General features: G+C 64.5%; 50 protein-coding genes (2 of these 50 only partly in view). 36 read left to right on the top strand and 14 right to left on the bottom strand.

Features of this window, described 5'->3' with window-relative positions:
* Nucleotides 1-337 carry the final stretch of an NADPH-dependent F420 reductase gene (locus ACQ4WR_RS00280; RefSeq protein WP_436484499.1) on the top strand. 467 nt of this gene lie to the left of the window's left edge, so the window shows 337 of its 804 coding nt (coding positions 468-804); the start codon falls outside the window, past its left edge; the stop codon is at nt 335-337.
* Here the strand turns inward: ACQ4WR_RS00280 and ACQ4WR_RS00285 are convergent.
* Nucleotides 334-1,365 carry a helix-turn-helix transcriptional regulator gene (locus ACQ4WR_RS00285; RefSeq protein ID WP_436484501.1) on the bottom strand — a complete coding sequence of 344 codons (1,032 nt, stop codon included), beginning with the start codon at nt 1,363-1,365 and terminating at the stop codon, nt 334-336. The genes ACQ4WR_RS00280 and ACQ4WR_RS00285 overlap by 4 nt on opposite strands.
* Before the next feature lie 208 nt (nt 1,366-1,573).
* Here ACQ4WR_RS00285 and ACQ4WR_RS00290 point away from each other — a divergent pair, with 208 nt between their 5' ends.
* Nucleotides 1,574-3,583 (top strand): glycoside hydrolase family 3 protein, encoded by a 2,010-nt coding sequence (locus ACQ4WR_RS00290; RefSeq protein WP_436484503.1) that lies wholly within the window; start codon nt 1,574-1,576, stop codon nt 3,581-3,583.
* A gap of 477 nt (nt 3,584-4,060) precedes the next feature.
* On the top strand, nt 4,061-4,705 hold the full coding sequence (locus tag ACQ4WR_RS00295) for an EcsC family protein (RefSeq protein WP_436484504.1): 645 nt from the start codon (nt 4,061-4,063) through the stop codon (nt 4,703-4,705).
* A gap of 141 nt (nt 4,706-4,846) precedes the next feature.
* Here the strand turns inward: ACQ4WR_RS00295 and ACQ4WR_RS00300 are convergent, their stop codons facing one another.
* Nucleotides 4,847-5,965 (bottom strand): Gfo/Idh/MocA family protein, encoded by a 1,119-nt coding sequence (locus tag ACQ4WR_RS00300; RefSeq protein WP_436484506.1) that lies wholly within the window; start codon nt 5,963-5,965, stop codon nt 4,847-4,849.
* Nucleotides 5,966-5,995: 30 nt separating this feature from the next.
* Complete coding sequence (locus tag ACQ4WR_RS00305) at nt 5,996-7,189, bottom strand: phytanoyl-CoA dioxygenase family protein (RefSeq protein WP_436484508.1); 1,194 nt, start codon at nt 7,187-7,189, stop codon at nt 5,996-5,998.
* 129 nt (nt 7,190-7,318) lie between these two features.
* Here ACQ4WR_RS00305 and ACQ4WR_RS00310 point away from each other — a divergent pair, with 129 nt between their 5' ends.
* From ACQ4WR_RS00310 to ACQ4WR_RS00340, 7 genes are all read left to right on the top strand, one after another.
* Nucleotides 7,319-8,353, top strand: a complete 1,035-nt coding sequence (locus ACQ4WR_RS00310) for a LacI family DNA-binding transcriptional regulator (RefSeq protein ID WP_436484510.1) — start codon at nt 7,319-7,321, stop codon at nt 8,351-8,353.
* A 75-nt stretch (nt 8,354-8,428) separates the two neighbouring features.
* Nucleotides 8,429-10,246 (top strand): DUF885 domain-containing protein, encoded by a 1,818-nt coding sequence (locus ACQ4WR_RS00315; protein ID WP_436484512.1) that lies wholly within the window; start codon nt 8,429-8,431, stop codon nt 10,244-10,246.
* 203 nt (nt 10,247-10,449) lie between these two features.
* A complete protein-coding gene (hpaR, locus tag ACQ4WR_RS00320) occupies nt 10,450-10,905 on the top strand; it encodes a homoprotocatechuate degradation operon regulator HpaR (protein WP_436484514.1) in 456 nt (151 codons plus the stop codon).
* A 367-nt stretch (nt 10,906-11,272) separates the two neighbouring features.
* Nucleotides 11,273-12,466 carry a porin gene (locus tag ACQ4WR_RS00325; protein ID WP_436484516.1) on the top strand — a complete coding sequence of 398 codons (1,194 nt, stop codon included), beginning with the start codon at nt 11,273-11,275 and terminating at the stop codon, nt 12,464-12,466.
* Between the two features lie 28 nt (nt 12,467-12,494).
* Nucleotides 12,495-13,019, top strand: a complete 525-nt coding sequence (locus ACQ4WR_RS00330) for a sugar dehydrogenase complex small subunit (protein WP_436484518.1) — start codon at nt 12,495-12,497, stop codon at nt 13,017-13,019.
* Between the two features lie 9 nt (nt 13,020-13,028).
* Entirely contained in the window at nt 13,029-14,639 is a 1,611-nt protein-coding gene (locus tag ACQ4WR_RS00335; RefSeq protein ID WP_102296242.1) for a GMC family oxidoreductase, read from the top strand.
* On the top strand, nt 14,636-16,024 hold the full coding sequence (locus ACQ4WR_RS00340) for a c-type cytochrome (protein ID WP_436484520.1): 1,389 nt from the start codon (nt 14,636-14,638) through the stop codon (nt 16,022-16,024). Before ACQ4WR_RS00335 ends, ACQ4WR_RS00340 begins: the two co-directional genes overlap by 4 nt.
* 65 nt (nt 16,025-16,089) lie before the next feature.
* On the opposite strand, the gene ACQ4WR_RS00345 is transcribed toward ACQ4WR_RS00340, so the two are convergent.
* Complete coding sequence (locus ACQ4WR_RS00345; protein WP_436484522.1) at nt 16,090-16,857, bottom strand: SDR family oxidoreductase; 768 nt, start codon at nt 16,855-16,857, stop codon at nt 16,090-16,092.
* Between the two features lie 123 nt (nt 16,858-16,980).
* On the opposite strand from ACQ4WR_RS00345, the gene ACQ4WR_RS00350 reads away from it, so the two are divergent.
* From ACQ4WR_RS00350 to ACQ4WR_RS00360, 3 genes are read left to right on the top strand one after another with little or no spacing between them, the layout of a single operon-like run.
* A complete protein-coding gene (locus ACQ4WR_RS00350; RefSeq protein ID WP_436484524.1) occupies nt 16,981-17,904 on the top strand; it encodes a LysR family transcriptional regulator in 924 nt (307 codons plus the stop codon).
* Nucleotides 17,905-17,919: 15 nt separating this feature from the next.
* The gene (locus ACQ4WR_RS00355; RefSeq protein ID WP_436484526.1) at nt 17,920-18,669 is read left to right on the top strand and encodes a DUF4303 domain-containing protein; all 750 of its coding nucleotides are present in this window, start codon (nt 17,920-17,922) and stop codon (nt 18,667-18,669) included.
* Nucleotides 18,666-18,998 (top strand): hypothetical protein, encoded by a 333-nt coding sequence (locus ACQ4WR_RS00360; RefSeq protein ID WP_436484527.1) that lies wholly within the window; start codon nt 18,666-18,668, stop codon nt 18,996-18,998. Before ACQ4WR_RS00355 ends, ACQ4WR_RS00360 begins: the two co-directional genes overlap by 4 nt.
* A gap of 13 nt (nt 18,999-19,011) precedes the next feature.
* Here the strand turns inward: ACQ4WR_RS00360 and ACQ4WR_RS00365 are convergent, their stop codons facing one another.
* The 7 genes from ACQ4WR_RS00365 to ACQ4WR_RS00395 form a co-directional block, all read right to left on the bottom strand.
* Nucleotides 19,012-20,133, bottom strand: a complete 1,122-nt coding sequence (locus ACQ4WR_RS00365) for a metallophosphoesterase (protein WP_102296252.1) — start codon at nt 20,131-20,133, stop codon at nt 19,012-19,014.
* A 149-nt stretch (nt 20,134-20,282) separates the two neighbouring features.
* Nucleotides 20,283-21,797: an ATP-binding response regulator gene (locus tag ACQ4WR_RS00370; RefSeq protein WP_436484529.1), complete on the bottom strand. Its 1,515-nt coding sequence runs from the start codon at nt 21,795-21,797 to the stop codon at nt 20,283-20,285.
* A complete protein-coding gene (locus ACQ4WR_RS00375; protein ID WP_102296254.1) occupies nt 21,784-23,607 on the bottom strand; it encodes an ATP-binding protein in 1,824 nt (607 codons plus the stop codon). Before ACQ4WR_RS00375 ends, ACQ4WR_RS00370 begins: the two co-directional genes overlap by 14 nt.
* A 13-nt stretch (nt 23,608-23,620) precedes the next feature.
* Complete coding sequence (locus tag ACQ4WR_RS00380) at nt 23,621-24,712, bottom strand: ATP-binding SpoIIE family protein phosphatase (RefSeq protein ID WP_436484531.1); 1,092 nt, start codon at nt 24,710-24,712, stop codon at nt 23,621-23,623.
* Nucleotides 24,697-25,134 carry an anti-sigma regulatory factor gene (locus tag ACQ4WR_RS00385; protein WP_436484533.1) on the bottom strand — a complete coding sequence of 146 codons (438 nt, stop codon included), beginning with the start codon at nt 25,132-25,134 and terminating at the stop codon, nt 24,697-24,699. Before ACQ4WR_RS00385 ends, ACQ4WR_RS00380 begins: the two co-directional genes overlap by 16 nt.
* A 10-nt stretch (nt 25,135-25,144) precedes the next feature.
* Entirely contained in the window at nt 25,145-25,507 is a 363-nt protein-coding gene (locus ACQ4WR_RS00390) for an STAS domain-containing protein (RefSeq protein WP_102296258.1), read from the bottom strand.
* Nucleotides 25,508-25,514: 7 nt separating this feature from the next.
* Entirely contained in the window at nt 25,515-26,393 is an 879-nt protein-coding gene (locus ACQ4WR_RS00395; RefSeq protein ID WP_102296284.1) for an STAS domain-containing protein, read from the bottom strand.
* Nucleotides 26,394-26,621: 228 nt separating this feature from the next.
* On the opposite strand from ACQ4WR_RS00395, the gene ACQ4WR_RS00400 reads away from it, so the two are divergent.
* The 4 genes from ACQ4WR_RS00400 (at nt 26,622) to ACQ4WR_RS00415 (ending at nt 30,472) form a co-directional block, all read left to right on the top strand.
* Entirely contained in the window at nt 26,622-27,032 is a 411-nt protein-coding gene (locus tag ACQ4WR_RS00400) for a hemerythrin domain-containing protein (RefSeq protein WP_102296260.1), read from the top strand.
* 135 nt (nt 27,033-27,167) lie between these two features.
* A complete protein-coding gene (hmpA, locus tag ACQ4WR_RS00405; RefSeq protein ID WP_102296261.1) occupies nt 27,168-28,349 on the top strand; it encodes an NO-inducible flavohemoprotein in 1,182 nt (393 codons plus the stop codon).
* A 129-nt stretch (nt 28,350-28,478) separates the two neighbouring features.
* Entirely contained in the window at nt 28,479-28,787 is a 309-nt protein-coding gene (locus ACQ4WR_RS00410; RefSeq protein ID WP_102296263.1) for a DUF485 domain-containing protein, read from the top strand.
* A 14-nt stretch (nt 28,788-28,801) separates the two neighbouring features.
* Entirely contained in the window at nt 28,802-30,472 is a 1,671-nt protein-coding gene (locus ACQ4WR_RS00415; RefSeq protein ID WP_436485364.1) for a cation acetate symporter, read from the top strand.
* A 70-nt stretch (nt 30,473-30,542) separates the two neighbouring features.
* Here the strand turns inward: ACQ4WR_RS00415 and ACQ4WR_RS00420 are convergent, their stop codons facing one another.
* On the bottom strand, nt 30,543-30,998 hold the full coding sequence (locus ACQ4WR_RS00420; protein WP_102296265.1) for an RrF2 family transcriptional regulator: 456 nt from the start codon (nt 30,996-30,998) through the stop codon (nt 30,543-30,545).
* Between the two features lie 362 nt (nt 30,999-31,360).
* Between ACQ4WR_RS00420 and ppc the strand changes: the two genes are divergently transcribed.
* From ppc to ACQ4WR_RS00505, 17 genes are all read left to right on the top strand, one after another.
* A complete protein-coding gene (ppc, locus tag ACQ4WR_RS00425; RefSeq protein WP_219726853.1) occupies nt 31,361-34,114 on the top strand; it encodes a phosphoenolpyruvate carboxylase in 2,754 nt (917 codons plus the stop codon).
* A 61-nt stretch (nt 34,115-34,175) separates the two neighbouring features.
* Nucleotides 34,176-35,186: a type I glyceraldehyde-3-phosphate dehydrogenase gene (gene gap / locus ACQ4WR_RS00430; RefSeq protein WP_436484537.1), complete on the top strand. Its 1,011-nt coding sequence runs from the start codon at nt 34,176-34,178 to the stop codon at nt 35,184-35,186.
* A gap of 96 nt (nt 35,187-35,282) precedes the next feature.
* Nucleotides 35,283-36,743, top strand: coding sequence for a pyruvate kinase (gene pyk, locus ACQ4WR_RS00435; protein WP_083292642.1), 1,461 nt, complete (start codon nt 35,283-35,285; stop codon nt 36,741-36,743).
* 228 nt (nt 36,744-36,971) lie between these two features.
* A complete protein-coding gene (locus ACQ4WR_RS00440; RefSeq protein WP_436484539.1) occupies nt 36,972-37,439 on the top strand; it encodes a (2Fe-2S)-binding protein in 468 nt (155 codons plus the stop codon).
* Entirely contained in the window at nt 37,439-37,567 is a 129-nt protein-coding gene (locus ACQ4WR_RS00445) for a hypothetical protein (protein WP_436484540.1), read from the top strand. Before ACQ4WR_RS00440 ends, ACQ4WR_RS00445 begins: the two co-directional genes overlap by 1 nt.
* Nucleotides 37,564-38,598, top strand: coding sequence for an FAD binding domain-containing protein (locus ACQ4WR_RS00450; RefSeq protein WP_436484542.1), 1,035 nt, complete (start codon nt 37,564-37,566; stop codon nt 38,596-38,598). Before ACQ4WR_RS00445 ends, ACQ4WR_RS00450 begins: the two co-directional genes overlap by 4 nt.
* Nucleotides 38,595-40,889, top strand: coding sequence for a xanthine dehydrogenase family protein molybdopterin-binding subunit (locus ACQ4WR_RS00455; RefSeq protein ID WP_436484544.1), 2,295 nt, complete (start codon nt 38,595-38,597; stop codon nt 40,887-40,889). Before ACQ4WR_RS00450 ends, ACQ4WR_RS00455 begins: the two co-directional genes overlap by 4 nt.
* 68 nt (nt 40,890-40,957) lie before the next feature.
* Nucleotides 40,958-41,449: a DUF3617 domain-containing protein gene (locus ACQ4WR_RS00460; protein WP_436484546.1), complete on the top strand. Its 492-nt coding sequence runs from the start codon at nt 40,958-40,960 to the stop codon at nt 41,447-41,449.
* Nucleotides 41,450-41,614: 165 nt separating this feature from the next.
* A complete protein-coding gene (locus ACQ4WR_RS00465; protein WP_436485365.1) occupies nt 41,615-42,115 on the top strand; it encodes a sigma-70 family RNA polymerase sigma factor in 501 nt (166 codons plus the stop codon).
* Nucleotides 42,116-42,123: 8 nt separating this feature from the next.
* Nucleotides 42,124-43,098 carry a FecR domain-containing protein gene (locus ACQ4WR_RS00470; RefSeq protein WP_436484548.1) on the top strand — a complete coding sequence of 325 codons (975 nt, stop codon included), beginning with the start codon at nt 42,124-42,126 and terminating at the stop codon, nt 43,096-43,098.
* Between the two features lie 493 nt (nt 43,099-43,591).
* A complete protein-coding gene (locus tag ACQ4WR_RS00475) occupies nt 43,592-46,087 on the top strand; it encodes a TonB-dependent siderophore receptor (protein WP_436484550.1) in 2,496 nt (831 codons plus the stop codon).
* 86 nt (nt 46,088-46,173) lie between these two features.
* A complete protein-coding gene (locus ACQ4WR_RS00480; RefSeq protein ID WP_102294073.1) occupies nt 46,174-46,542 on the top strand; it encodes a hypothetical protein in 369 nt (122 codons plus the stop codon).
* Complete coding sequence (locus ACQ4WR_RS00485; protein ID WP_436484552.1) at nt 46,509-47,198, top strand: hypothetical protein; 690 nt, start codon at nt 46,509-46,511, stop codon at nt 47,196-47,198. Before ACQ4WR_RS00480 ends, ACQ4WR_RS00485 begins: the two co-directional genes overlap by 34 nt.
* A gap of 56 nt (nt 47,199-47,254) precedes the next feature.
* Nucleotides 47,255-47,740 carry a nuclear transport factor 2 family protein gene (locus ACQ4WR_RS00490; protein ID WP_436484554.1) on the top strand — a complete coding sequence of 162 codons (486 nt, stop codon included), beginning with the start codon at nt 47,255-47,257 and terminating at the stop codon, nt 47,738-47,740.
* Nucleotides 47,741-47,743: 3 nt separating this feature from the next.
* Entirely contained in the window at nt 47,744-48,208 is a 465-nt protein-coding gene (locus tag ACQ4WR_RS00495; RefSeq protein WP_436484556.1) for a GNAT family N-acetyltransferase, read from the top strand.
* 386 nt (nt 48,209-48,594) lie between these two features.
* Entirely contained in the window at nt 48,595-52,296 is a 3,702-nt protein-coding gene (locus ACQ4WR_RS00500; RefSeq protein ID WP_436484558.1) for a PAS domain S-box protein, read from the top strand.
* 13 nt (nt 52,297-52,309) lie between these two features.
* Entirely contained in the window at nt 52,310-53,305 is a 996-nt protein-coding gene (locus ACQ4WR_RS00505; protein ID WP_436484560.1) for a response regulator, read from the top strand.
* A gap of 346 nt (nt 53,306-53,651) precedes the next feature.
* Here ACQ4WR_RS00505 and ACQ4WR_RS00510 read toward each other — a convergent pair whose 3' ends face one another.
* Nucleotides 53,652-55,532, bottom strand: coding sequence for an esterase/lipase family protein (locus tag ACQ4WR_RS00510; RefSeq protein ID WP_436484562.1), 1,881 nt, complete (start codon nt 55,530-55,532; stop codon nt 53,652-53,654).
* Nucleotides 55,533-55,545: 13 nt separating this feature from the next.
* Entirely contained in the window at nt 55,546-56,322 is a 777-nt protein-coding gene (locus ACQ4WR_RS00515; protein WP_436484564.1) for a DUF481 domain-containing protein, read from the bottom strand.
* Between the two features lie 364 nt (nt 56,323-56,686).
* Between ACQ4WR_RS00515 and ACQ4WR_RS00520 the strand changes: the two genes are divergently transcribed.
* Both ACQ4WR_RS00520 and ACQ4WR_RS00525 read left to right on the top strand, forming a co-directional pair.
* Nucleotides 56,687-57,373: a winged helix-turn-helix domain-containing protein gene (locus tag ACQ4WR_RS00520; protein ID WP_071077124.1), complete on the top strand. Its 687-nt coding sequence runs from the start codon at nt 56,687-56,689 to the stop codon at nt 57,371-57,373.
* Nucleotides 57,366-57,671: the 5' end (the start) of a sensor histidine kinase gene (locus ACQ4WR_RS00525; protein ID WP_436484566.1), read on the top strand. 1,047 nt of this gene lie beyond the right edge of the window; only the first 306 of its 1,353 coding nucleotides appear in the window; it begins with the start codon at nt 57,366-57,368; the stop codon falls past the right edge of the window. Before ACQ4WR_RS00520 ends, ACQ4WR_RS00525 begins: the two co-directional genes overlap by 8 nt.

A 57,671-nucleotide genomic window follows, 5' to 3' on the forward strand; every position in this document is an offset into this window, starting at 1 on the left:
CGCGCTGGGCCAGCCTGCAGGCACGCCGGGCCGCCTCTCGATTGCCGTCGCCGGAGATGACGCGATGGCCGTGCAGACGGCGAGGACTTTGGTGGAGCAGGCCGGATTTGACGCGGTCGACGGTGGCACCCTGGCGCAGTCCTGGCGTCAGCAACCTTGCACGCCAGCCTACTGCTGCGACCTTGATGCGCCCGCCATGGCCAGGGCGCTTGCCGCGGCGGTCCCGGGCAAGGCGGCGGCGATCCGCGAGCAGATGCCGGCGCAGTTCGCCAAGCTGGGCGCGCATGCCAGCCATGACGACATCGTCGCCATGAACCGGCGACTGAACGTCGTCTAGGCCCCGGTCGCATCCTGCCGGTAGCGTGCCGGCGGCAGTTCGAACTGGTTCTTGAAGAAGCGGGTGAACGCGCTTTGCGAGGAAAAGCCCAGGCGGTCGCCAATTTCCGCCACGCTCATGCTGGTTTCGCGCAGCAGGCGGCGCGATTCGCGGCTCTTGGCGCGCAGTTCCAGCGCGCGGAACGAAGTCTGCTCCTGCTGCAGCTGGCGCTGCAAGGTCCAGCGGTTCATCGCCAGGCCGTCGCACAGGGCCGGCAGCAGCGAGGCGCCGTCCGCGTCCGCCTGCTGGCCCAGCAAATCGATGATGGCCTGCTCGACGCGGGCTGAAAACAGCTGCGCCCCCTGCAGCTTTTGCAATTGCCCTTGCGCGTGGCGCAGCGCGTGCGGCGCCAGCATGGCGTTGAACTGGGCGAAGGGCAGGTCCAGTCCCGGCGCGTCAAACACCAGGGTGTTGCGCGCCTGGCCAAATTCGGCGGCGGCGCCGAAGCATTCCGCAATGGCCGGCGCAAAGCGCGGCGCCTTGCCGCGGAAACTGGCGCGAAAAGCCGTCGGCGTGCCCGCGTCATAGGCGCGCGTCACCAATGACAGCATGCGGAAATTGGCCAGCGCCTGCATGGCGCCGCCCAGCGGGCAGAACTCGGACAGGTATTCGATCTCGACGCGCGTGCCGCTTTCACTCATCAGCATGAAATCAAATTCGCCGATCAGGCCGCGCAAGTGCAGCAGCTCGTGCAGGGCGCTGCGCAGCGTCGGACGGTTGAAGCAGACGTGGGCGATGCCGGAAAAATGCGCGAACCAGTGCGTCACGTCGAGGTCGAGGATGCCGCGGTGCGGCGGCAGATGCTGGGCGTAGACGGTCATGCGGCGGTGCCGCTCGGCGTTGATGCGCCCGCCGGGTTCCGTGAGTTGCGCCGGCGTGATGCCCGTGTGGCGGAAAAAGTCGGCGGGATCGTGCCCATCGGCCTGCATGGCGCGCGCGTAGTTTTGCGCGATCCGGTTCGAAACCGTGCGCGTATCGGGTTTGTGCAAGGTGTGTCTCCTGCTTGTTGTAGTAATTTTTCACAAATATTAGCACTTTGTAGGAAAGTGTTGGTTGTCGTGCCGTCTAACCAAAAATTGTTTTCGCGGGTATAAAACGCGTGCTGCGCAGTCAAGAAACTCACGCATTCTCACGCTATATTGATTTCGGGCTGGCCCTGATGCCACCCGGATACCTACAAAAACAGTCTTGGAGATCATGATGAATTGCACAATGAAACCGATGGCCCGCGTGGTCGCGGGCTGCGTCGCCACGCTTGCCCTGGCCGCCTGCGGCAACGACACCGTCAGCGAGGATTACACGCAGCCCGTGTTCGGCGCCACCACTTACAGCCAGCTCAAGGTCGACGGCTATACTTTCAAGGACATGAACCGCAACGGCAAGATCGACCCGTACGAGGATTGGCGTTTGTCCGCCGAAGCGCGCGCCGACGATCTGCTGTCGCGCATGAGCCTGGACGAAAAAGCCGGCCTGATGATGCATGGCACGGCGCCCACCGTGGCCGATCCCACCGGCATCGGCCAGGGCGGCGCGTATGATCTGGCGGCCCTGCAGGACCTGATCGTCAAGCAGTACGTCAACACTTTCATTACCCGCATGGCGGGCGACGCGGCCAATATGGCGGCGCAGTACAACAAGGTGCAGGCTCTGAGTGAGACGTCGCGCCATGGCATCCCCGTGTCCATCAGCACGGATCCGCGCCACCATTTCCAGTACACGGTGGGCGCCAGCGCCGGTACCCAGGGCTTTTCGCAGTGGCCGGAAACCCTGGGCCTGGCGGCCATCGGCGACGATGCGCTGGTGCGACGCTTCGGCGACATCGCGCGCCAGGAATACCTGGCCGTCGGCATCACGCAGGCGCTGTCGCCGCAGGCGGATCTCGCCACCGAGCCGCGCTGGTCGCGCATCAACGGCACCTTCGGCGAGGACGCGGACCTGACCAAGCGCATGGTGCAGCACTATATCGAGGGCTTCCAGGATGGCAACACGGGCCTGCATGACGGCAGCGTGGTGGCCGTCGTCAAGCACTGGGTCGGCTACGGCGCGACGAAAGAAGGTTACGATGGCCACAATTACTATGGCCGCTACATGACTTACCCGGGCAACAACTTCGCCTACCACGTCAAACCGTTCGAAGGCGCGTTCACGGCCAAGGCGGCCTCCGTCATGCCGACCTATGCGCTGCCGGACGGGAACATCACCATCGACGGCATCACCCTGGAACAAGTGGCGGCCGGCTTCAGCAAGACCATGCTGACGGATCTGCTGCGCGGCAAATACGGTTTTGAGGGCGTGATCCTGTCCGACTGGGGCATCACCTCCGACTGCGATGCCAACTGCCGCAACGGCACCGCACCTGGTGTCGCGCCGTCCTTCATGGGCTTTGGTACGCCGTGGGGCATGGAAGACGCCACCAAGGCCGAGCGTTATGTCAAGGCCGTCACGGCGGGGATGGACCAGTTTGGCGGCGTGACGGAAGCACCCTACCTGACGCAAGCCGTGCAGCGCGGCCAGCTGACGGAAGCGCGCATCAACGCCTCGGCGCGGCGCATCCTGGTGCAGAAATTCAAGCAGGGGCTGTTCGAGCATCCGTTTGTCGATACGGCCAAGGCGGCGGCCACCGTGGGCAAGGCGGAATTCGTCGAGGCGGGCCTGGATGCGCAGCGTCGTTCGCTGGTCCTGCTGGAGAACAAGGACAAGGTCTTGCCGCTGGCGGCCAGCGTCAAGAAAGTCTACCTGTACGGTATCGATCCTGCCGTGGCCAAGCAATACGGCTACACCGTGGTGGCGACGCCGCAGGAAGCCGACGTGGCCCTGCTGCGCGTGGCGGCGCCTTTCGAGATCCTGCACCCGAACTACATCTTCGGCAGCATGCAGCATGAAGGTCGCCTGAACTATGTCGACGGCGACGCCGACTACGAGGCAATCAAGAACGCGGCGAAATTCGCGCCGAAGACGGTGGTTACCGTCTACCTGGACCGCCCGGCCATCCTCGGCAACGTGCAGGACAAGGCCAGCGCCATCGTCGCCAACTTTGGCGTCAGCGACGGCGCGCTGTTCGATGTCCTGACGGGCAAGGCCAAGCCGCAAGGCAAGCTGCCGTTCGAACTGCCGTCGTCAATGGCCGAAGTGCAGGTGCAGAAATCGGACGTGCCGTATGACACGGCGCATCCGCTGTACAAGTTCGGTTACGGCTTGGGGTACTGAGGTTCCCCTATCGAGCACGCCAAATGCCTGCTGAATGGAAGACAGCAGGCGGTTTCTTGAATGAAGTGTAGTTGTCAAGACCAGCTACGCGTCGTACTTTTCCGTCCGATGTTTATTGTGCCGCCGTGACACCTTACTAGTCGGATATCATTTTCGTCTGCTCGCCATGGTTTTTTCAGCGCTGTAATGCATTACCAAAAATGGGTGACAACAATTGTCGCCCATTTTTTCTGCGCCGCTGCTTTATCCAATATTGAAAAAATCTTACTTTCTGCTGAACTTTTGTGGACTATCAGCGGAAACAGTCAAGATCGGGCTAGTGGAGTGATTTTTAAACCTATTTTATGAAAGTAAGAATGGGCCTGCATTGAAAGTGTGAGAGTTGGATTTTCTTTCCTGTTTGAGAAAACGAGTGTGTTGCTTTTTGGAAATTACTGTGTTAAATTCGCAAAACAATACTCAAAGAAAGAAAATCTCGTGGCTAATGATTTGACGCATGGAAAAGTAATGCAGGCGCTGGACTGGGCTTATGACAAGGCGGTTAATGGAGTTCCTGGCCTTGATTCCGCAGGTGAAATGGCGGACGAGTACCTTGCAGGAAACGGCACACTTGAGGAAAAAATCAATTCATTGATCCGGTGGCAAAATACCAAGGCGGGAACATCTGGATTCATTACTGGCTTGGGCGGTATTATCACCATGCCGGTCACCATTCCCGCAAATATCGCATCCGTGATGTACGTGCAAATTAGAATGATTGCAGCGATTGCCAAAATGTGCGGGCAGGACTTGCGCAGTGACAGGGTAAGGACACTGGTTTATGCGTGTCTTGCGGGCGAAGCCGCGAAAGATATTTTAAAGGATGCCGGTATTTTAGTTGGAACCAAGCTGGCTATGAGTGCAATCAAGAATATTTCCACCAAAACTATAACGACAATAAATCAGCGGGTTGGTTTCCGTTTGCTCACCAAATTCGGCGAAAAAGGGGTGGTCAATCTGGTAAAAATCGTTCCATTTGTTGGTGGAGTGGTTGGCGGAACTGTTGATGCAGTAACGACAAATTTGATTGGAAATTTTGCAAGAAATACATTTATTGATTGCGCTGAATTACAAGCGTCTTGAATGTAATGCAGCCCATATTGTTGTACGGTGCAGTATCGCTTTGTTAAACCCTGAGAAACGGTAGCCTCGGTTTTCTCCGTAAAGATGCATGCCGAGGACAAAGCCGCGATCTCATGAGTGATTCGATAGGTAGATGAATCGTCAACGCAGGGAAATCCAGCTGCGCTCCTGCACGGAGCGCAGCGCCGCATCGATCAGCCGGTCGACTTCGTAGCCGTCGCGGAAGGTGGGCCAGACCGGTTCGCCGCTGGCGATCGCGTGCAGAAAATCGCGTGCCTCGATGACGATCTGCTCGTTGTAGCCAGTGCCGTGCCCCGCGCCCTGGGAAAATGCCAGGTAGTCGGGGTGGGCAGGGCCCATCAGCAGGCGCTGGAAGCCCTGGCGCTGCGCGGGGCGGCCGGCGTCGTACAGCCATAATGCATTCTGCTCTTCCTGGTCGAAGGCAATCGCGCCTTTCGTTCCCGTGATGCGGTAGGTATAGCCCATCTTGCGCCCGGCCGCCACGCGGCTGAAGGTCAGGGCGCCCAGCGCGCCGCTGGCAAAGCGCAGCATCAGATTCCCCTGGTCGTCATTTTCCACCGCTTCCATGCCGTGCCGGCCCTGGCGCTGCGCATGCACGGTGTTCATGTCCGCCACCAGCGCATCGACGGGGCCGCCCAGGCGCAGGGCCAGATTGAGCAGGTGCGAGCCGACGTCGGCCAGCGCGCCGGCGCGCGTTGCCGTGGCTTCCCGCGTGCGCCACGAAGCGGGCGCGCGCGGGTCGTGCAGATAGTCTTCCACGTGTTCGGCGGCGACGTGGATGATCTCGCCGATTTCGCCCGAGGCGATGATTTGCCTGGCCAGCTGGCTGGCCGGCGTGCGGATGTAGTTGTAGCCGACCATATTGGCCACGCCCGCCGCTTCCGCCGCCTGCGCCAGCAGCAAGGATTCGGCGGCCGTCATGCCCAGCGGCTTTTCGCAGAAGACGGGCTTGCCCAGGGCCAGGGCGGCCAGCACGATGTCCTTGTGCGTGGCCGGAGGCGTGGCGACGATGACGGCGTCAATGGCGCGATCATTGACCAGCGCGCGCCAGTCGCCGGTGGAGCGCTGCCAGCCCAGTTCCTGCGCGCTGCGCGCCGCGCCTTCGGCGCTGCTGGTGCTGATGCAGGCGCACACGGGATTGAGGGCCGTGGGGAAAATGCTGCGCACGGCCTTGTAGGCGATGGTGTGGGCCTTGCCCATGTAGCCGGCGCCGATCAGGCCGATGTTGATGTCTTGCATGTGGAGTCTCCGGGAGTGTGCGGGATGGAATCAGGCTTGCTGGCGCCAGGCGTGGCTGTCCAGCGCATCGGCCAGGCGCGCGGCAGGCCATTGCTGCCCCAGCGCCTGCAGCATGCGCTGCTGCTGCGTGGGCGGCGCCATGCCGTCAATGGGCTGGTCGCGGTCCAGGTTGCTGGGGAAGGCATAACCTTCGGCGCAGGCGGCCACCGCGTGCGCCATGCCTTCGGCTGACAGCGATCCCTGTGCGAGCAAGGCTTGGAGCGCGGGATACAGGGCGGCGCTCATGGCGCGGCGGTCCAGCGCTTCCATGGCGCGGCCGAACGGCGACGACACTTGCAGCAGGTTGGCCATGCGGCGGATATCGGAAGAGCGGTTATGCCCGGCCGCATGGAACAGGGCGGGGTTGAAGAACACGGCGTCGCCCTTGGACAGCGGCAGCTGCACGCAATGCTGCGCGAAATAGTCGCGGAAGGGGCGCTGCTGCCAGGCCAGGAAGCCGGCCCGGTAGCGCTGTGAACCTGGCAGGTAGAGCGTCGGGCCTGATTCCAGCGGCATGTCGCAGTGGGCGACGGCGCCCTGCAGGGTGAGCATGGCGGACATCTGGTGCACGGGCGCCGGGTAGGCGGCACAGGCGGCGGCGCTCTGGAAGCCCAGGTGGTAGTCGCGGTGCGGCGCCTGGGCCGCTCCGCCCGGATTGACGACATTGACTTGCGCCGTCATCTGGTAGGCCGGTCCCAGCCACGCCTGCGCTATCCAGGCGAAGACGGGATTGCTGTAATAGCGCGCGAAAACTTCCGGGGCACGCAGGCAGAGCTTTTGCTGGGCGTTCCAGATGCGGTCATTCGCGCCCGGCTTGGCGAAATGGTCGCCGCCCGCCTGGCCGCTGGCATGCTGCTCGGCGATCAGGGCGCGAAACACGCCGCTTGCCTGTTCCAGCGACGCGAGATCATCGACGGCGCCTTGCAATACGATGACGCCGGGGCCGTCCATCAGGGCCTTGCCCCATTCGGCCTGCAGCAAGCGCAGCGCGGCGGGGCTGGCGGCCAGCGCGCGCACGGCGCCGCAGTCGTACACGAGGATATTTTCCTGCACCGCGGCGGCGTGCGGATAATCGGCCAGCACGGTGCGCTGGCTGACTGTGGCGATGAAGTCTGGCAGGTCGCAGCTTTCCGGTGTCAGCCAATAAGGGGCAGGCGGCGCTGTGCCGGCGTCGGTGGTGTGCATGCGGTGTCTCCTGATGTGGATGTTTTTCATGAATGATGTTGTAGAATCAGTATAGGCATGAAAAGCCGCATTTTTCATCAGAAAAACCATCAGAAAACCATCAATTCCATGCCCGTAAGGGGACACCCAATGACCCATCCCTTTCCCGTCAAGGTCGTGGCGCTGCAGGCCGGCGTCAGCGTGGCCACCGTCGACCGCGTCATCAAACAGCGCGGCGGCGTGCATGCGAACACGGTGCGCCGCGTCACGCAGGCGCTCGACGAACTGGCGCGGCAAAGCACCCAGGTGGGCCTGTCCGGCAAAAAATTCATGTTCGACGTGCTGATGGTGGCGCCGCGCCGCTTTACGGACGCCGTGCGCGCCGCGCTGGAAGCGCAACTGCCATCGTTGCAGCCGGCCGTGCTGCGTTCGCGCTTTCACCTGAATGAAACGCTGGAAGTGCAGGGCATCGTGGAGCAACTGGAACGCATCCGCAAGAACGGCAGCCACGGCGTGCTGCTGAAAGCGCCCGACTTGCCGCCGGTGGCCGAGGCGGTGAACAGGCTGGCGGCGGCCGGCATTCCCGTGGTGACCCTGGTGACGGATTTGCCCGCTTGCGCGCGGCGCGCCTACGTGGGCATGGACAACCGCGCGGCCGGGGAGACGGCCGCCTACCTGCTTGGCCAGTGGCTGGGCGCTACGCGAAAAAAACAGCAGGTGCTGGTGACCCTGAGCAGCAACCGCTTTCACGGTGAAGAAGAGCGCGAGATCGGCTTTCGCCGCGCGCTGCGCGAACGGCACCGGCATGTGAGCATCGTCGAAGTGAGCGAAGGCCATGGCATCGACGGCGCCACGGGCGCGCTGGTGCGCCAGGCCCTGGCCGCCCATCCGGGCATCGCCGCCGTGTATTCCATCGGCGGCGGCAATGCCGCCATCGTGCAGGCGTTCGCCGGCGCGGGGCGCCACTGCCAGGTCTTCATCGGCCATGACCTCGATGCGGACAACCTTGCGCTGCTCACCTCGGGCGCCATACACGCCGTGCTGCACCATGACCTGGGCCAGGACATGCGCCGCGCATGCCAGGAATTGCTGCGCGCGCAGGGCGCGCTGCCGCCACTGGCGCAGCCCGCGCCGCTGTCGGCCATCCAGGTCGTCACGCCCTGGAATCTGCCGCCGCTGAACTGAGTGAATTGACAGTCGGGCAAGGCTGGCCGATACTCGTCGCTTCGCTCATCGCTCACCTCAGGAAGGAATCCCCCGATGTCCGTCATCCCGAAATTGCATCAGACCGTGCTTGCCGCCTTGCTCTCCACCGCGTTTGCCATGCCCGCCATGGCTGTTGCTCCCGCCGTCCCGTCCACCGCCAGCGCAGCGTCCGCCTGGGTCGAGGCGAGCAACCGCAACGCGGCCATCGTGCTGGCGGCGCAGGCGCAGTTTTCGCCTGAAGACGCTTCCGACACGGGCCTGGCGCAATACGATGGCCTGGCCGCCGACCTGGGGCCGAAGATCACCGAGCGCCATGTGGCGGCCATGCAGAAGGCGCGCGCGCAATTGCAGCAAAAGCTGGCACTGGAACGCGACGAACGCATACGCCAGGACCTGGAAATCCTGATCGGCGCCGTCGATCAGGAAATCATGGGCACGCAGCTGGAAGCCAAATACACGCTGCCGTGGGTCGATGTGCCGCAAATGGTCTTTGGCAGCATGCAAAGCCTGCTGCAGGAGCAGCGCCCGGCCGCGCGCCGCGCCAAGGCGCTGGAACGCCTGCAGCGCTACGTGGGCCAGTATCCCGGCAGCACGCCGATCACGCAGCAGGCCAAGGCGCGCTTCACGGAAAAGATCGGCAAGCCTGGCCTGGCGGGACCCGTGCGGCTGCAGGTGGAGCAGTCTCTGGAAAACGTGCCGACGTATATCGCCGGCATCCGCAAGCTGTTTGCCGACATGAAGATCACGGGTGCGGAAAGCGCGCTGGCGGCCATGGAACAGCAATTGAACGAGTACGCGGCGTGGGAAAAGCAGGTGGTGCTGCCGCTGTCGCGCACGGATTTCCGCATGGCCCCCGAGCTGTACGCGTTCCGCCTGAAGCAGGTGGGCATTGACATCGAGCCGCGCGCGCTGGTGGAACGGGCGGAAGTGGCCTACCTGGAAACGCGCGCCGCCATGCAGGCGCTGGCGCCCGTGGTGGCGGCCAAGCTGGCGCTGAAGGGCGTCGACGGCACGGACTACCGCCAGGTGCTGCGCGCGCTGAAAAGCGATTCCATTCCCAACGAGCAGCTCGAGGCGCACTACAAGGGCGTCAACACGCAGCTCGAAGAGCGCATCCGCGCGCAGCGCGTGGTCGACGTGCCGCAGCGCGCCATGACCATGCGCCTGGCGTCGGCGGCCGAATCGGCGGCCCAGCCGGCGCCGCATATGCGTCCGCCTCCGCTGATCGGCAACACGGGCGAGCACGGCCAGTTCGTCCTCCCCGTCAGCAATCCGACCAGCAGCGGCAAGGGCGAGGCATATGACGATTTCAATTTCGCCGGCGCCGCCTGGACCCTGAGCGCGCACGAGGGCCGTCCCGGCCACGAGCTGCAGTTCAGCGCCATGGTGGAGCGGGGCGTGTCGCAGGCGCGCAGCCTGTATGCGTTCAACAGCGTCAACGTGGAAGGCTGGGCCCTGTACGCGGAAGCGGAAATGATTCCGTACGAGCCGGCCGAAGGCCAGTTCATCGCGCTGCAGTTCCGCATGCTGCGCGCGGCGCGCGCCATGCTCGATCCGATGCTGAACCTGGGGCAGGTCACGCGCGAAGAGGCGGGACGCATCCTGACGGATGAAGTGATGCTGTCGAAGCCGATGGCGCGCCAGGAACTGGACCGCTACACCTTCAACATGCCGGGCCAGGCGGGCAGCTATTTTTATGGCTACACGCGCATCCTGCAGCTGCGCGCGGAAACGGAGCTGGCGCTGGGCGACAAATTCGACCGCCTGGCGTTCAACAACTTCCTGCTGGGCCAGGGCTTGCTGCCGCCGGAACTGCTGGCCAAGGCCGTGCGCGAGCATTTCATCCCCGAGCAGAAAAAAGCCAGGGGCTGATTGACGCCACGCCACGCCGCAGCCATGGCCGCGCCGTTGACGCGACAGCGTGAACGTGGCGGCCAGGCGGTGCGGGATCGCCCTTGATTGGCGGGCCGGCGCGTTGCGCGGCGCCGTTTGCATGTCGCGCCACGGCTGCCTGCCATTTCACCCCGGCGAGCCGTATAATTACGCTAATTTTCTGGCCACTCCGGGAGTTCCGCTTGCAGTTACCGATCCGTTATCCGAACATGCCGCAACTGCTGCTGAAGGCCCGCGAGAGCCTGCTGCAGCATTTTCGGCCCATCCTCAATCACTTCGGCGTGACGGAGCAGCAGTGGCGCATCATGCGCGCGCTCAATGAAAGCCCCACCCTGGAACCGCGCGAACTGTGCGACATCTGCCAGATCTCCAGCCCCAGCATGAGCGGCATCCTGGCGCGCATGGAAGAAATCGGCCTGATCGGACGCAGCAAGTTCGAGGGCGACCAGCGCCGCCGCAAGGTGCACCTGTCGGAAGCGGGCGCCAGCCTGCTTTTGCAGATGGGCAAGCTGATCGACTTGCAGTACGCCAGCCTGGAAGAAGCCTACGGCAAGCAGGTATTCGACGACATGCGCCGCGCGCTCGACGCCTTTATCGCCCTGGAAACCCTGCCGGTGGCGCCCGCCATCCCGCGCTGAGCGGCCGTTCCCGCTTACCTTATACCTACCGTCCCGCCCGCCATGCGCGTGTTTTTTTGACACGTGCCGCCGCCGCTTTTTTCACACCTGTTTTTCTTCTTGCCGCGTCCTGCGGGGCTTGTGCGCGCATGCCTGCAAGTTTTGCTATAAGACCAAGGGATGTTTTGCTATAAGACTATGCTTGCCAGAAACTCACTTACATGTGAGTAAATAAGCGTATAATTCACCTCACTTGATCTAAATCAAGAAGAAAAGCGGAAGCACCGGTCCTTGCACCGGGCGGCACCGCGGCGCCCCAGCCGGTATTTTGCCTTCCTGGTGGAAATACATGCCGGGCGTACAATAAAACAGGAAAGTCAGGAAAAAAATGAAAATTACTTGCATGCGCGCCGTCGCGCTGGCCGTCTCCACGCTCATCGGCGCAAACGTTTGCGCCCAAAGCAATGTCACCATTTACGGCGTTGTCGACGCGGCCACGGCCTACGCCAGCAATCAGGGCGGCAACTCGAATACCTATATGCGCAGCGGCAGCTTGTCTGCCAGTAAAATCGGTTTCCAGGGCGTGGAAGACCTGGGCGGCGACCTGAAGGCGTTGTTCCTGCTGGAAAACGGCTTTGAAAGTGACACGGGCGCGATGAGCTCGGCAGGTTCCCTGTTCAACCGCCAGGCTTATGTGGGCCTGCAATCGAACGCCTACGGCACCCTGACGGCCGGCCGCCAGTACACGCCGTACTACCTGCTGGTCGGTTCCCTCGCGTCGAGCAACATCCTGACGGGCGCCACCGGTGCCCACCCTGGCGATATCGATGGCCTGGACACGACCGTGCGCATCAGCAATTCCCTGACCTACAGCATGCCCGCATGGCGCGGCCTGCAAGCGAGCGCGCAGTACGGCTTTGGCGAAGCGGCTGACGGCAATGCCGTCGGCAGCAGCTTCAGCGCCGCTGTCAAGTACAGTGCCGCGCCGGCCGAATTCGCGCTCGGCTACCTGAAACTGAAAAACGGCGAAAACAATACCAGCATGATGGCTTGCTGCAGCCAGGGCGGCTGGAACAGCAAGGCTTCGGGCAGCTTCGGCATCTCGGCCATCAACCAGGGCTATGCCTCGGCCGAGAGCGTGCAGTTCATTGCCGCCAGCGCGCGCTACACCATGGGCAAGTGGATGGTGGGCGCCAATGCCAGCAACGTGCAGTACCAGGCCGGTACCCGCTCGTCGTTCCGTGACACGGCCATCTTCAACACGGCCGGCCTGATCTCCAGCTACCAGCTGACGCCGCAGTGGTTCCTGGCAGCCGGCTACAGCGACACCTTCGCCAGCCAAGCCAACGGCATTACCGACCGCGCGCGCTACCGCCAGCTGTCGTTCGAGCAGAACTACGCGCTGTCCAAGCGCACGGCGATCTACCTGATCGAAGCGCGCCAGCTGGCGCGCGGCCAGACCCTGGGCCAGGACGGCGGCATCGTCGGCGCCGTTGCCTCGGTCGGCGATTCGCAGAACGGCACGCCGTCGTCGAACGGCGGCCAGACGGTGGTGATGGTCGGTCTCAAGCACTCTTTCTGAACGGTTGCTGAACTCACGGGAGCTTCAATTGGACGCTACACATAACAAGGAGGGCCGCGGCCCTCTGAACCCCGGCCGCCGCATGGTGCTGGCCGGCTTGCTGTCGGCTTCGGCCGCGGCGCTGATCCCCTGGGCACTGGCCGAGCCGGTCGCCGATGCGGAGCAGGGCGCCTTTTTGGGCGTGTCGGCCATGCTGGTCGGACGCCAGGTGCTCGACCCGGCGCTGGCCAAGCGCCTGTACGACGCACTGGTGGCGCAGGACGCCGCCTTCCCGGCGAATGTGCGTGCGCTGCTGTCGCTGATCAATGCGCAGGGCTTGCAGGCCGCCGGCCTGCAGCAGGCACTGGACGCGCTCGATCCGGCCCAGTCGCCGCTGGCGGCCTTGCCGCGCCAGATCGCCAGCGCCTGGTACCTGGGCATCGTCGGCACGGGCGAGGCGGCCGTCTGCGTCGCCTACGAGCAGGCGCTGAACGCGGCCGTCGTGGCCGACGTGCTGAAGCCTCCCACGTATTCCTACGGCGCCTACGGCAGCTGGGCCAGAAAACCAATTTAAGGAGCCATCATGGCTGAACAACTCTCCGCCGATTACCTGGTGATCGGCTCCGGCATCATTGGCTCCCTGGCCGCGCGCAAGCTGGCGCTGGCCGGTGCCTCGGTGCTGATCCTGGAAGCGGGACCGCGCGTCTCGCGCGGTGAAATCGTCTCGCGTTTCCGCAACACGACGCGCCGCAGTGACTGGATGTCGCCGTATCCGTCCATCGCCACGGCGCCGCACCCGATCTACCAGCCGAAGGACAATGGCTACCTGGTGCAGGCCGGCCCGTATCCGTACCCGGCCGAATACATCCGCCAGTTCGGCGGCACCTCGTGGCACTGGGCCGCGCAGGCGTGGCGCAACGTGCCCAACGATTTCCGCATCCATACCCTGTATGGCGTGGGTGTCGACTGGCCGATCAGCTATGAAGACCTGGAGCCGTTCTACCAGGAAGCGGAAGAAATCATGGGCGTCTCGGGTGCCGAGAACACCGGGTCGCCGCGCAAGCAGCCATTCCCGATGGAACCCGTGACGGAGCCGTACGCCATGCGCCGCATCCGCGAACGCCTCGATCCCTCGTATAAAGTGGTGGGCAACACGGTGGCCCGCAACAGTGTCAGCTACGCCGGCCGCCCGGCTTGCTGCGGCAACAACAGCTGCCAGCCGATCTGCCCCATCGACGCGCAATACCACGGCGGCATCGCCGCGCTGCAGGCGGAAGAAGCGGGCGTCAAGATCGTCTGCAATGCCAACGTCTACAAGCTGGAACACGACGCGCAGGGCCGCATCACGGCCGCGCTGTACTATGACGTCGACAAGAAGAGCCACCGCGTCACGGCCAAGACCTTTATTCTGGCGGCCAACGGCATCGAAAGCCCGCGCTTGCTGCTCGTTTCCGCTTCGGAGAAATACCCGAACGGCCTGGCCAACAGCAGCGACATGGTGGGCCGCAACCTGATGGACCACCCGAGCACCTCGATTACCTTCGACGCCGATGAAGACCTGTGGCTGGGCCGGGGCCCGCAAAGCCCCAATTCCATCAACACCATGCGCGACGGCGATTTCCGCAGCCAGCATTCGCCGTACCGCCTGGACTTCACGAACATTTCGCGCGTCGATGGCGCCACCAGGGAATTGATCGGCAAGGGCGTGTTTGGCGAAGAGTTCGAACAGCAGCTGCGTTTCCGCTCGGCCCGTGAAATGAGCCTGAAAAACGTGCTGGAAGTGCTGCCGAACCCGGAAAACCGCATTGCCCTGAGCAGCGAAAAGGATGCCATGGGCATCCCCAAGCCACAGGCGCATTATGCGATCGACGAGTACACCAAGCGTGGCCACGAGCGCTCGAAGCAGGATTTCGAGCAGATCGCCAAACTGATGGGCGGCACCAATCTGCGCCACAGCAAGGAAGGCGTGTTTGCCAACAACCAGCATATCTGCGGCACCCTGTCGATGGGTTCCGACCCGGCCAAGGCCGTGTGCGACCAGTGGGGCCGTACCTTCGACCACGCCAACCTGTTCCTGTGCAGCACCGGCGTGCTGCCCACGTCCGGCACTTGCAATTCGACGGAAAACGGCCTGGCCGTGGCGCTGCGCACCGTCAAGCACATCCTCGACGAGCAACAGGGAGGAACAGCATGATGACAAGCTTCAGAATGGCGGCGGGCGCCGCCTTGCTGTCCCTGGCCTTGCCAGTGCTCGCTGCCGGCGCATCCACCCCGGACGCGGCGGCGATCCAGCGTGGCCGCTACCTGGCCACGGCCGGCGACTGCATCGCCTGTCACAGCGTGCCTGGCGGCAAACCGATGGCCGGCGGCCTGGCCCTGGCCACGCCGCTGGGCGCCGTCGTCGCCACCAACATCACGCCGTCGAAAACGCATGGCATCGGCAACTACACGCTCAAGCAGTTCTCCGACGCCGTGCGCCATGGCGTGCGCGCCGACGGCGCCAACCTGTACCCGGCCATGCCTTACACGGCCTATGCCAAGGTGACGGACGAGGATACGGCGGCCCTGTATGACTACTTCATGCATGGCGTGGCGGCTGTCGACGCGGCTCCGGCCAAGCAGACTGACTTGCCATTCCCGTTCAACATCCGCCTGTCGATGTCGGGCTGGAACATGCTCTTCCTCGACAAGAAGCCTTTCGTGGCCGATGCCAGCAAGAGCATGGAATGGAACCGCGGCGCCTACCTGGCGCAAGGCCTGGCGCACTGCACCACCTGCCATACGCCGCGCAATGCGCTGATGGCCGAGCAGTTGTCGAAGGAACTGGGCGGCGCCGACCTGGGCACCTGGTATGCGCCGAACATCACGTCGGACATCAACAGCGGCGTGGGCGGCTGGAGCCAGCAGGAACTGGTCGACTACCTGCGCACGGGCCGTAGCGCCAACAAGGCGCAGGCGGCGGGACCGATGGCCGAAGCCATCGACCATAGCCTGAAGCACCTGAGCGACGCCGATTTGAACGCCATCGCCCACTACGTCAAGGGCGTGCCGGCCATCCGCGACAAGGCCGACACGAAACCGGTGACGCAATGGGGCAAGGCGGGCGAAGAGCTGAGCAGCATCCGCGGCGTGCCGCTGCCGCAGAACCTGAACAAGATGTCGGGTGCGCAGCTGTACGATGCGCAGTGCGCCAGCTGCCACCAGGCCGAGGGCGAGGGCAGTTTCGACGGCAGCTTGCCGCCGCTGTTCCATAACTCGGTGACGGGCCGCAGCAACAGCAATAACCTGGTGATGGCCATCCTCGACGGCGTGGAACGGCAGGATGGGGGCAGCGGGCACCTGATGCCGGCCTTCCGCCAGACCTTGTCGGACGAGCAGATCGTCACCCTCGGCAATTACGTGCAGAAGATGTACGGCAATCCCGCAATCAAGGTGACGGCGGAACAGGTGACGACCCTGCGCAACGGCGGTCCTGCCTCGAACTTGATCGGCCTGGCCCGCGCCGGCATCATCGTCGGCGTGCTGGTGCTGCTGGCATTGCTGCTGTGGTGGCGCGGACGGCGGCGCAAGGCAGCGTAAGCAACTTGGCAACAAAGCCCTGAAGCAAAGGCTGGGGTCAGACCCGACAGGGTCTGACCCTTTTTTTATGCGGCGAAGCCGCCGTCGATCTTCAGCCCGGCGCCAGTGACGAAGGCCGCTTCCGCGCTGGCCAGGTAAGCCACCATGCCGGCGATTTCATCTGCCGTGCCATGGCGGGGCAGGGCCATCAGGCCGTGCATCAGGTCGGCGAAGTCGCCCGTGGGCGGGTTCATGTCGGTGGCGACGGGGCCCGGTTCCACGTTGTTGATGGTGATGCCGCGTGGTCCCAGGTCGCGCGACAGCCCTTGCGTCAGGCCGCTCAGCGCCGACTTGCTCATGGCGTAGGCGGCAGCGCCGCCAAACGGCATGCGGTGCGCATTCGTGCTGCCGATGTTGATGATGCGCCCGCCCGTCCCCATGTGCGCCACAGCGGCCTTGATGCCGACGAACACGGCGCGCACGTTGACGGCCAGGGTCTTGTCGAAGTCCGCCAGCGAAAAATCGTCGATGGCGCCGGGCAGGAACACGCCCGCGTTGTTGACGAGGATATCGATGCGGCCAAACTGCGCCGCCACCTTGTCGATGGCCGCCGTCAGGGCGCTGGCGTCGGCCGCGTCGGCCTGCACGCCCATGGCTTTTCCGCCGTCCGCCTCCACCGTGGCGGCCAGCACCTGCGCTTCGGCGGCGGAGCTTTGATAGGTGAAGACGACGTTGGCGCCCTGGCTGGCAAGGCGGCGCACGATGGCGGCGCCGATGCCGCGCGAGCCGCCCGTCACAAAGGCGACCTTGTCTTGCAGTGGCAGGGAAGTGCTGGTGTTGGCTTGGGTTTGCATGATGGGCTTTCTGTGTGATGAGTCGAGAAGCTCAGTATCTGCCTTTCATTCCTGCCGCGCTAGCCGTGAATCGCTACAATCACTTTCAACCATTCGTATTAAATGAGCGGGTAGAATAGGCACATGGACGCATTCAATCACTTGCCATCATTCGTGCTGTCGGCCGAGCTGGGCAGTTTTTCCGCCGCCGCGCGCCGCCTGGGCCTGACGCCCGCCGCCGTCAGCAAGAACGTGGCGCGCCTGGAAGCGGGCCTGGGACTGCGGCTGTTCCAGCGCAGCACGCGCAAACTGACCCTGACGGAAGGGGGCGAGCGCTTCCTGCAGCAGATCGGTGGCGCCCTGGCCACCTTGCAGGAAGCGATCGCCGGCGTGGCGGAAGAGGGCGGCCAGCCGGCGGGCATCCTGAAAATCAGCATGGCGCCATCGTTCGGGCGCAGCTATGTGGTGCCCTTGCTGGGCGACTTCATCGCGCGCCATCCGGGCGTGATCCCCGACTGCCATTTCGATAACCGGCAGGTGGATTTGATCGGCGAAGGTTTCGATGTCGCCATCGGCGGCGGCATCGAGCTGACGCCGGGCGTGGTGGCGCGCGAACTGGGCCATGTGCGCATCGTCGCCACGGCGTCGCCCGCCTTCATGCAGGGCAAGGCCATGCCCGCGCATCCGTCGGACCTGACCCACTTCGACGGCGTGGCGCGCCGCTCGGCCGGCAGCGGCAGGTTGCGCAGCTGGATACTGCGCGACGGCCAGGGCGGCGAAGGCGTGGCCGAATGCCGGCCGCGCGCCATCTTCGACGATCCGGAAGCGATGGCGCAGGCGGCCATCATGGGCGTCGGCGTGGCGTTGCTACCGATGCCGCACGCGCTGGCCCACTTGCGCAGCGGCGTCCTGGTGCGCCTGCTGCCCGGCTGGCATGCCGATTCCGGCCCCTTGTCCGTGTACTATCCCAGCAAGAAGCTGCTGCCCGCGAAGACGCGCGTCTTCGTCGATTTTTTGCTGGAGCAGTTCCGCCAGCGCGATTTCGCCGCGCAGATGCGGCCCGATTAAACGACAAAATTTTCCATGACGAGCAACTACAGCCTGTTTTACACCTTTGATGGCGATGTACCCGCCCGCTTCCGCGAGGCGCGCGTGTTTGGCGCGAACCTCTGGACGGCCGGCGGCGCGGCCATGACCTGGGGCGAGGAGGCGCGCAGCGGATACGCCAGCGAGGCGCTGGCGCGCGCTGCCTATGTGGCGCATTGCCAGGCCGCCCTCGACGAAGGCTATACGCTGGCGCGCGCCATGCTGATCGACCCGGCCGTATTCGATTTCGCGCTGCTGCAAAGCCTGGTGACGGACGCCACGCGCCTGGCTGTCGATGCCGTGCGCCGCGCCCATACCGGCCAGCATATCGACGCTTTCGCGCTGGTCAGCGACGACAGCGCCATGACCATCGGCCCGATGGCGAACAGCCGCGAAGCGCTGGCCGCCTCGGAATACGGCGAAGAGATGCTGTGGAATCCGGCCGAATGGGCGTTTGACGATGGCGGCGCGTATTTCGACAGCGCCTACCGCCTGCTCCTGCAGGCGCATCGCCACTTGCCGTTCGACGTGGATTTCACCGCCTTTCGCGCTGGCGTGTTCGAGGCCTGTATCGCGGCCCTGGCGCGGCTGGACGCAGAAGGGGTATTTGGCGCGGGCGCGCAGCGCGATGATTTCGTGTTGCTGTTCGAGGTCAGCGACAGCGAAGCGGTGGGAGGCGCGATGGCGCGATTGAATCCACCCGAGGTGATGGCGCGTTTCGTGCGCTGGATGGCGGGCGCTGCATGAGCGGCCAGGTACTGACCGCCGCGCTGCTGCAAGGCGGTGGCAGCAGTCTCCATGGCGGCCGATATGCGATCGCGGGGATGCTCGTTGTGGGGGAGAGTGCAAACCTGGAACTGGCCGATGGGCATTGCCCTGTGCGCCTTGCCATCCACGATGCGGAACTTGCCGGACGCTTGCTGGACCACGTCCCCTGCCATATGGGCGGCGCCTATCTCTATCACGACCCGGTGCGGCTCGTGGCAATCCTGGCGGCCGGTACGGACGGCTGCGTGGCCATCGCGCAGGTCGAATCGGGCATGCTTGAACGTGACGGCCGGCTTTTCCCTTTCTGACCTCGCCCCCTGGCTACACCGCCACCAGCCTCAATAGCGTAATCTCCGCCGGCGCCCCGATGCGTTTCGGCGGCCCCCAGTAACCGGTGCCGCGGCTCACATAAATCCACAGCCGGCCTTGCCGGTGCAGGCCCGCCACATAGGGCTGCTGCAGCGGCACGAAGAGGTTCCAGGGCCAGAATTGGCCGCCGTGCGTGTGGCCGGACAGTTGCAAATCGTAGCCTGCCGCTTCCGCTTCCGGCGCGCTGCGTGGCTGGTGCGCCAGCAGGATGCGGGGAATGCCGGCGGGAGCGCCGGCGATGGCGGCGTGCGGATCGCTCTTCTGGGCCGGGTCGAAACCGGCCGCGTTGAAATCGGTGACGCCGGCCAGGGCCAGGCGCGCGCCGCCGTGTTCCAGCAGCGCGTGTTCGTTCATCAGCACGCGCAAGCCCAGGCGGCGAAATTCCGCCACCCACGGCGCGGCGCCCGAATAATATTCATGGTTGCCCGTGACGAGAAACACGCCGTGGCGCGCGCGCAGCTCGCCCAGCGGCGCCGTATGGCTGGCCAGCTGCGCCACCGTGCCGTCGACCACATCGCCCGTGATGGCGATGATGTCGGCCTGCAGGCTGTTGGCGCGCGCGACGATGGCTTCCACATACGCGCGCTTGATGGTGGCGCCCACGTGGATGTCGCTCAATTGCACGATGCTCAAGCCTTGCAGCGCGGCCGGCAGGCCGGCGATGGGGACCGTCACTTCGCGCACGCGCGCCACGCGGCGGGCGTTGATGAAGCCAACAACGGTCGCCAGCAGGGCCAGAACCAGGACGGCCACGGCGGATGCCTGTGCATGCTGGCGCGCGGCGGGAATCAGCATCAGCAGGGCGCGCAGTACGGTAAGCACGAACAGCGAGGAAAAAAATCCCATGCACAGCGAGCCGGCCCAGCTCAGGCGGTCGGCCAGGCGCGCATCGTTGGTAACGGCGCGGGCGAAGATGGTCATCGGCATCAGCATGGTCGAGGCGAGCAAGACCAGGCCGCCCAGCAGCCAGCCGGCCAGGCCGACGGGCAGCGCCGGCAGCAGGAGCCAGCCCAGCAGGGCGTGCAGGGCGCCCAGTATCATGGTGATGCGCAGCAGTGGCGTGCGGGTTTTCATGTGATCGTTCCAGTGAGGGGGCGCGGCGGCGCAGGCGCTGCGCGGCCAGGGTCGTGTGCCGGACAAGCCGGACGGGCCGGCACTGTTGCCTCGGCCATCTTCCGATTATAGACGACGGCAGGTCAAGCAGCAGGCCCTCGCGGCCCGGCTCACTGCCCGATGTGCAGTCCCAGCGCGGCCAGCTTGCCGAAGTCGACAGGCTTGGCAAAGTGTTCATTGAAGCCCGCCGCCAAAGCCGCCTGGCGGTCGTGTTCCTGGCCATAGCCGGTCAGCGCCACCAGCTGAAATTGCTGCGGGATCGGCAACTGGCGCAGCTTGACCGCCACTTCGTAGCCGCTCATGTCGGGCAGGCCGATGTCGAGGAAGACGATGTCGGGCTTGAATTCCAGGGTGCGCTCGGCCGCCTGCGCGCCCGTGTAGGCCGTGCGTACCGCGTGGCCATACATATCCAGCAGTTCTGCCAGGGTGTCGGCCGCATCGCGATTGTCGTCGACGACGAGGATGCGCTGGCTGCTGCCCGCCACTGCCGCTTCCGGCACGGTGGCCGGCATCGGCACGTTGGCGACCAGCGGCAGCCGGACTTCGAAGGTGCTGCCCAGGCCCACGCCGGGACTGCTGACGCTGACCTGGCCGCCGTGCAGTTCCACCAGCGTGCGCACCAGCGACAGGCCGATGCCCAGGCCATCCTGCACCCGGTCCGGCGAATGGCCGCTTTGCGCGAACAGGCCGAAGATGCTGTCGATGCTGGCGGCGGCGATGCCGATGCCGTTGTCGCTCAGGCGTATGCGCACATTGTCGCCGTCGCGCGCGGCGGCGATGGCAATGCGCCCGCCGGGCGAGGTGAACTTGGCCGCGTTGAGCAGCAGGTTGGCGACAATTTGCGACAGGCGCACGGCGTCGCCGCGAACCCACAGTTCTTCCTTGGGCAAGTCGATGTCGATCGCATGGCCGCGCGCCTCGATGCTGTGCGAACTGGTTTCCAGCGCGCTGCGCACCACGCCTGCCAGGTTCACGCTGTCCCACTGCAGCGAGATCTTGCCTTGCGAAATACGCGACACGTCGAGCAGGTCGTCCACCAGGCGCACCAGGTGGTCCGTGTGGCGCCCGATGGTGCGGCGCGCATTGTCCTGCATGGCCGGCACCACGGGATCGAGCTTGCACAGCAGGGCCAGCGCCGTGCGGATGGGGCCCAGCGGATTGCGCAGCTCGTGCGCCAGGGTGGCGAGGAATTCGTCCTTGCGGCGGTCGACTTCGCGCAGTTCGCGCTCCACCTGGCCCAGGCGCAGCAGCGCCCGCACATTGGCGATCAATTCGTCCGCCTCGATCGGTTCGACCAGGTAGTTGTCGGCGCCGCCGTCAAGGGCGCGGATCTTGTCGGCCGTACCGATGCACGACGCCGACGTCTGCAGCACCAGGATGGTATTCGTTTCGGCGCCGCCCTTGAGCTGGCGGCACACTTCCAGGCCATTGATGTCGGGCAGCTTGACATCGAGCAGGATCAGGTTCGGGCGTTCCTGGCGTGCGCGCAGCAGCGCGTCGCCGCCGTTCGACGCTTCGATCACCTTGAAGCCGGCGCGTTTGAGGATGCGCGACTTGGCGTAGCGTGCGCCGTCGCTGTCATCGACGTTGAGGATCAGAGCATCGCTGTTGTTATCCGGTAGCATGCGCATCATCCCAGTTGGTGGTGCCTTGCGGCGGAGCCGGCTCTTGCCGGTGGTGTGTATTGCCGATCAGCGCGCGCAGGGTGGCCAGCAGTTGCTGGCGCAGCAGGGGCTTGACGTAGTAGGCGTCCGCGCCCAGCGCCAGGCCCTTGCGCTTGTCGTCGATTTCGGTGGCGACGATGATCGGTACCTGGCGCCGCAGCGGATCGTTTTTCAATTCGGCCAGCCAGTGCCAGGCATTTTCGCCATGCAGCAGGATGTCGAGGATGACGGCGGCGGGGCGCTGCTGTTCCCAGCGCTCCTGCGCCTCGCGCACGCTGCGCGCCGCCACCACGCGGAACTCGCTGCCGGCCAAAAATTTTTCATACAGCAGGCGGATGGGCGGATTGTCTTCCACCACCAGCACGGGGATGCGCTGGTCGTTGCCATTGTCGTTGGCCGGCGCGCACGGCGGCAGGCTGCCTTCCGGCGCGTGGTAGCTGGTGGGCAGGACGACGGAAAACAGCGAACCCTGGCCCAGGGTGCTTTCCACCGCCACCGTGCCATTGAGCAGGGTCGCCAGGTTGCGGCACAGGGGCAGGCCCAGGCCCGTTCCCTTGACCTTGCGCTGCATGTGGTTTTCCACCTGGCTGAATTCCTCAAAAATCACCTGCACGTCCTCGGCGGCTATGCCCAGCCCCGTGTCGGACACGGAAAAACGGATCGCATCGCGCTCCGGCAGCGGCGTGGCGCTGACGATGATGGCGCCCGCTTCCGTGAACTTGAGGGCGTTGGAAATGAAGTTGCGCAGGATTTGCGACAGCTTGCCTTCGTCCGTGTGGATGTGCAGCGCCGGGTTGGGGTCGATGAAGGTGAGCGTGAGCGACTCGGACACCAGGAGCGGGCGCAGCATGCCGCGCAGGGCGCTGAACAGGTCTGCCACCTGGAAGCTGTTGGCGTGCACGTCGACCTTGCCCGCCTCGATCTTGGCCAGGTCCAGCAGGTCGTTCACCAGGTCGTTCAGGCTGACGGCGCTTTGCAGGATGAACAGTACCTGTTTTTCCTGCTCCTCCGACAGATCGCCGTCGATGCGGTCAAGCAGCAGCTTGGACAGGGCGCGGATGGAGCTCAGGGGCGTGCGGAATTCATGGCTCATGTTCGACAGGAAGCGCGATTTCATCTGGTCGGCGCGGCGCAGGTGGTCGGCCTTTTCATCGAGTTCCGCGTACAGGGCCACCACGCCGCGGTTGGTGTCTTCCAGTTCGCGCGTCAGCTGCAGCAGGTCGTCCTGGCGCGTTTTCAGTTCGGCCAGGGTGGCCAGCAGCTCGCGGTTCTGCTGCTGCACTTCGGCCAGCGTGATGTCCGATGGCAGCGCCTGCAGGCTGCCGGAGAGGGCGCCGATCTTGCGCCCGTCGAGCAGCGGCGCGTCGCGGGGGAACAGCTTTTGCAGGGTGATGGCCGTGCCTATGCCCGGCACGCTGTGGATATGGCAGCGATCCATCAGGCGCTGTGCGCCGAGGATGCCCAGGCCCATGCCCGTGGGCGAACGGTAGCTGCCGGCCAGTATCTGCTCGAGCTGCGCGATGCCGGGGCCCTGGTCCTCGATGCGGATGCTGAACAGCTGCGGCGCCGTCTGGCCGTCGATGGCGAAATGGATCTTGCCGCTGCCCGCATAGTTGTAGACATTGCGCGCCAGTTCCGACACGGCCGTGGCGATGCGCACCTGGTCCTGCACGCCGAAGCCGCACAGGGCGGAGATCTGCCGCGCGCGCTGGCGCGCCCCCACCACATCGAGTTCGCTGGCGATATTCGCCGTCAATATGCGTTGAGTCATGCTCTTCCTTTCCTCATGCCGTTTCTTGTCCCGTCACGGCTTCGTGTTCTTCATGCTCGCGCAGCACCACCACCGTGATGTCGTCGCGGCCGCGCGCAAAGTCGCGGTACAGCACGGCGGCCACCAGGCTGGGGTGGCATTGCGCCAGGCCCGGATACTGTTCCAGGTCCCAGCGCGTGTGCAGGCCGTCGGTATGCATGACCAGCATGGTGCCCAGCTGCCATGGATAGCGGAATTCCTGCACCTTGCGCAGATTGCTGCCAACGATGCCATTATGCGACAGCAGGTGGCGCCGCTGATGCGCATCGAAGGCGCAGGCGGCGATATTGCCCACGCCGGCGTAGCGCAGTTCGCGGCGCGCGCTATCGATATGCGCCACCGCCATGGCCGCGCCGCGCGTGCCGCGCAGGGCGCCATGGGCCAGTTCGATGAAGGGCGCAGGCAGGGGCGGCAGGCCTGGCGTGCTGTTTTCCAGCAGCGCGCTGGCCGTTTCCGACGCCCTGGCTGCCAGCGGGCCGTGGCCCAGGCCATCGGCCACCATCAGGCTCAGTTCATGGCCTTCGCAGACGATATTCCAGGCGTCGCCGCAGACCTGTTCCGATGCCAGCGGCAGACAGACGGCGCCGATCTGCCAGTTCGGACTGGCGGGAATGCTGCTGCTGGCGTGCGGCCCCCATACCACCATCATCAGCGCCGTGCCCTTGCCGGGCGCCGTGTACAGGTCGAATTCCTGGCTTAGCCGGCGTATCGCGCCCAGCCCCACGCCATACGTGCCCGTGGTCGACTGGCCATCCTGCATGTGCTGGCGCACGTTGCCCATGCCCGGACCCTGGTCGATGGCCAGCACTTCGATGCCGCTGGTGCCGCCGCGCAGCACCTTGCGCAGCAGGATCTCGCCGCGCCGCGCGTGCTTGATGATGTTGGTGGCCGCTTCGCTGATGACGATGGCCAGCTGGCCCGCGCGTACATCGTCGAAGCCGACAAGGCGCGCCAGCTCGTTGCCGGCGCGGCGGGCCGCGGCGATCTCGCTCGGTTCGCCGATGGAAAAACTTCTTTGCCTGAGTATGTCGGGCTGCGGCTCCAGGTGGTTCAAAACAGTTTCCATTTCGCGATGATGACCGTGGTGCCCATGCCGGGCGCCGTGTCGATGTGAAATGCGTCGGCCAGGCGCTTGGCGCCACCCAGCCCCAGTCCCAGTCCGCCGCCGCTGGTGTAGCCATCGGTCAGCGCCAGGGGTATATCCTCGATGCCAGGTCCCTGGTCGACAAAGCGCAGTTCCAGTCCCTGGCGCGCGCCTTCGCTGACGCGCGCGATGCGCGCTTCGCCGCCGCCGCCGTAGCGCAGGGTATTGCGCGCCAGCTCGCTGGCAGCCGTGATGATCTTGGTCTGCTCGATCAGGCTGAAGCCCATGGCGACCATGCTGTCGCGTACCAGCTTGCGCAGGCGCACGACATCCTCGTCGCTATGCAGGGGCAGGATCTGCGGCGCCCCTGGCTGCGCGCGTTCCTGTGTCTGCGCGCCTAGCACGGCGCCCCCGTCATTCCCATTCGCCGCTCCGTTCCAGCAGCTTGATGCCCAGCTCGACGTTCAGCGCCGTGCTCACGCCCTCCAGCGCCAGGCCCAGCTCCACCAGCGTGATGGCGACGGCCGGCTGCATGCCGACGACCACCGTGCGCGCGTCGAGGATCTTGGCCATCGCCGCCGTGTTGCTGATCATGCGGCCGATGAAGGAGTCGACGATGTCGAGCGCGGAAATGTCGATCAGCACGCCCGTGGCGCGGTCCTTGACGATGCGTGTTGTCAGGTCGTCCTGCAAGGTCATGGCCAGGCGGTCATGCATGTCCACCTGGATGGTCACCAGCAGCAGCCGGCCCATGCGTAAAATGGGGATTCTTTCCATAGGCGCCTCAGTGCTGGTGCTGCTGGTAGGTGATGGTGGAACCCGTGCGTTTCAGGGCCACGACAAAGGCGTCGGCCAGGGTGGCCTTGGTAAGCACGTCTTCCAGGTTGACGCCCAGGTGCACGATGGTTTGCGCGATCTGCGGGCGGATGCCGCTGATGATGCAGTCGGCGCCCATCAGGCGCGCCGCCGCGATGGTTTTCAGCAGGTGCTGCGCCACCAGGGTGTCGACGGTGGGCACACCCGTGATGTCGATGATGGCGATCAGCGCGCCCGTATCGACGATCTTTTGCAGCAGGCTTTCCATCACCACCTGCGTGCGTGCGCTGTCGAGCGTGCCGATCAGGGGCAGGGCCAGCACGTTTTGCCACAGTTGCACCACCGGCGTGGACAGTTCCAGCAATTCCTGCTGCTGGCGCATGATGACCTGTTCGCGCGCCTTTTGATAGATGGCGATGGTCAGCAGGCCCAGTTCGTCGAACAGCTTGCTGGTGCTGACGATGGCGTCGCCAAGCTGCTGCGGCTGCTCGGCGAGTGCCTGGCGCAGGTAGGTATACAGCGGTTCCTTGAGGGAAAACACGAAGCTGGCAGTGTCGATCGGCGCATAGCCCTGGCGCACGCGCGACTGCGATATTTCGCCGAGCAGCTGGCGCGCGTCGTCCCAGGCGCCAGCGTCGATATCGAAGGAATCGCTGTTTTCCAGCGCGCGCACCAGCAGGGGCAAAAATTGCGACGCCTGCTGGCGCAGCTCGTTTTCCGCGATTTTGTCGCGCCGCACCAGACGGGCGATCAGGCCGGCCATCCAGCCGTCCAGCAGTTCCGTGTGGTGTTCGCTGATGATGGCGGCCAGTTGCTGCGCCTGGCCCGTGCCTGTCTTGATTTTCATGCTCATCCTTGGCTGGAGTAAAAGTTGCGCCGCGGCCTGCATTGGAAAGGGGGCCGTGCTGTCATGGACAAGTATAGGCAGGCGCGGCTTATTGTTGTGTTCTGTGCCGCACATAGTGGGCATGTCGATGCCTGTTTCGTGCAAAAACACCGCCTTTAAAGATGTAGATGATTTGAATGTTTAAGTGAATTCCGCTACACTGGCCACACTCAACAAGAGAGAAACACCATGAATATCGACAAATTCAAGCAGCAGCACCTGGCCATCCTGGCCGCCATCGATGACTTGCGCCAGCTGGCGCGCGGCGGCGTGGCCGCCCAGGCCCAGGCGATCGCCGGCCAGATCGTTGCCATGAGCGGCTTGATCAAGCTGCACCTGGCCGTCGAACAGCGCTATCTGTATCCGGCCGCGCAAGCGTCGGGCGTGGCAACAGTCGCCCGGATGGGACGCGCGTATGAAAACGAGATGCACGGCATCGCTGGCGCCTACCTGGAATTTGCCGGCCGCTGGAACACGCCCGTGCGCCTGGAAGCGGAGCCGGATGCCTTCCGCAGCGAAGCCAACAGCGTGCTGCATGCGCTGTACCAGCGTATGCGGCGCGAAGACAGCGAGCTGTATCCGGCCATTGAGACGCTTTAGGCAGCCGCTCATGCGTGCTGCGCGGCGTGCTTTGCGACCTGCGCTGCCCGACCACAAATCATTGCCGCTCGCTACGTTTTTTCGGCTGCCTTGCTTTCCGAATTGCCCATTTCAACCAATCCCACTGGAGTATCCATGCTGACCCAAGCACAACGCGCCATCATCACCGCCACCGTCCCCATCCTCGAGCAGGGCGGCGAGACGCTGACCCGCCATTTCTACCAGAATCTGTTCCGCGACCATCCCGAAGTGCTGCCGTACTTTAACCAGGCGCACCAGCACAGCGGCGAGCAGCAGCGCGCACTGGCCAATGGCGTGCTGATGTATGCCAAACATATCGACCAGCTCGACGCGCTCGGTAGCCTGGTATCGACCATCGTCAACAAGCATGTGGCCTTGCAGATCCGCGCCGAACACTATCCGCTGGTGGGCGCCAGCCTGCTGCAAGCCATCCGCGAAGTGCTGGGAGAAGAGGTCGCCAGCGACGCCGTTATCGATGCCTGGGGCGCGGCCTACGGCCAACTGGCCGACATCCTGGCCGGCGAGGAGGGGCGCATCTATCGACAGAAGGCTGCGGCGCCCGGCGGCTGGAGCGGCGCGCGCGATTTCCTAGTGCAAAGCAAGACCGCGGAAAGCGCCGAGATCACGTCGTTCCTGATGGCGCCCGCCGATGGCCTGCCCGTGCTGGACTTCGCGCCGGGTCAGTATATCGGCGTGGTGGCCGATGTTGATGGCGTGCCCATGCGCCGCCAGTATTCCCTGTCGGCCGCCAGCAATGGCCAGACCTACCGCATCAGCGTCAAGCGCGAGCAGGGCGGCAAGGTGTCGAATTTCTTCCATGACCGCGTGCAGGTCGGCGATACCGTCCAGCTGACGCCGCCGTCGGGCGACTTCGTGCTGACGGACAGCGACAAGCCGCTGGTGCTGATCAGCGGCGGCGTGGGCATCACGCCGACCCTGGCCATGCTGACGGCGGCGCTGCGCGGCAAGCGCCCCGTGCACTTCATCCACGCGGCGCGCCACCACGGCGTGCATGCGTTCCGCCAGCAGATCGACGCGCTGGCCGCGCAGCACCCGCAGCTGAAACGCTATTACTGCTACGCGCAACATGCCGGCGAACAGGACGCGCCGGACGCGGTCGGCTTGCTGAGCAAAGAGCGCCTCGATCATTGGCTGCCTGTATCGCGCGACGTCGATGCGTATTTCCTGGGACCGCAACCGTTCATGCGCGCCGTCAAGCAATACCTGCGCGAACTGGGCGTGCCGGAACAGCAGACGCATCATGAATTCTTCGGCCCGGCCGCCGCGCTGAACTGACTGTTTGTCGCTACGGTGTTGCCCTGGCGTGAAAAAATTTCCGCCGTAAGGGGCGGGTAAGCCTCGGCCTGTACTGTGAATCCAAGCTCGCACAAAAGAGCAGGCATTCACATAACAGGAGGCAACACAATGCATGACGATCTGGTTCAAAAAATCAAGCGCGACCCCAGCTACCATGAGCTGGTCAGGGTACGCTCCCGCTTCGGCTGGGCGCTGACGGGCGTGATGCTGGTGGTGTACTACGGCTACATCCTGCTCATCGCTTTCAATAAGGAATTTCTTGCCACCAAAACCGGTGTCGGCGTCATGACGTGGGGCATGCCGATCGGCCTGTTCGTCATCCTGTTTACCGTGCTGGTGACGGGCATTTATGTGCGCCGCGCCAACAAGCAATTCGACGACCTGACCAGCGCCATCCAGGCACGGGTGCAGGCATGAGCGGCGCCGTCACGATGCAGCGCAAACTGTCCTGCCTGGCAGCTCTGAGCTTGCTGGGTGCCACGGCCAGCAACAGCGTGCTGGCGGCCGGCGCCGACCTGGGCCAGGCGCAACAGCAACCGACCAACTGGACGGCGATCATCATGTTTGCCGCCTTCGTCATTTTAACCCTGTTCATCACCAAGTGGGCGGCCGCGAAAACCAAGTCGGCCTCCGACTTCTACACGGCAGGCGGCGGCATCACGGGCTTTCAAAATGGCCTGGCGATCGCCGGCGACTATATGTCGGCCGCGTCCTTCCTCGGCATTTCCGCCGCCGTCTTTTTGAACGGCTACGATGGCCTGATCTATGCCATCGGCTTTCTCGTCGGCTGGCCCATCATCACCTTCCTGATGGCCGAGCGCCTGCGCAACCTGGGCCGCTTCACCTTTGCCGACGTGGCCGCCTACCGCTTCAAGCAGGCGCCGATCCGCATTTTCTCGGCCTCCGGCACCCTGGTGGTCGTGGCCTTTTACCTGATCGCGCAGATGGTGGGCGCGGGCCAGCTGATCAAGCTGCTGTTCGGCCTGGAATACTGGATTGCCGTCGTGCTGGTCGGTACCCTGATGATGATCTACGTGCTGTTCGGCGGCATGACAGCCACCACCTGGGTGCAAATCATCAAGGCGGTGATGCTGCTGGGCGGCGCCAGTTTCATGGCCATCGCCGTGCTGGCCCAATTCAATTTCAGCCCGGAAGCCCTGTTCGCCAAGTCCGTCGAAGTGCACGCCACCAAGGAAGCCATCATGGGCCCTGGCAGCTTCATCAAGGACCCGATCTCCGCCATCTCGTTCGGCATGGCGCTGATGTTCGGCACGGCCGGCCTGCCGCACATCCTCATGCGCTTCTTCACGGTGCCGAGCGCCAAGGAAGCGCGCAAATCCGTGTTCTGGGCTACCACCTGGATCGCCTATTTCTACATCCTGACCTTCATCATCGGCTTTGGCGCCATCGTGCTGGTGAGCACCAATCCTGACTTCAAGGATGCTGCTGGTAAATTGTTGGGCGGTAATAACATGGCGGCCGTGCATCTGGCCAAGGCCGTGGGCGGCGACGTCTTCCTCGGCTTCATGTCGGCCGTGGCATTTGCCACCATCCTGGCGGTGGTGGCGGGCCTGACCCTGTCGGGCGCCTCGGCCGTGTCGCATGACCTGTACGCCACCGTGTTCAAGAAGGGCAAGGCCACGGGCGCCAACGAACTGAAGGTATCGCGCCTGACCACCATTGCCCTGGGCATCATCGCCGTGGTGCTGGGCATCGTGTTCGAGAAGCAGAATATCGCTTTCATGGTGTCGCTGGCCTTCGCCATCGCCGCTTCCGCCAACTTCCCCGTGCTGTTCATGTCGGTGCTGTGGAAAGACTGCACCACGCGGGGCGCCACCATCGGCGGCTTCATCGGCCTGATCACGGCCGTGGGCCTGACGGTGGTATCGAAGTCCGTGTGGGTCGACGTGCTGGGCTACGGCGAAGCGCTGTTCCCGTATGCTTCGCCCGCCATCTTCTCGATGACGGCCGGCTTTGTCGGCATCTGGCTGTTCTCGGTGCTCGACAAGAGCCCGCGCGCGCGCATCGACCGTGCCGGCTACGAAGCGCAACAAATGCGTTCGGAAACAGGCATCGGCGCGGCAGGTGCCAGCGCGCATTGATATTGCTGATGTAGTTGCTGAAACAAACAATGCCCGGTTCGCCGGGCATTGTTGTTTCTGACGCGGCTTTTTACCTGGCCACGCGCAGCGGTATCACGCCCGGCGCCAGTGCGGGCGCGCCTGGCGTTTCCGCCAGTATCGAGGCCAGGGTCACGGTGTCGAGCACGGCCAGGAAGGCGGCCGTGGCCTGGCCCAGCTTGGCCTTCAGCTGACAGTCTGGTGTCAGCGGACAGGTGTTGTTGTCCTTGTTGAAGCACTCGGCCATGAAGAAGTCGCTTTCCGTCTCGCGCACGACGGTGCCGATATTGATCTCGGCCGGCTCGCGCGCCAGGCGCAGGCCGCCATTTCTGCCGCGCACGGTTTCCACGATGCCGGACAAGCCCAGCTGATGCACCACCTTCATCAGGTGATTCTTCGAGATGGAGTGCAGGTCGGCAATATCCTGGATGGTCACGAGGCGGTCGCGGTGCACGCCCAGGTACATCAGGGTGCGCAGGGTGTAGTCGGTGTAGGCAGTCAGTCGCATCGTCGGTGGCGTTGATAAAGATGTGGATTACATCCTTCTTTCTGGCTGCCAGCATACAGGAAAAGTGTCTGGCCAGTGCCGGGCCGCTGCGCATTTTCACGTCACATTTCCGCCTCGAAAGGCAAAAGTTGGTTGCCTTTCGCTCAAATGCGTAGTAAATTTTCATATTGTTGCCTTGGCAAACAGCTTGTACGCCCGTAAAAGCCCTTTGAGCATGGATTTTGTTGATGGAAATCAAGAGGATGGTGAAACAATAAGGTAAATTTACTACAAATTGGACGATGGGCGTTTCCCGGCCGGGAAGCGCGTACTACGCAATCTGTGCGGTGCCGGCAAGGCGGCCGCCCCAGGAAATACATACCATGCAAATGAATGAAGTGAAAGACGAGCTGCTGAGCAGCGATATCCGCCAGCTGGGCCGTCTCTTGGGCGACGCCATCCGCAATCACCTGGGCGACCCTGCCTTTGAACGCATCGAACATGTACGCCAGCTGGCCATCCGTTTCCGCCGCGACAATGACGCAGTGGCAGGCACGCAACTGTCGGATGCGCTGCAAGCGCTGTCGCAGGAAGAAACCACCCAATTGACACGTGCCTTCAGCTACTTCTCGCTGCTGGCTAATATTGCCGAAGATCAGCATCACATTCGCCGCACGCGCGCCCATTTGATCGCCGGCTCGCCGCCGCGCCAGGGTAGTCTCAGCCATGCCGTCGGCAATGTGCTGGACGCGGGCCAGGCCGATGCCCTGGAAACTTTCTTTGAAGACGCCTTTGTCAGCCCCGTGTTCACGGCGCACCCGACGGAAGTGCAGCGCAAGAGTATCCAGAATTGCCAGATGGCCATCGCGCGCCTGTTGAACGAACGCGACCGTGTGCAGATGACGCCGGAAGAGGTGGAGCAGAACGAAGAAGCGCTGGGCCGCGGCATCGTCACCCTGTGGCAAACGCGCTTGCTGCGGACGAGCAAGCTGTCCGTCATGGATGAAGTGGCCAATGGCCTGTCGTTCTACGACCACACGATTTTGCGCGAACTGCCGAAGTTGTATTCTTCGCTGGAAAGCATGCTGGCCCAGCGCGATGCCCGCTGGGAAGATGTGGAATTGCCCAATTTCATGAAGGTCGGCAGCTGGATCGGCGGCGACCGCGACGGCAACCCGTTTGTCACGGCCGACATCCTGCGCAGCACCCTGCAAACCCAGGCTGACAAGGTGCTCGATTTCTACCTCGGCGAGTTGCGCAAGCTGGCGTCGCAACTGTCGCTGGCGCAAATATTGAATTCCTGCAGCGAACCGCTGCGCGCGCTGGCTGAACGTTCGGCCGATGCCTCGCCGCACCGCGTGGACGAGCCGTATCGCCGCGCCCTGCACGGCATCCACGCGCGCCTGGAAGCCACGCGCGTCGTGCTCACTGGCAAGGGCAGGCAGGCCGACGGCGTGCAGTCGTACGCTTCCGCTGCCGAGCTGCTGGCCGACCTGGACGTGGTGCAGCATTCGCTGGTCAGCAATGGCTTGCGTTCGCTGGCCCGAGGCCGCCTGCGCCAGCTGCGCCGCGCCGTCAAGGTGTTTGGTTTCTCGCTGGCACCGCTGGATTTGCGCCAGAATTCCGACGTGCACGAGCGCGTGGTGGGCGAACTGTTTGCTGGCGTCAAGCCTGGCCTCGTCTACCTGGACCTGGACGAAGAGCAGCGCATCGCCTTGCTGCTGGCCGAGCTGGACTCGCCACGCCTGCTGACCTCGCCTTATGCGCAATACTCGGAAGAAACCACGTCCGAGCTTGACATCTTCCGCGCCGTGCGCGAAGCGCATGTCAAATATGGCAAGGAATCTGTGCCGAATTGCATCATCTCGAAGGCGGCCAGCGTCTCGGACTTGCTGGAAGTGGCCTTGCTGCTCAAGGAAGTGGGCTTGCTGCGCCAGGACAGCCGCGAAGTGGACGTCAACATCATCCCGCTGTTCGAAACCATCGACGACTTGCGCGCCGGCCCCGCCATCATGGCGCGCGCGTTCGGCCTGCCGTTCTACCGCGGCTTGCTGGCCTCGCGCGGCGACCAGCAGGAAGTCATGCTTGGCTATTCGGACAGCAACAAGGATGGCGGTTTCCTCACTTCCGGCTGGGAACTCTACAAGGCCGAGATCGAGCTGGTGAATGTCTTCAAGCAATACCAGATCAAGCTGCGACTGTTCCATGGCCGCGGCGGTTCCGTGGGCCGTGGCGGCGGACCCAGCTACGAAGCCATCCTGGCCCAGCCGGCCGGTGCCGTGCAAGGCCAGATCCGCCTGACGGAGCAGGGCGAAGTCATCACGGCCAAATATGCGAACCCGGAAGTAGGGCGCCGCAACCTGGAAGTGCTGGTGGCCGCCACCATCCAGTCGACCCTGCTGCCGCAGGCGCAGCTGCAACCGAAGGCTTCGGCTGGCGCCGGCCATTTGGCCGCCATGGAAGAATTGTCTGGCACAGCCCTGAACGCCTACCGCGACCTGGTCTACGGCACCGAGGGCTTTGAACAGTATTTCTGGGAATCGACCGTGATCGCCGAGATTGCCGCGCTGAACATCGGCAGCCGTCCCGCCTCGCGCAAGAAATCCACGTCCATCGAGGATTTGCGCGCCATTCCGTGGGTCTTGAGCTGGGCGCAATGCCGCTTGATGCTGCCGGGCTGGTTCGGTTTCGGTTCCGCCGTGCAAGCCTACCTGGCCGCCCATCCGGCCGATGGCGCGGACGTGCTGCGCGGCATGTACACGGACTGGCCCTTCTTCACGTCCTTGCTGTCGAACATGGATATGGTGCTGGCCAAGAGCGACATCGCCATCGCCGGCAAGTATGCGGAACTGGTCAAGGACAAGGCCTTGCGCGATGCCATCTTTACCCGCATCCGCGCCGAATATGCGGCCACCCTGGACGCCTTGAAACTGATCACGGGCCAGGAAGAGCTGCAGCAAGCCAATCCGCTGATGCAGCGCTCGATCCGCAACCGTTTCCCTTACATTGATCCGCTGAACCACGTGCAGGTCGAGTTGCTGCAGCGTTTCCGCGAAGGCAAGCAGGATGCGGCGGCGCGTACGGGCATTCATTTGTCGATCAATGGCATCGCGGCGGGGCTGAGGAATAGTGGTTGATTCTTTTTAACCCAAGGGCAAATGCTGGGGTTGGTTTTAAATAAAACATCAAGGAGACAGCATGACCATCAAAGTTGCCATCAATGGCTATGGCCGCATCGGCCGCAATGTCTTGCGCGCGTTTTATGAAGGCGGCAAGCAGCAGGATATCGAAATCGTCGCCATCAATGACCTGGGCGACGCCAAGTCGAATGCGCATTTGACGCGCTATGACACGGTGCACGGCAAGTTTCCCGGCGTTGTCACCATCGATGGCGAGAACATGCTCGTCAATGGCGACCGCATCCGCGTCTTCGCGCAACGCGACCCGGCCCTGATTCCCTGGGGCGAGCTGGGTGTCGATGTGGTGCTCGAATGCACGGGTTTCTTCACCACCAAGGAAAAAGCCTCGGCCCACCTGAAGGGCGGCGCGAAAAAAGTCATCATTTCCGCGCCGGGCGGCAAGGACGTGGACGCCACCATCGTCTTTGGCGTGAACCAGCATGTGCTGAAAGCCACAGACACCGTGATTTCCAACGCCTCGTGCACGACGAATTGCCTGGCGCCACTGGTCAAGCCGCTCAACGACGCCATCGGCATCGAATCGGGCCTGATGACCACCGTGCACGCCTACACGAATGACCAGGTGCTGTCCGACGTGATGCATGAAGACTTGCGCCGCGCCCGCTCGGCCACGCATTCGATGATCCCCACCAAGACGGGCGCGGCTGCCGCTGTCGGCCTCGTCTTGCCGGAACTGAACGGCAAACTGGACGGCTTTGCCGTGCGCGTGCCGACGATCAACGTTTCTCTGGTCGACCTGTCCTTCATCGCCAAGTGCGACACGACGGTGGTCGAAGTCAACGCCTTGCTGAAAGCGGCGTCGGAAGGCGCGCTGAAAGGCATCCTCACATACCAGACGGAGCCGCTCGTTTCCATCGATTTCAACCACAACCCGGCTTCGTCGAATTTCGATTCGACCCTGACCAAGGTGTCGGGCCGCCTCGTGAAAGTGTCGTCGTGGTATGACAACGAGTGGGGCTTCTCGAACCGCATGCTCGACACCACGGTCGCCCTGATGGCGGCCAAGTAAGAACACAGTACCAGCGCTGATCCAGCGCACCAGGACGGCCGGCCCACAAGGCTGGCCCTTGTAGCAACACGACTCATTAATAGAAAGCAGCACACCATGACCATGCAAGTACAGCAACGCGCCACCAAGATCGTTTCCACCATCGGCCCCGCTTCGAACGATATCGATACCCTGGTCCGCATGTTCAAGGCCGGCGTCGACGTCGTGCGTCTGAACTTCTCGCATGGCAAGGCGCAAGACCATATCGACCGCGCCCGCATGGTGCGCGAAGCGGCTGCCCTGTGCGGCCGCGAAGTGGCCATCATGGCCGACTTGCAAGGCCCGAAGATTCGCGTGGGCAAGTTTGAAGAAGGCAAGATTTTCCTGGAAAATGGCGCCAAGTTCATCCTCGACGCCAAGTGGGGCGAGAACGGCGAACTGGGCAACATCGAGCGCTGCGGCCTCGACTACAAGGAATTGCCGCGCGACTTGCGTGCTGCCGACGTATTGCTGCTCAACGACGGCCTGATCGTGCTGACGGTCGATAAAGTCGTCGGCAGCGAAATCCACACCACCGTCAAGATCGGCGGCGAGTTGTCGAACAACAAGGGCATCAACCGCCAGGGTGGCGGCTTGTCCGCGCCTGCCCTGACGGCGAAAGACATGGAAGACGTGAAAACGGCGATGAGCTTCCAGGCCGACTACGTGGCTGTTTCGTTCCCGAAAAACGCCACCGACATGGTCATGGCGCGCCAACTGGCCAATATCGCCGGCGAAGCGTGGGACCACAAGCCGATGATGATCGCCAAGATCGAGCGTGCGGAAGCCATTCCCGCCCTGCAAGAAATTCTCGATGCGTCCGACGGCATCATGGTGGCGCGCGGCGACCTAGCCGTGGAAGTGGGCAACGCGGCCGTGCCGGCCCTGCAAAAGCGCATGATCAAGATGGCGCGCGCGTCAAATAAACTGGCGATCACGGCCACGCAGATGATGGAATCAATGATCGTCAACGCCGTGCCGACCCGCGCGGAAGTGTCGGACGTGGCCAATGCCGTGCTGGACGGCACGGACGCCGTCATGACCTCGGCGGAAACGGCATCGGGCCGCTATCCGATCGAAACGGTGGAAGCCATGGCCGCCATCTGCCTGGATGCGGAAAAGTGGGATACCTGCAAGCTGGACGCCGATTTCCTCAACGCCACGTTCTCGCGCATCGACCAGTCGATCGCCTACGGCGCCCTGTTTACGGCCCACCATTTGCGCGTGAAGGCGATTGCCACCCTGACGGAATCGGGCTCCACGGCACTGTGGATGAGCCGCTGCAACATCGACATCCCCATCGTCGCCCTGACCCCAAGCGTGGGCACGCGCCGCAAGCTGGCCCTGTACCGCAATGTCAGCACCCTGGAACTGACCTCCGGCACGGACCGCGACAAGGTCTTGCAGCAGGCGGAAGACTTGCTGGTGGAACATAAAGTCGTGGCCAAGGGCGACACCGTCGTGCTGACCTGGGGCGAGCCGATGGGCAAGGTCGGCGGCACGAATGCGCTGAAAATCATGAAGATCGGGCAGCACTGACCGGCGCTTGCCGGTTGATCAGCCTGCAAATACGTCAGCGCAGGCCGGCGTAGGTCGGCTTAGCGCTGCGCGCGTAAGCCGACAATAGCCACTTCAGCCGGCCCTGCACGGTCCCGCATGCCGCGCGCTTATCCCCTCAATTTTCCATATGTGCGTAAGCGCATATAAGAACCTTCGCTACAATCTTACTATCCAGGCATCCCCACGATTCGTCATGAAGGGTTTGCCATGGATACCCGCTTAGCTACCTCACCGCCTGCCTCCCGGCAGGCCGCGCCGCCCGTTCCCCTGTATCCGCTCAGCCTGGGGATCAATGGCCAGCGGCATCACTTGTACGTGGAAGCGTGGGTCAGCCTGCTTGACCTGCTGCGCGAACGCCTGGGCCTGACGGGCACGAAAAAGGGCTGCGACCATGGCCAGTGCGGCGCCTGCACGGTGCTGGTGGACGGCAAGCGCATCAATTCCTGCCTGACCCTGGCGCTGATGCAGGAAGGGCGCGACGTCACGACGATCGAGGGCATGGCCGACGGCGCGCAACTGCATCCGCTGCAGCAGGCCTTCATCGCGCATGACGCTTTTCAATGCGGTTACTGCACACCGGGCCAGCTGTGTTCCGCCATGGGACTGATCAACGAGGGGCAGGCACACACGCCAACGAGGGGCAGGCACACACGCGGGCGCAAGTGCGCGAGCTAATGAGCGGCAACATCTGCCGCTGCGGCGCCTATCCGCAAATCGTCGACGCGCTGGCCGAGGTGATGCAACTGCCTGCTGAGCCACAGGACGGCGGCGCCGGTGCGCCGGCCGGCGTGGTGCCAGCATGAACCCGCTCTCGTTCGTGGTGCCGTTCGACGTGCCCGCCGCGCTGGCGCAGATCCGCGCGGAAGGCGCGCGCTTTGTTGCCGGCGGCACCAACCTGATCGACCTGATGAAAGAGCGCGTGATGCTGCCGCAGCGGCTGATCGACATCAACCGCCTGGCGCTCGATACCATCGAAGACGATGGGCATGGCGGTTTGCTGCTGGGCGCGCTGGCACGCAATGCGGCCACGGCCTACCACCCGCTGGTGCTGGAGCGCTATCCGCTGCTCAGCGCCGCCATCCTGGCCGGTGCTTCGCCGCAGATCCGCAACATGGCCAGCAATGGCGGCAACCTGCTGCAGCGTACGCGCTGCCATTATTTCTATGACGTAGGCGTGCCATGCAACAAGCGTGCGCCTGGCAGCGGCTGCCCGGCCATCGACGGCCTGTCGCGCCAGCATGCCATCCTGGGCGCCAGCCCATCGTGCATCGCCACGCATCCCTCCGACATGTGCGTGGCTTTGCGCGCCCTCGACGCCGTGGTGCACGTGGCCACGCAGGAGGGCGAGCGCACCATCGCCTTTGGCGATTTTCACCGCCTGCCCGGCGAGCAGCCGCACATCGACACCACCCTGGCGCCCGATGAGCTGATCACGCACATCGCGCTGCCGGCGGCGCCGCGGTTTGCCGCCCACTCCATTTATCTGAAGCTGCGCGAGCGCACTTCCTACGCGTTCGCGCTGGTGTCGGTGGCCGCCATGCTCGATATCGGCGAGGACGGGCTGATACGCGAAGGACGGGTGGCGCTGGGCGGCGTGGCGCACAAGCCGTGGCGCGTGCCGCAAGCGGAAGCGCTGCTGCAGGGTGCGCCCGATGCGGCGCGCTTTGCCGCCTTTGCCGACCGCCTGCTGGAGGGAGCGCAGGGGCAGGGCGGCAACGATTTTAAAATTCTCATGGCGCGGCGCTCCATCGTGCGGGCATTGGCGATGGCGCTGGCGGGTACCCACAACAACACGGGCCATGGCAGCACCGTCATGACAAGGGGAGCGGCATGAGCGCATCGACGACAGGCTTGATTGCGGAACTGCGCACCCCCGTGGCCGAGCCGGGTACCGGCCATGTGAAGACGGGCATGCCCGTCGCGCGCGTGGATGGCCGCGACAAGGTCACGGGCGCGGCGCGCTATGCGGCGGAAATGCCCGCCGGCGATTTGCTGTACGGCGTGGTGGTCAACAGCACCATCACGCGGGGCCGGATCGTCTCGTTCGACACCAGCGCGGCGCTGGCCCAGCCTGGCGTGGTGGACGTCATCACGTTCCAGAACCGGCCCAAGATGCGCAGTTACGACCTGTTCTACAAGGACATGACGGCCCCCGGCGGCGCGCCGTTCCGGCCCCTGTACGATGAACACATCGTCAGCAACGGCCAGCCCGTGGCGCTGGTGCTGGCCGACACCTTCGAGGCGGCGCGCCATGCGGCGGCGCTGGTGCAGGTGGAGTATGCCCAGCAGCCGCATGCAACGGGCTTGCTGCCCCACCTGGCGCGGATGCACCAGCCGAAAGGGCTGAAAGCCGGCTACACGCCGCCGCCTGACGAAAAAGGCCATGCCGAGCAAGCCTGGCAGGCCGCCGATTGCCGCATCGATGCCGAATTTTACAGCGGCGTCGAGCATCATAATCCCATGGAGCTGTTTGCCTCCACCGTGATCCGTTCCGCCGACGGCCACCTGACTATCTACGACAAGACGCAAAGTTCGCAAAACAGCCGCTGGTACGTGTCGCGCGTGTTCGGCCTGCCGAAATCGAAAGTCACCGTGCGCAATCCCTATGTGGGCGGCGCCTTCGGTGCCGGCTTGCGGCCCCAGTACCAGCTGCCGCTGGCCGTGATGGCGGCGTTGAAATGGCAGCGCTCCGTGCGCGTGGCGATGACGCGCCAGCAGATGTTCACCTTTGGCCACCGCCCCGAGACCTGGCAGCGCGTGAAACTGGCGGCCAGCCGCGACGGCATCCTGCAAGCCATCTGGCACGAGGCGGTGGCGGAAACGTCGCGTTTTGAAGACTATGTGGAAGCGGTGGTGAACTGGTCCGGGCAGCTGTATGCGTGCGAAAATATCCGCCTGGGCTACCAGCTGGTGGCGCTCGACCAGTTCAGCCCCATGGACATGCGGGCGCCCGGTGCGGCGCACGGCGTGCACGCGCTGGAGGTGGCGATGGACGAATTGTCGTATGCGGTGGGCATGGACCCGCTGGCCTTGCGCCTGAAAAATTACGCGGAGTCGAATCCCGTCGACGGCTTGCCATATTCGAGCAAGGAGCTGCGCGCCTGCTATGCGCAAGGTGCCGCGCGCTTTGGCTGGAGCACCCGCCCGCTGGCGCCGCGCAGCCGCCGGGAAGGCACGGAATGGGTGGGCTGGGGCATGGCCACCGGCATCTGGGATGCGATGCAGATGTTCGCGCGCGCCAGCGCCGTGCTGCACGATGATGGTCGTCTGCTGGTCAGCAGCGCGGCCACCGATATCGGCACCGGCACCTACACCGTCATGGCCACCATCGCCGCCGAGGCGCTGGGCCTGCCGCTGGAAATGGTCGCCTTCCAGCTGGGCGACTCGACCCTGCCGGTGGCGCCCGTCGAGGGCGGTTCCTCGCATGTGGCAACGGTGGGTTCGGCCGTGCAGGGCGCCTGCGAGAAACTGAAAAAATCCCTGTTCAAGCTGGCCAGCCAGCTGCCCGATTCACCGTTTTCCGGCGCGCGCCTGGCCGACGTGGAGTTCGCGGAAGGGCGCATGCGCCTGCGCCGCGCGCACGAAACGGGCCTGGCACTGACGGATGTGCTGCGGGCGGCGGAGGTCAGCCAGATCGCGGAAAAATACCTGCTGCTGCCGAACATGCTCAAGCAGCGCAAATACACGCGCGCCGTGCACTCGGCCGTGTTTTGCGAAGTGCGCGTGGACGAGGAACTGGGCACGGTGAAAGTCACGCGCGTCGTCAGCGCCGTGGCGGCGGGACGCATCATGAATCCCCGCACGGCCGCCAGCCAGGTCAGCGGCGCCGTGGTATGGGGTATCAGCCAGGCCCTGCACGAGGAAACCCTGATGGACCATGGGCTGGGGCGTTTCATGAACCACAACCTGGCCGAATACCACGTGGCCGTGAATGCCGACATCCACGCCATCGAGGTCATCTTCGTGCAGGAAGATGACCGCATCGTCAGCCGCCTGGGCGCCAAGGGCGTGGGCGAAATCGGCATCGTTGGCGTGGCTGCGGCCATTTCAAATGCCATCTACCACGCCACGGGCCGCCGCCTGCGCAGCACGCCGATGACGCCCGACAAGGTGATGCGGCACTGAGCGTATCGTGCGGCGGGCGCACGCCGCCGTTTGCTATATTCAGCATTTTTGCCGAAAGAGACTGCCTCATGACGCGTAGCGCGCCCCTGATATTGATGGCCATTCTATCCCTGTGCGCCGCCACGGCCGCCACTGCCACTTCGGCGGCGGAGCCGGCGCAGCGTTTGCAGCGCGCGTCCGGGCTGTGGAAGGTGACGCCGGCCACGTCGCCATTTTCCTGGGAGATCTGCGTCGACCAGCAACGCGACCGCCTGATCGAAGATGATTTGTGGAGTGACTTCGAGCAGGAATGCACGATTGAATCACAACACCGCGATGGCGACAGTTATGTTTTTCAATCCAGTTGTCCTGGCGCCAGGCTGGCGGGCAGCTTCAACGGTGACCTGAACAAGGCATACACGCTGACTGCCGATACCACCATGGAACTGAACGGCAAGAGCGAAGTGCAGCACATGGCACTGACCGGGGAGTTCCAGGGTGCATGCCCGGCCGGGCTGGCGCCCGGTGCAAAGAAGATGCGCAGTGGCATGGTGATGAAAAGTATCTATAGCAAGCGCTAGACGCTGCGCGAAACAACAGTTTCCAGGCGCGAAACGGCGCCGGCATTGACGCCGGACGTGATGATTTGTGATAATGAGAACTATTATCAATTGAGTCGGCGGATTTTAAGCCGGCCGTCATCCAGGCCGCGCCTCGCATCGGGCGCAACGGAGTCCCCAGTGAGCATTGCGCAGTCCAGCGAGTCGATAGCCGTCATCTACAGCAACCATCACGGCTGGCTGATGCGCTGGCTGCGCGCCAAGCTGCAGTGCGCCGACCATGCGGCCGACCTGGCGCAAGATACCTTCGTGCGCCTGCTGACGGCGCCGCACGACAGCCGCCAGACCTTGCGTGAGCCTCGTGCCTACCTCACCACCGTGGCGCAGCGCCTGCTGATCGACCATTACCGGCGCCTGTCGCTGGAGCAAGCATGGCTGGAAACCCTGGCGCAGCAGCCTGATCTGCTGATGCAGTCGCCCGAGGAGCGCTTGATCGTGCTGCAAGCCTTGCAGCGCCTCGATGCCATGCTCGACGGCTTGCCGCCGCTCGTGCGCAGCGCTTTTCTGCTGGCGCATGTCGATGGCCTCGGCTATGCGGAGATTGCTCAGCGCCTCGGCGTGAGCGAGCGCAGCATCAAACGCTACATGGTGCAGGCCTTCGAGCGCTGCATCCTGCTGATCCTGTGAGCGCCAGCATGGCGGCCGCGACAGCCATTGCGCCGCGTGTCGCGCGCGAAGCGGCGCAGTGGCTGGTGCGGCTGCATGCGGGCGCCTTGCAGCCGGATGAGCAACTGGCCTTCCAGGCCTGGCGCGCCAGCGACCCCGCGCATGAAGCGGCGTGGCAACGGGCCGAGCTGGTGTGTAGCACCCTGGCCAGCGTGCCGCCCGCGCTGCGCCATACGGCGGACGAGGCGCCGCGTTCGCCGCGCAGGCGTCGCCTCGTCTATGGTCTGGCCGGGCTGATCGCGGCGGGACCGGCGCTGTGGCTGGCCAGCCAGTCGGCGCCGTGGCAGGCGTGGCGCGCTGCCATCCGCACGGCCCGGGGCGAAATCCGCCATATGAACTTGCCTGATGGCACGCAGCTGGTGCTCAATACGGACACGGCCATCGACGTGCGCTTCGACGCGCTGGCGCGTGCCGTCGTGCTGCATGCGGGTGAAATCCATATCGGCACGGCGCAGGACCGGGCCACGCTGGCGCGGCCATTCCTCGTGCGCAGCAGTAATGGCATCGTGCGCGCGCTGGGCACGCATTTCAGCGTGCGCCATGGCGGCACCTTGCTGGTACCGCGCACGCTGGTCAGCGTCAGCCAGGGCGCCGTCGAAGTCCTGCCCGCCAAGGCGCCGCAAGCCGTGCGGCTGGTGAACGCGGGGCAGCAGGGCAGTTTCGATGACCTTGGCGTTTCCCCCCTGGCGCCGCTGGCGCCGCACGCGGGCGCGTGGCTGCAGGGCGTGCTGATCGCCGAGCGCATGCCGCTGGGCGAGGTGCTGGAGCAAGTGGGACGCTACCGCCACGGCGTGATCCGCTGCGATCCCGCGCTGGCAGCCATGCCCGTGGACGGCATCTTCCAGCTCAACGACACGGACAGGATCCTCGCCTTGCTGCAGCATTCGCTGCCCATACGCATGACCCGCCGCACGCGCTACTGGATCAGCGTCGACGCGGCTTGAGGCCTGCGCTGCACTTGTCGGCTTACGCGTAGCTGCGCCCCGCTAAGCCGACCTACGGCTGCGCGGCTATTCAGAGTTGGCAGTTTGCTTTGGTAGGTCGGCTTGGCCCGCAGGGCGTAAGCCGACAGGCGGCGCCGGCCGGGCTTGTCGGCTTACGCGCGGCTGCGCCCCGCTAAGCCGACCTACGGCTGCGCGGCTATTCAGGGTTGGCAGTTTGCTTTGGTAGGTCGGCTTAGCCCGCAGGGCGTAAGCCGACAGGCGGCGCCGGCCGGGTTTGTCGGCTTGCGCGTGGCTGCGTCCCGCTAAGCCGACCTGCGGCTGCGCGGCTATTCAGCGTTGGCAGTTTGCTTTGGTAGGTCGGCTTGGCCCGCAGGGCGTAAGCCGACAGGCGGCGCCGGCTTGCACGCTATTTTCAGTTTGCCTGTCCCTTTTTCCGGCCTCCCTCGTCATAACAGGTAGAGAAGGAATCATCCGAACCACCGAAAGGGTAGACATGGCTTTGCAGCACCGTATCTTTGCACCAGCACGACTGACGCTCCATCCCACCACCGGCGCCGTGCGTGCCGCGCTGGTCCTGTTCCTCGCCGTGGGCGCCGCTGGCGCCACTTTGCCGCAGCTGGCGTTGGCGGCCGAAGCCAGCCAGGCGGCTGGCGTGCGCGACTACCAGATCCCCGCCGGCAGCTTGCGCCATGCACTGTCCTCGTTCGCCATCGCCGCAGGGATTAACCTGTCGACACAGGGCGTGGCGCTCGACGGCTTGTCGACGCCTGGCTTGAAGGGCAACCATGGCATCACGGCCGGTTTGCAAAAGCTGCTGCAAGGCAGCGGCCTCGAAGTGGCGGACGGTGGCAATGGCAACTACCAGCTGCGCAAAATGCGCAGTAACCTGGCAGATGGCGGCTTGGCCAGCATGCCGGCCGTCGTCGTCAGCGCCGAGGCCGACCGTGCCACGGAAGGCACGGGCCTATATACGGCGCGCAATCTGTCGACGGCCACGGGCTTGAACCTGTCGCAGCGCCACACGCCGCAAACGGTGAGCGTCATCTCGCGCCAGCAGATGGAAGATTTCGATTTGACCACCTTGCAGGACGTGGCCCGCGCCACGCCTGGCATCTATGGCAAGACACAGGGCGTGTCCGACCAGGAAACCACGTATTTCGCGCGCGGCTTTGCCTTGAGCCACGTGAATGTCGATGGCTTGCCGCTGGACGTCACGGGTTTCAACGAACGCAACGTCTCGGCCGACATGCTGATGTACGACCGGGTGGAAGTGGTGCGCGGCGCCACGGGCCTGATGGAAGGGGCGGGCGCGCCGTCGGGCAGCATCAACATGATACGCAAGCGCCCCACGGCCACGCCCTTGCTGAACCTGTCCGCCCACCTGGGCAGCTGGAAAGACAGGCAATTGACGGTGGACGCCAGCAATGCCCTGAACGAATCGGGCAGCGTGCGGGGGCGTGTGGCGGCCAGCTGGCGCGACAGCGACAGTTTTGTCGACGTGGTCAATAACAAAAACAGCACCGTGTATGCGATCGTGGAAGCGGACCTGACGCCGTCGACCACGGCCGGCATCGGCTTTTCGCGCCAGCACAGCCGCACTGACGGCGTGTTTGTCGGCTTGCCGACCTTTGCCGACGGCCGGCACATGGACTTGCCCCGCTCGACTTTCCTGAATAACGCCGATTCCTTCCAGAAGCGCGACAACAATGTCGTCTTTGCCGACCTGGAAACCAGGCTGGAGAAGGGCTGGCGCAGCCGCTTCGCCATCACGCGCATCGATGCTTCCTCGTCGACGCGCAACACCACCAACAGCCGCATCGATGGCGAAATCTATCGCTTCAGCCAGTCGGAAACAGGCTGGAAATACAGCACGGAACAAGTGGTGGCGGACTGGCGCCTCAGCGGTCCTGTCAACTGGTTCGGCCGCCAGCACGATGTCATCGTCGGCGCCAGCTATCGCCACGACGATTCGGACGCCGGCCAGAGCTGGGAGGGCGCCGAGACGCGCGTGATCGACATCCGCAACTGGAATCCCCATGCCTACCCCATGCGCGGCACGGCCTTCGAGCCGTACAACTGGGGGCGCAAGACGGAAGAGAAGGGCCTATATGCGGCTGGCAACTTCAGCCTGGCCGACCCGCTGCACCTGGTGCTGGGCGGGCGCTTCGGCTGGTATGCGCAGGATGTGACAGGCTGGTACTCCACCAATCCCGCGTGGCGCCGTGGCCTGACGGAAAACGCGAAGTTCACGCCGTATGCGGGCCTCGTCTATGACGTCGACCAGCAGCATTCCGTGTATGCGAGCGGCACGCAGATTTTCGAGCCGCAAAGCTCGCTCGATGTGGGCGGCAACACCTTGCCGCCGCTGAGCGGCACGAATCTGGAAGTGGGCGTCAAGGGCGAGTATTTCGGCGGCAGGCTCAATGCCAGCGGCGCCTTGTTCCGCATCAAGCAAAACAACCGCGCCATGGCCGATGAGCAAAATTGCCCCACGGGCGGCGCCATCTATTGCGCCCGCGCAGCTGGCCAGGTGAAAAGCGAGGGCATCGATTTGCAAGTGTCCGGTTCGCCGCTGCCGGGCTGGCAGATTTCCGGCGGCTACACCTATGTGCTGGCCAAGTACACGCAGGATAGCGTGGCGGCAAATATCGGCCAGCGCATCGCCACCGACGAACCGAAGCAGCTGTTCAAGCTGATGACGAATGTGCAGCTGAGCGGCAGCCTGGCCCAGTGGAACGTGGGCGGTGCCGTCTACGCGCAGGATAAAATCTACCGGCGCGACACGGGCTACATGACTCAGCAGGGCGGCTACGCAACCGTCGGCCTGACGGCAGGCTACCGCCTCAGCGAACAGGTGCAACTGCGCGTAAATGTGGACAACCTGCTCGACCGCCGCTACTACCAGGGCCTCGGCTATTCCTGGTCGGGCGGGCTGGAACGCTACGGTGCGCCGCGCAGCGTGCTGTTCTCGCTCAATTACAAGATGTAGGGCTGCGGGCAAGCCCGCTCTAGCGGAGCGCGCCCCGGGCGGCGCCTCTGCTACACTGCCGCCGTCTCCACTTTTTCACTGTTGCCATGTCCGCGATACCTGTTCTGACGCCCCTGAAAAACGCTTTCCAGCAATCGCGCAGCGAGAATAATATCGAGCTGATCCTGCCCGAACTGCTGGCCGCGCAATTGCACGTCGTCATCGGCGGCCAAAGCGAGCAGATCGACCTGTTCCTCGTGCCTTCGCCCAATCCCGAGCGCCGTTGCGTGACGGTGGCGGAAGACCCGGCCTTTTTGGCCGGCATCGCGTTTCCGAAGATTCCCGTGACGGGCGCGCAATTGCTCGCTTCGATTCCCGACGAGATTGAAATCGTCATCCTGCATGGCGATGGCGCCAACTACCTGACGCGCGAGCAGCTGGCATGGTTCCGCCGCATGCTCGCTGCCAGCGCTTGAGCGGGGCGCCAGCGCGCAAGCTGAAGCCGGCGCGCGCCGAATGGATACGCTTTGCGCCCGCCGATGAGGCTGCGGCCGACGCGGCCCTGCTGGAAAATGCCCGTCCCGTGCTATGGCGCAGCCTGCTGCTGGGTGGCTGCGCGCTGATCCTGGGGTTTGTCGGGCAAGCCGTCTGGCGCGACGTGGCGTATGCGGGCGATGCCGTGCTGCTGGGACCTCTGGCGCTGGCGGCCTGGATCACCGGCCTGTTCCTGTTGCCGGGCCGCGCTTTGCTCTTTCATGTGGAACTCAATGATGCGGGCCTGCAGCTGCGGCGCCAGGCGCGGCGCTTGCCGGGCTGGGACAGGACGGTGCAGCTGGACCTGGCGCAACTGCAGCGGCTGGATATCGTCAGCCATGCGGGCGCATTCACCGTCTACCGGGGTTCGCCGCCCATGGCGCGCATGGAGCTGCTGCTGCATACCAGCTTGCCGGACTATCCGCTGATCCGCGTGGTGGGCATGGACTTGCCCGTGCCGCAGCGCTGGTCATTGCGGCAGATCAAGGATGAACTCATCCGTCGCTGCAAGCTTGCCGGTATTGCCGTCAGCGCGACGACCGGCCTGCAAAGCCAGCCGAGCGATGCCATCCGTGCAAGCTGGCCACGGGCGCAGTGACTTTGCTATGATGCAGGCACACTGGCCCGGTGAATGCCGGTGAAAAGGACTTCACCATGAAGAGTTTCTTGCGCCGCTACTTCCCGCAGGCTTGCACGCTGCTAGCCTGCGCCGCCTTGTCCCTGCCGGCCAGTGCCGCCGACCCCACGCTGGAAGCGACCATCGTGGCGCTCGATGCCAAGGCTTTCGATGCCTTCAATCACTGTGGCGAAGCGGGCCGCCTGCAGGAGCACGCGACCTACTTTGCCCCGGACGTGGAGTTTTACCACGACCAGGGCGGCGTCACGTGGAACCGCGAGGCCATGCTGGCGAACACGCAAAAACATGTGTGCGGCAAATTTCGCCGCGAAATCGTTGCCGGCTCCCAGCGCGTCTACCCGATCCAGGGCTTTGGCGCCATCGAGCAGGGTTCGCACCGTTTTTGCCAGTTCGACACGGGCAGTTGCGACGGCCTGGCCGATTTCACCATCATCTGGAAGCAAAGCCCGGCAGGCTGGCAAATGACGCGCGTGCTCAGCTACGGCCACCGCGCCAATCAATAAGTGATGGCCGGGCAAGCGTTGCCGGGGCTGTCGCTGCGCGGCGTCGATGCCGCCAACATCGACGCCGTGCGCGCGCTGGCGCCGCATGCGGCGCAGCAGCGTTTCATCGCCAGCAATGCCGAGTCGATGGCGCTGGCCGCCGAACACCCGCATATGCATGCGCGCGCCATTTATGTGGAGGAGGTGCTGGCCGGCTTTGCCCTGTATGCAGGGCCTGGCCCGGCGGGCCGGCAGGATACCCATGTGCTGTACCGGCTGATGCTGGCCGCCGGCTGGCAGGGTCGTGGCCACGGCCGCCGCGCGCTGGCGCTGCTGCTGGACGAGATGCGCGCCCGGGGCGCGGCTCGCGTGGCGCTGTACTATGCGCCGGACAATCTGGCGGCGCGGCAGTTGTATGCGTCCGCCGGCTTTGCCGAGATGGGCATCGACGCGGATGGCGAAATGATGGCCGTGCGCGCACCGGCCTGACGGCGCCAGGGCAGGGGCGGCGGATGACTGTCGCCGTATGGCTGCAAAAAATGTATTTCCTGATAATTGTATTGCTGAAGTCCTATGAATATTTTCGTAAAGCAACTATACTCATGGCTCTTTAAGAAATCATCGTCACGCTGGCGGCCAGCTATCCGCGCCAGAGTTCGCACGCATTCCGCTCTTTCCCTCTGAAAGAGCACCTTTTCCCCCGCGCGGCAGGCGTGGGCGTGATGACCTAGCCTTGCCCGGGTCGACCCGTACCGTTGTCTTTTTCGCTGTGTTGCCGCTTTGCTCAAAGTGCGGTGCCTGCGCGCGCGGTACGCTGTCTGTTTTTGCGACGTTGCGTTTCAACTTACTTATGTCACGACAGTATGCTTAGTTCCATGTTTGCCGCCCCTGGCGATACGCTGCCCTATATCTATGGCACGCATAACTACTGGCTGGTGCTGTTTTCCATCGGCATCGCCATCTTTGCCTCGTTCATGGCCCTGCAGATCGCCGGCATGGCGCGCAGCAGCGAGCGCGGCTTCCAGCGCCAGACGGCCATCATCACGGGCGCCATCGCGCTGGGCGGCGGCATCTGGTCGATGCACTTCATCGGCATGCTGGCCTTCGACATCTGCACGCGCGTCTCCTTCGATCCCAGCCTGACCCTGCTGTCCATGCTGCCCGGCGTGGCCGCGTCGTGGGTGGCGCTGCACTTGCTGGCACGCCCGAGCATCAGCTGGCGCCAGCTGGTGGTGGGCGGCGTGCTGGTCGGCGTGGGCATCGGTTCCATGCATTACAGCGGCATGGCCGCCATGCAAACCTCGCTGGCCCTGCATTATGAGCCGTGGCTGTTTGCGCTGTCGCTGCTGGTGGCCGTCGCCATGGCCATGCTGGCGCTGTGGATACGCTTTGGCCTGCACGCCATGCGCCAGCGCCTCAATCCCGTCGCGTCCTTGCTGGTCAGCAGCGTGGTGATGGGCCTGGCCATCTCCGGCATGCACTACACGGGCATGCTGGCGGCGCGTTTTTCCGGCACGCCAGCCTTGGGCGACAACACGATCACCGTGCAGGCGTCGTTCGTGGCGCTGGCCGTGGCCCTGATCACCGTCACCCTGACCGTTTTCGTCGCCGCCGCGAACGGCTTGCTGCGCTACCGCCAGCTGCTGCGCCATGCCAGCGCCAGCGAGTCGCGCCTGCGCGCCATCGTCGACACGGCCGCCGATGGCCTGGTCACCATCGATGGCCAGGGCAAGGTGCGTTCCTTCAATCCGGCCGCCGAAACGCTGTTTGGCTGGAGCGAAGCGGAGATCGTGGGCCGCGACGCCAGCATACTGCTGCAGCCGGCCGACGCGAGCCAGTACCAGGGCTACCTGCGCGACTACCTGGAAACGGGCGCGTCGCGCATCCTCGACAGCGGAAGGGAGCTGGAAGGGCGGCACCGCGATGGCGGCGTGCTGCCCATGCGCGTGGCGATCGGCAAGATCGATACGCCGGGCCAGTCCCTGTTCGTGGCCTTCGTCACGGACATGCGCTCGTCGCGCAACATGGAACAGGCGCTCAAGGACAGCGAACGCCAGTACCGCACCCTGATCCGCAACATTCCCGGCGTCTCCTTCCACTGCAGCTTTGCACCCGAGTGGCAGATGATTTTCATCAGCGACGCCGTCTTCAACCTGACGGGCTGGATGCCGCAGGACTTCATCGAAGGGCGCGTCAGGCTGTTCGACCTGGTGCATCCGGACGACCGCCAGCGCGTCAACGACACCTGCGTGCAGGCGGCCAATGACAAGCGCGACTTCGAGAACGTCTACCGCATGCTGCACCGCGACGGGCGCGAACGCTGGGTGCGCGAGAGCAGCGGCCCGGTGCTGGACAACGACGGCGTGGTGCGCTGGATCGACGGCGTCATCCTCGACATCACGGAAAGCGAATTGCGCAATGCCGAATACGAAGGCAAGGTGACGGCCATTTCGCGCGCGCTGGCCGTCTGCGAATTCGACTTGCAGGGCCGCATACTGACGGCCAACCAGAACTTCCTCGACCTGGTCGGCTACCAGCTCGATGACGTGCTGGGCCTGCACCACAGCGTCTTTTGCGAACCGGACTATGTAACCTCGCCCGCCTACGCGGCATTCTGGCAGCAGCTGGCGCAGGGCGAGTTCGACGCGGCCGAATACAAGCGCATCGGCAAGCATGGCAAGGAAGTGTGGATACAGGCGTCGTACAACCCGATCTTCAACACGGACGGCAAGCCGTTCAAGGTGGTGAAATTTGCCACCGACGTGAGCGAGCGCCGCGCCATGCAGGAAAACCTGCGCGCGGCGAAAGACCGCGCCGAACTGGCAGCCGAATCGAAGACCAGCTTCCTGGCCAACATGAGCCATGAAATCCGTACGCCGATGAACGCCATCATCGGCTTCACGGAAGTGCTGCTGGGTACCGCCCTGGACAGCCTGCAGCGCCGCCACCTGGGCACGGTGCGCCAGTCGGCGCGCTCGCTGCTGGAACTGCTCAACGACATCCTTGACACGGCCAAGCTGGAAAAGGGCGCCACCGAGCTGGAGCTGGTGGACTTTTCGCTGCCGGACCTGGTCGACCACGTGGCCGCGTCGCTGCGCGTCACGGCGCACGCGCGCGACCTGGTGCTGCACGTGGATATCGACCCGGGCATGGGCCAGTTCTTCCTCGGCGACGCGCGCCGGGTGCAGCAGGTGCTGACCAATCTGATCGGCAACGCCGTCAAGTTCACGGAAGTGGGCCACGTGCGCGTGGCCGTCGACATGCAGGGCGAGCAGGTGCACATCGCCGTGCACGACACGGGCATCGGCATTCCCGCCGACCGGCTCGACAAGATCTTCGCGCCCTTCACGCAGGCTGATTCGTCGATGAGCCGCCGCTTTGGCGGCACGGGCCTGGGCACGACGATCTCGCTGCAGCTGGTCGAACTGATGAACGGCACCATCACGGTGGAAAGCACCCTGGGCGTGGGCAGCGTGTTCCACGTGCTGCTGCCGCTGGCGCCGGGCAAGGCCGTTGCGCGCCGCAGCGAGCAGCCCGTGGTGGCCTTGCCGCCGCTGCGCATCCTGGCGGCCGACGACGTGCCGCAGAATGTGGAGCTGCTCCTGATCAGCCTGGGCGCGGCTGGCCACCAGGTGATCACCGCCGGCGATGGCGAGAGCGCCGTGCGCGAATTTGGCAAGGGCAGTTTCGATATCGTCCTGATGGACGTGCAAATGCCGCGCATGGACGGCCTGGAAGCGGCGCGCCTGATCCGCGTGCACGAGCGCGAACAAGGGCTGAAGGCGACGCCCATCATCGCCCTGACGGCCAGCGTGCTGGAACAGGACCGGCGCGCCGCGCAGACGGCCGGCATGAACGGCTTTGCCTCGAAGCCGCTGGAAATGCACAAGCTGACGGCGGAAATCGCACGCCTGCTCGATATCGCCGTCGCCATGCCGCCGCCGGCGTCGGGCGCGGCGGCAAGAGCCGCATCGGGCCAGGTTGACTGGCAGCGCGGCATCGCCCTGTGGGGCGGGCGCGAGGCCCTGCAGCGCTCCATCGGACGCTTCGTGCAGGCGAATGGCGATTGCGCCGCCATGCTGGCCGCCGAACTGGAACGGGGCGGCAGCAGCGTGGCCGGTCATCTGCTGCACCGTATCAAGGGCGCGGCCGGCAACCTGTGCCTGGTGCAGGTCGAAAGCCTGCTGGGACGCATCGAGCAAGCCATCGCCCGCCAGCTGTCCGTGGCCGAACTGCTGGTGCAGCTGGCGGCCGCGTTTGTGGCGCTGGCCGCCGAACTGGAAGAGGCGGGCCACGCGCCTTTGGCGCAGGCCAGCGCCACGCCGCAAGCGGCCGCGCCCCTCGATGCCGCCGCTGCCGGCGCCTTGCTGCGGCAAGCCATCGCCAGCCTGGAGGGCGGCCAGCTCGACGACGCCCTGATGGCGCAGGTCGCCGCCTTGCTGGCGCCGCACGGCCAGCAGCAGCGCCTGCAGGCGCTGGCCAGCGCCATCGATGACTTTGAATTCGCGCGCGCCGCCGGCGTGCTGCGCCAGCTGCTGGACTGGCTGGCAAGCGACGCGCCTGCCGAACTTTCCTGATTTTGGGCTAACGATGACCTTACACGAAGACAAACCGATCCTGCTGCTGGTCGACGATGAAGCGACGAATCTGCAGGTGCTGCGCCAGATCCTGCAGGACGATTACCGCCTGCTGTACGCCAAGGATGGCGAGAAGGCGCTGGAACTGGCGCAGAACAATCCCGTCGAGCTGATCCTGCTTGACATCATGATGCCCGCCATGACGGGCTATGAAGTGTGCCGCCAGCTGAAAGCCTTGCCGGCCACCGCGTCCATCCCCGTCATTTTTGTGACGGCCCTGTGCGACGTGAAGGACGAGGCGGACGGCTTTGACGCCGGCGCCGTCGACTACATCACCAAGCCCGTCAGCCCGCCCATCGTGCGCGCCCGCGTGCGCACGCACTTGTCGCTGGTCGATGCCGAGGAATTGCGCCGCTCGCGCCTGCAGGTGATCCAGACCCTGGGCCAGGCGGCCGAATACAAGGACAACGAGACGGGCATGCACGTCATCCGCATGAGCTATTACGCGCGCCAGCTGGCCCTGGCGGCCGGCTACAGCGCGGCCCAGGCGGAAGATTTGCTGAATGCAGCGCCCATGCACGACGTGGGCAAGATCGGCATCCCCGACGCCATCCTGCAAAAGCCGGGCAAGCTCGATGCGGACGAATGGCAAGTCATGCGCAGCCATGCGCAAATCGGCGCGGCCATCATCGGCGAGCACGCGGGCGGGCTGCTGAAAATGGCCCGCACCATCGCCCTGACGCACCACGAAAAATGGGATGGCAGCGGCTATCCGCAAGGCTTGAAGGGAGAAGAGATTCCCCACGAAGGCCGCATCGTCGCCATCGCCGACGTCTTCGACGCCCTCACCAGCGAGCGCCCGTACAAGCCCGCCTGGACGGTGGCAGACGCGATTGCCACCATGCAGCGCGACAGCGGCACGCATTTCGATCCGCAACTGCTGGCATTGTTCATCGAACAGCTGCCGGCCATGCTGGAGATCAAGGACAAGTGGCGCGAGCCGGTGTGATGCTGTGTCCGTAATCCGACAACGTTGTTGGCGCTGCCCACAGTGAAGCTAACAATGTTGTCGGATTACGGCTTCGCCTAATCCGACCTGCGGCTGCCAGCCCAACCATGGGCACCAGTCGGGTAGGTCGGCTTAGCGCGGAGCGCGTAAGCCGACATCACCGTGGGCGTGGCCAATAATGTTGTCGGATTGCCGCTTGCGGCCTCGGCCATGCTGGAGATCAAGGACAAGTGGCGCGAGCCGGTGTAAGGCTGTGTCCGTAATCCGACAACGTTGTTGGCGCTGCCGACAGTGAAGCTAACAATGTTGTCGGATTACGGCTTCGCCTAATCCGACCTGCGCCCGCTCATGGCAATGTGTCGGGCTGGCGTAAAATCCGCCGTATCTCCAGAATCGCCTGCGGGCTTTCCTGCACGCTGTGCCACGACGGGATGACTTTTTCCGACCGCGCACCGTCGAGGTGGGCGCTGGCGTAGGGCACCACGCCGTCGCTCGATTCGGCCAGCGGCAGTTCCGGCGTGTCGTTGCCCATGATGGAGTAGTAGCGCACTTTCGGGCTGATGGGCAGGTCGGCCACCAGGCGCACGAACGGGTCCTTGTCGCTGAGGTTATCGATGCTGTTGGGGATGCGCAGCGGCTCGCTGCTGCCCGTGTCGAGCTGCGCCAGGCTGCCGGCCGCGTCGGACAGCTGGTCAAGCATGTTGATGGGCAGTGTGATCAGGTTGGCGATCCAGCGCGCCACCTTGTGGTTGGCGAACGAGGTGCCGCGGTGCGGCGCGGCGATAAAGATGGCGCGGTTCACCTGCGGCATGGCCGTGAAATTCAGGTAGGGCGCCAGGCCGGCGCGCACTTTTTCCGCCTTCTTGCCCTTCAAATTGTATTCTTCCGTGATGGCGTCGAGCAGCGTGGTATTGGCGTCCGAGACCATCAGCCGCGCCAGCACGCCGCCCATGCTGTGGCCGATCAAGACCATGTCGTTCGCGGCCGCCGCCTTGGCCGAAGGGTCGAACTGCGCCAGCGTCGCCTGCAGCGCCTGGCGGATGGCCGCGTTATTCGCCGCCAGCGGGGCGTTGCTGGGGTAGTACACCTGCCAGATCTGGTAGCGGCGGCGCAGCTGTTCGTCGCCCATCAGTTCATTTGCCACGTTGATCCACGCTTCCGGACTGCTGGCCAGGCCGTGCAGCATGACGATGGTGCGCTTGGCCGGATCATACGGCTGCATCAGGTGTACCTGCGGGCGCGAGATGCCGTCGGCGCGGCCGAACAGCGTGCGCAGTGCCTGCACGCCAAAGCCGGAGCGGGCCAGCCACAGGCCATAGCCGGCCGTGAAATTGGCCGCCACGGGCAGGTCCTGGCCGGCCAGCCGCGCCGTTTCGCTGCGTGTCGGGTCGACCAGCATCACCAGCAGCTGCTGCGTGGCCAGTACCTCCTGCAGGCTGCTGCCTTCAAAGCGGATCAGTGCCGTAACGACGGGGAAGCGGGTTTCCTGGTACGGCACATAACCGTCTGCCGATTTGCGGGGCTTGGGCATGACGGCCACCAGGTCGGCGCCGAAGCCGTCGCGCCGGTACACATTGCGCACGCCGGAAAACGACAGCGAGGTGGCCGGCAGCAGTTCGTCCGGCAGGGTGCCGTCCGCGGGCAGGCGCAGCGCCGACAATTCGCTGTCGATTTCCCAGCCGGCGACGCGGATCACGTGGCCGTCGGGGCGGTATTCGCCACGGTGGCGGAACAGGTTGCCGACGGCTTTCTGCACGGCGTAGTTGTAATAGTCGCGGATTTGCGTCTGGCGTTCCTCGAACGCACGCTGGCCCGGCGTGCGCGCCGTGTAGAACAGGTAGGCATACGCGTAGCGGGCCGATTCGAGCCAGGCGGCCAGCAGCTCGGCGCTGGCGTGGCCACCCTGTTTTTCCTCGGCCAGGGCGCTTTCCAGCCACAGTTCGGAGAGGGTCGCCAGGCGCTGTTCGTCGCTGAGCAGCTCGGAGCGGGCCAGGTCGGCGCGGCAGCTGCCCGTGTTGGCTTCGCAGGCGGCGATGTCGCTGCCGATGATGCGCAGCACTTCGCTGGCCGCAGCACTTAATTTCCCCGTCGTGAGGATATCGCCGCGCCGCTGCTGCAGGTAGTCGGCCGGCGAGATGGCGCTGACGGTGACGGCGGCGCAGCCGCTCAGCAGCGCCGCAGCACACAGCAGGGCGCACAGGCGCAGGCGCCGCATCGGCATCAGCATGTGGTGGCGCGCCTCAGAAGGAGTAGACCAGGGTCAGCGAGGTCTGTGTATCCGTGTTCTTTTTATCGTCCGGCACGCGCGTGTCGTTGCGCGCGCTGAAGGCGGCCTTCATCTGCATGGTGCCGTTGATCTTGGTGCTGAGCGCAGTTTCGGCGATCGAGTGGGTGTTCGAGGTACCGCGTTCCACGCTGACCGTCTGCGTAAACATCGCCGACTGGCTGATCTTCCATTTCATGGCGGCCGCGCCGCGCACCGTCAGGCCGTGTTCCGATTCGCCCGCATCGTTGGTGCCGCTGAAATAGCCTGGACCGATTTCCACGTCGACGCTCTTGTCGCTCGACTGGTACCAGCGCGAGCCGTGACCGACGGCCAGGGTCGAGTACTTGGTGTAGGCGCCGAACTTGTCGTTCACGTGCGAAGCGAGCACGAACAGTTTTTCATTGTCGGACATCAGCTTGTAGGCGGCCTTGGCGGAGGCGGAAAAGCGTTCGGCCGAGCGTTCGCGGATCTTCGTGCCATCGTCGTTTGTCGTCTCGTCTTCCTTGAAGTAGCCGCTGAAGATGTACTGGTTGCTCCAGTCATCGAGTTCCTGGCGCGCGTCGATCTTGCCGGTGACGGAGGTGCCGACCGTATTGCCCGAGGTGGTGATGGCGCCCAGTTCGGCGGAGGTGCTCCAGCTGCCGATGGGGATTTCATCGAACAGCAGGCTTTGCTTGGTATCTTTGGCAGCGGCGCTGCCGCAGGTGATGGCCATGGCCAGCGCCAGTGCGAGAGAGTGGGTCGATTTCATGGCTGTATGCTTGTCTGTGGCGCGCGCCGGGCGTGCCTGCTGTTCGTTAGTCGCGTGTAGTGGCAGTGGTGTCGATGCCGGCCGCAGCGTGCCGGAAAGCGCTGGGGATGCGCGCGGGTGCGCGGCCAATCATCATTGTCGAGGCCGTATTGTACCCGACCCTGCCATCGTTCGCCGCACGCGCTCGCGCGCAGCAATGCTGCCGGAGCGGGCGCAATCTTGCCAGCCTGGCATGTCCGCGCGCCGCCCCTGCGTACTGCCTGGCAAATGCGCTCTTGCCTGTGCCGGGCCGCGGAACTGGCAAGTGTCGCGCGCCTGGCGTATGCTGCGCATATTTGCCGCCCCGATTTGTAAAGGAACCACCGTGCGCTGCCTGGTCATCGAAGACGAAGCCGAAACTTCCCGCTATATTTGTGCCGGCCTGCGCGAGGCGGGCCACGACGTGACGGCCTGCGACAATGGCATCGACGGCATGCGCCTGGCCTGCGGCGAAGACTGGGACGCGCTGGTGCTCGACCGCCTGCTGCCGGGCGAGATCGACGGCCTGGCCATCGTCGCGCGCCTGCGCGGCATGGGCCGCAACACGCCGGTGCTGGTGCTGTCGGCCCTGTCCAGCGTCGACGAGCGCGTGCGCGGCCTGCGCAGCGGCGGCGACGATTATCTGTCGAAACCGTTCGCCATCGCCGAACTGCTGGCGCGCATCGAGGCGCTGCTGCGGCGCGCGGCACCCGTGCCCGAATCGACGCAGCTGCAGGTGGCCGACTTGGTGCTCGACATGCGCACCATGCGCGTGACGCGCGCGAACCGGCAGATCGCCCTGCAGCCGCGCGAGTTCCGCCTGCTCGAATACCTGATGCGCCACCAGGGCCAGTCCGTCACGCGCGCCATGCTGCTCGAAGCCGTGTGGGACTACCATTTCGACCCGCAGACCAATGTCATCGACGTGCAGGTGAGCCGCTTGCGCACCAAGGTGGACAAGGAATTTTCGCCGCCCTTGATCCACACCGTGCGCGGCGTCGGCTACACCCTGGGCGTGCTTGACGGTGCGTAGCCTGCACCGCTCGATCGCGGCGCGCCTGGCCCTCGGCTACGGCGTGCTGGTGGTCGTCTCGATCAGCATCGTCTGCGCCGTCTTCTATTTTGGCACCATCGGCGTGCTCGATCGCAGCGTGGACCGCAAGCTGACCTTGCTCTCCGAGCGTCTGGCCGCCCTGTACCAGCCGGACGACGCCAGCCGCACGATGGCGGAAATCGCCCATCTGCTGACCGACCGCACCGACAGCGACACGGAGATCTTCCTGCTGACGGACGCCGATGGGCGGCGCGTGGCCGGCAACCTGTCGTCCTGG

Origin of the sequence: Janthinobacterium amylolyticum, from assembly GCF_051380655.1 — a bacterium.
Classification (GTDB): Bacteria; Pseudomonadota; Gammaproteobacteria; order Burkholderiales; family Burkholderiaceae_D; genus Janthinobacterium.

What these genes read in the sequence shown, in the direction of transcription:
- ACQ4WR_RS00380 (WP_436484531.1), bottom strand. Translation starts at nt 24,712, where the DNA reads ATGGAAACTGTTTTGAACCACCTGGAGCCGCAGCCCGACATACTCAGG.
- ACQ4WR_RS00495 (WP_436484556.1), top strand. Translation starts at nt 47,744, where the DNA reads ATGGCCGGGCAAGCGTTGCCGGGGCTGTCGCTGCGCGGCGTCGATGCC.
- hmpA (WP_102296261.1), top strand. Translation starts at nt 27,168, where the DNA reads ATGCTGACCCAAGCACAACGCGCCATCATCACCGCCACCGTCCCCATC.
- ACQ4WR_RS00310 (WP_436484510.1), top strand. Translation starts at nt 7,319, where the DNA reads ATGACCCATCCCTTTCCCGTCAAGGTCGTGGCGCTGCAGGCCGGCGTC.
- ACQ4WR_RS00460 (WP_436484546.1), top strand. Translation starts at nt 40,958, where the DNA reads ATGACGCGTAGCGCGCCCCTGATATTGATGGCCATTCTATCCCTGTGC.
- ACQ4WR_RS00510 (WP_436484562.1), bottom strand. Translation starts at nt 55,532, where the DNA reads ATGCTGATGCCGATGCGGCGCCTGCGCCTGTGCGCCCTGCTGTGTGCT.
- ACQ4WR_RS00445 (WP_436484540.1), top strand. Translation starts at nt 37,439, where the DNA reads ATGAGCGGCAACATCTGCCGCTGCGGCGCCTATCCGCAAATCGTCGAC.
- ACQ4WR_RS00440 (WP_436484539.1), top strand. Translation starts at nt 36,972, where the DNA reads ATGGATACCCGCTTAGCTACCTCACCGCCTGCCTCCCGGCAGGCCGCG.
- ACQ4WR_RS00455 (WP_436484544.1), top strand. Translation starts at nt 38,595, where the DNA reads ATGAGCGCATCGACGACAGGCTTGATTGCGGAACTGCGCACCCCCGTG.
- ACQ4WR_RS00415 (WP_436485364.1), top strand. Translation starts at nt 28,802, where the DNA reads ATGCAGCGCAAACTGTCCTGCCTGGCAGCTCTGAGCTTGCTGGGTGCC.
- ACQ4WR_RS00490 (WP_436484554.1), top strand. Translation starts at nt 47,255, where the DNA reads ATGAAGAGTTTCTTGCGCCGCTACTTCCCGCAGGCTTGCACGCTGCTA.
- ACQ4WR_RS00515 (WP_436484564.1), bottom strand. Translation starts at nt 56,322, where the DNA reads ATGAAATCGACCCACTCTCTCGCACTGGCGCTGGCCATGGCCATCACC.
- ppc (WP_219726853.1), top strand. Translation starts at nt 31,361, where the DNA reads ATGCAAATGAATGAAGTGAAAGACGAGCTGCTGAGCAGCGATATCCGC.
- ACQ4WR_RS00290 (WP_436484503.1), top strand. Translation starts at nt 1,574, where the DNA reads ATGATGAATTGCACAATGAAACCGATGGCCCGCGTGGTCGCGGGCTGC.
- ACQ4WR_RS00305 (WP_436484508.1), bottom strand. Translation starts at nt 7,189, where the DNA reads ATGCACACCACCGACGCCGGCACAGCGCCGCCTGCCCCTTATTGGCTG.
- ACQ4WR_RS00390 (WP_102296258.1), bottom strand. Translation starts at nt 25,507, where the DNA reads ATGGAAAGAATCCCCATTTTACGCATGGGCCGGCTGCTGCTGGTGACC.
- ACQ4WR_RS00410 (WP_102296263.1), top strand. Translation starts at nt 28,479, where the DNA reads ATGCATGACGATCTGGTTCAAAAAATCAAGCGCGACCCCAGCTACCAT.
- pyk (WP_083292642.1), top strand. Translation starts at nt 35,283, where the DNA reads ATGACCATGCAAGTACAGCAACGCGCCACCAAGATCGTTTCCACCATC.
- ACQ4WR_RS00300 (WP_436484506.1), bottom strand. Translation starts at nt 5,965, where the DNA reads ATGCAAGACATCAACATCGGCCTGATCGGCGCCGGCTACATGGGCAAG.
- ACQ4WR_RS00315 (WP_436484512.1), top strand. Translation starts at nt 8,429, where the DNA reads ATGTCCGTCATCCCGAAATTGCATCAGACCGTGCTTGCCGCCTTGCTC.
- ACQ4WR_RS00360 (WP_436484527.1), top strand. Translation starts at nt 18,666, where the DNA reads ATGAGCGGCCAGGTACTGACCGCCGCGCTGCTGCAAGGCGGTGGCAGC.
- ACQ4WR_RS00420 (WP_102296265.1), bottom strand. Translation starts at nt 30,998, where the DNA reads ATGCGACTGACTGCCTACACCGACTACACCCTGCGCACCCTGATGTAC.
- ACQ4WR_RS00450 (WP_436484542.1), top strand. Translation starts at nt 37,564, where the DNA reads ATGAACCCGCTCTCGTTCGTGGTGCCGTTCGACGTGCCCGCCGCGCTG.
- ACQ4WR_RS00345 (WP_436484522.1), bottom strand. Translation starts at nt 16,857, where the DNA reads ATGCAAACCCAAGCCAACACCAGCACTTCCCTGCCACTGCAAGACAAG.
- ACQ4WR_RS00340 (WP_436484520.1), top strand. Translation starts at nt 14,636, where the DNA reads ATGATGACAAGCTTCAGAATGGCGGCGGGCGCCGCCTTGCTGTCCCTG.
- ACQ4WR_RS00365 (WP_102296252.1), bottom strand. Translation starts at nt 20,133, where the DNA reads ATGAAAACCCGCACGCCACTGCTGCGCATCACCATGATACTGGGCGCC.
- ACQ4WR_RS00355 (WP_436484526.1), top strand. Translation starts at nt 17,920, where the DNA reads ATGACGAGCAACTACAGCCTGTTTTACACCTTTGATGGCGATGTACCC.
- ACQ4WR_RS00395 (WP_102296284.1), bottom strand. Translation starts at nt 26,393, where the DNA reads ATGAAAATCAAGACAGGCACGGGCCAGGCGCAGCAACTGGCCGCCATC.
- ACQ4WR_RS00485 (WP_436484552.1), top strand. Translation starts at nt 46,509, where the DNA reads ATGGTTCCGCCGCATGCTCGCTGCCAGCGCTTGAGCGGGGCGCCAGCG.
- ACQ4WR_RS00480 (WP_102294073.1), top strand. Translation starts at nt 46,174, where the DNA reads ATGTCCGCGATACCTGTTCTGACGCCCCTGAAAAACGCTTTCCAGCAA.
- ACQ4WR_RS00375 (WP_102296254.1), bottom strand. Translation starts at nt 23,607, where the DNA reads ATGACTCAACGCATATTGACGGCGAATATCGCCAGCGAACTCGATGTG.
- ACQ4WR_RS00505 (WP_436484560.1), top strand. Translation starts at nt 52,310, where the DNA reads ATGACCTTACACGAAGACAAACCGATCCTGCTGCTGGTCGACGATGAA.
- ACQ4WR_RS00350 (WP_436484524.1), top strand. Translation starts at nt 16,981, where the DNA reads ATGGACGCATTCAATCACTTGCCATCATTCGTGCTGTCGGCCGAGCTG.
- ACQ4WR_RS00335 (WP_102296242.1), top strand. Translation starts at nt 13,029, where the DNA reads ATGGCTGAACAACTCTCCGCCGATTACCTGGTGATCGGCTCCGGCATC.
- ACQ4WR_RS00400 (WP_102296260.1), top strand. Translation starts at nt 26,622, where the DNA reads ATGAATATCGACAAATTCAAGCAGCAGCACCTGGCCATCCTGGCCGCC.
- ACQ4WR_RS00325 (WP_436484516.1), top strand. Translation starts at nt 11,273, where the DNA reads ATGAAAATTACTTGCATGCGCGCCGTCGCGCTGGCCGTCTCCACGCTC.
- ACQ4WR_RS00475 (WP_436484550.1), top strand. Translation starts at nt 43,592, where the DNA reads ATGGCTTTGCAGCACCGTATCTTTGCACCAGCACGACTGACGCTCCAT.
- ACQ4WR_RS00370 (WP_436484529.1), bottom strand. Translation starts at nt 21,797, where the DNA reads ATGCTACCGGATAACAACAGCGATGCTCTGATCCTCAACGTCGATGAC.
- ACQ4WR_RS00470 (WP_436484548.1), top strand. Translation starts at nt 42,124, where the DNA reads ATGGCGGCCGCGACAGCCATTGCGCCGCGTGTCGCGCGCGAAGCGGCG.
- gap (WP_436484537.1), top strand. Translation starts at nt 34,176, where the DNA reads ATGACCATCAAAGTTGCCATCAATGGCTATGGCCGCATCGGCCGCAAT.
- ACQ4WR_RS00500 (WP_436484558.1), top strand. Translation starts at nt 48,595, where the DNA reads ATGTTTGCCGCCCCTGGCGATACGCTGCCCTATATCTATGGCACGCAT.